The following is a 57,671-nucleotide window of genomic DNA, read 5'->3' as shown; positions in this document are numbered from 1 at the left end:
TCACGCGGGCAATGCTTAACGCCTGCTTCAGTAAGTCTCCGGCTTCATCAAGCCTGCCTTGATCTGTAATAACGGCGGCGAGATAGCTGCATAATAAACTAACATATACCGGATCATTCGTTTGCTGCGCCAGGGTAAGCCCTCGCCTGTACCAGGTTTCGGCCTCTGCGAGATCACCAAGGCGTGCCGCCAGCACACCAAGATTACCCAGGCTCACAGACATGCTTGGAATATCGCCTATTTGCTCTGCCATGCTGAGAGAGCGGCGCAACATGGCCTGCGCCTGCGCATGTTCTGCTCTTCTTAAATACAGATCACCCAGGTTTGCGCAAACAATCGCAATCTCTCGCCGGCAATCATACTGTTCAAAGGTTGCCAGGGCAGTATTGAGATGGGTAAGCGCTTCAGAACTGCTCCCCAGGGCGGCGGCTATGGCGGCCAGTAATGTATGTGTTCGTCCAAGATCGACAGGATTCCCCTCTGGTACCTGTTTCGAGCGCGTCGAAGGAGCGTTATCCTTCGGTGTAGAACTTTGTCGCGCCAGTACTTCCTCAAACAAACGCAAGGCTTCTTGAGCCATCAGACGCGCTTGATCGTAGTTGCCCTCCTGCCATTTTACATAGCTCTGCTGGCGGCGAAGATTGGCCCAGACAGCTCCAGTCATCACTTCTGCCTGTCGCAGCAGGCGCTCCGCGTTTTGGTAGCATTGGAGAGCCTGTGCATTGTTGCCTTCGTTGTACCACGTCCAGCCGATTTCGCACCATAGCTGCGCCTGAAGCTGGGCCTCATACTGAGCGTCGCTTGCGGAGACGGCAGGGAGAGTTGAAGACTGTTGCTCGCGAACTGCCAGCGCCTGTGCATAGAAAGCACGTGCCTCTGTAAAGTCTCCGCGAAACCTTTTACACTCACCAAGTCGCTCAAAAAGGTAGGCCATTTGGGGCATTTCGCTGGCGCCGGCATTCTGCGTTCCTGTTCCCATATGCTCAATAGCAAGCTTGTAATGGCGTTCCGCTTCAGGATATGCTGAAAGGGCAAAGGCATGGTCACCAGCGAGCTGCGCGTAGTGGGCAATGCTGGATGATTCGGCTCCACCGTTGACGAGGTGATAGACGATGCTGGCCGCACCCTCTTCTTCGCGCCCGGCATACCGCTGCTGTAACACCGCGGCGGCCCTTTGATGTAGCCTGAGGCGTCTGCTGGCCGAGAGTCCTTCGTACAGGTGACTTACCAGGATAGGATGCCAGAAATGATAGGTGATGTGTGTGCCTGTGCCCTCTTCTACCAGCATTCCTGCTTGCAAGGCTTCTTCTAACAGGTCGAGGAGTGTATCTTCGTCTGCATCCGGGCCGTTGAGCTCCATTGCGAGAATGTGGTGAAACTCGAAGGAGCCGCCTAATACTGCCGCCCTCGCCAGCAGGCGCTGGCAGGCCTCACTAATGCGACCCATGCGCAGGTCGAGTACGGCGGAGATGGTGCCGGGCAATTCAGATAGCGCATCTGAGGCGGGCGCCTGGTTCCCTGCATCACCCGCCCTGCCTAGTAGAGATGAAGAGAGATACATTTTGACGCTGCGTGCGAGTTCCTCAGCAAAGAAAGGGTTGCCTGCGGCGCGGGCCGAAATATCTTGCGCCAGTGGTTCTGGCAAAAATGCTAAGAGCGTGCGGATTTGCTCATTTGTGAGCGGCTGGAGAGAAAGAGTCTCGATGGCCTGCTCGCGCTGCAGGTCGATCAGTACGGAACGCAAAGGATGATCTGCCGGAAGCTCTCTATCACGGCAGGTGCCTATGATGAAGATGGGATAGCCGCGCAGTTGTCGCACGATGTAGCTGAGTAGTTCGCAGCTGCTGCTGTCGGCCCATTGCAGGTCATCCAATACAATCAGCAGAGGCATACTTTCACTGACGAGGGTGAGCAGGGAGCGCATGGCATCCCACAGACGAATTTGTTCCTGCTCAACCGGCATTATAGTGACAGGGTCTGCTTCTGGTAAAAGGTCGTGTAGTTCGGGTAGCAGTGTGGCGAGCGATTGGTAGATCAGCGGGCGCCTGGTAATCTCATGCCGTTGCCAGATGCCATGGGCCATAGCTTTGCGCAGCGCTTCAGTCCACAAATGATAGGGGACATTACTTTCCTGGGCGTAGGCCCGGCTCCAGGCGATAGACCATCCGCGCCGCCTGGCCTCACGCGCAGTCTCTTCCGCTAACCGTGTCTTGCCGATACCTACATCCCCCATGAGTAAGACACACTGCACAAATTTTTGTGTTTCGAGCGAGAGAGGAGCTCCGCCGCCCGTTTTCTTTTGTCCCGCCAGCTTGATACGTGTTGATTGGCCGGTGATACGTAATAACCGGCGCAGCGTTTGCAATTCCTGCTCGCGTCCAACCAGGGGACTCTGGTGGCTGCGGCCAATGTGCATGTAGCTTTGTTCTTCGAGATCGCTTTGTTGATCTGAAGAACGTCTCTCATCGCCGGCGCTCGCCCCTTTTTGATATGGCTGCTCGTTGGTATGGGCGTGCAGGCGGTCTACGGGATGTTCTCCCCGCTGCACCATGTCGAAAAGGAGGCGTGTTTCTTGCAACGGGGCGATGTTGAATGCTTCTTTTAGCACGTCGGCGAAATGCTGGTAGGCTCGTATAGCTTCCCCGCGCCTTCCTGCCTGGGCAAGCAGGACGATGAGGCGTTGCACCGCGGCCTCGTTGGTGGGATCGACGGAGAGTAGCCGGTCTAAGAGGTCGATGGCGTTGGAGAGGTCTTCGCGGGCGATACGTAGATCGGCCAGTTCGAGCATGAGTCCGACCCAACTGCGCCGCAAACCTTCGCGACGCGATTGAATCCAGTCAGTACTGCGTTCGTCGGGTAAGAAATCTCCACAGTAGAGCAACAGTGCTTCTTCAAGCAATTGCTCGGCTTGGCCAGGATCATTTGAGGCACGCGCCTGGGCAACGAGGGCATCAAAAGCGTCGGCATCAATCCACAATTGGACCTGGCCGGCAAGTTGAATAGTTTGGTGTTCAGTGAGTAATAAGCTCGATATGGCCGGGCGGCTGCGTCCCGGATCGAGAAGCTGGCGCAGGCTATGCACGGCGCGGTCGAGGCGATGGGACGCAGTATCGAAATCGGCGTCTGGCCATAACATATCCATCACCTGCTCGCGCCCAAGTTTGCGTCCGGGATTGCTGATGAGGCAGGTCAACAAGGAACGGACGCGTTGGTGTTGCAGCGCGGCATCCTTGACGGTTTGCCAGTATTGCTCATTGCGATGCTCAAGACGAAATTGACCCAGGACATAAAGACGTACCAGGCTACCGCGTTGTTCAGCACCCATAGAGACGGCGGCCTGTCCCTGTCCTGAGGCCTGCGCTCCGCGGTTGGAATTTGTGGCTTCGTCGAGTGTGGATAGCATTTCAGCCGGGGGTTCTTTGCCGACATATGTACGTACCGTTCGCCCATTGACGGTTTGATAGGCATACCAGTAAGGACCATGTCCTATTCCTTCACGGCACCTGCGGCAGCGCGGTTTTCCGCAGTAGCTGACCTGCTGGTGGTATGTGATCTTGCTATTCATCTCACCATATCCTTCATGGACCAACTACGAACACATACTGGAGGAACGTGTGCCGTCATGTGGAGGGCAACCACAAGGGTATGCCCCTACGCATCCAGGTCAGGACTCATCCATTATATCAAAACATGTCAACATAAGTAAAAACGGGTACACCTGTTTAATTCAGCCAAAAATCATAAGACCGGTATAAGACACGTGCAAGACTTTCAGCACATGGTGAGAAACGATGGATAATCCGCACTTGTTCCCCCTGCTTTCTCTCTTCCTCTTTATTGGGAGCATCCTGGGAGATAGGGCGAATGTCAGCAGTATATACTTTTCCTACAAACGAGATATTACTGGAGGGATGCTACCGTGCGTAACAAAACAACCTTGCTAGAGAAAGAGGTTAAGATGCTTCGCTGCGCTCAGCATGACATACCGGCGGTATGTCATGCTGAGCGCAGCGAAGCATCTCAGGCCCAGGTTACGACTGATTTGCCGGAGGTGGAGCAGATTCCGCCAGGCAAGCTAGCAGAGACGAGCGCTGGCTTTGCTTCAACTGAGGTGTGTTTTGATGATTGTGCCAGGTTGTACAGTGATGAGATTGGACGCGTCGAACTACTTACTGCTGAAGAAGTGGTAGCTCTCGCACAGCGCATAGAAAGAGGGCGGCTGGCAGCGCGGCATTCGCCAAAACAAGCAGGGCAGCAGCAAATTATTGAAGATGGCGAACGTGCTAAGCGCCGGCTGATTGAGGCCAACCTGCGCCTCGTCATGTATGTCGCGAAAAGATACAGGGGATTGGGTACGGACATGATGGATCTCGTTCAAGAGGGCAACCTGGGGCTGATGCACGCGGTCGAAAAATTTGATTATAGGAAAGGCTACAAGTTCAGTACATACGCTATCTGGTGGATTCGCCAGGCCATAGCACGAGCCCTGACCGAGCAGGCCCGCATGATCCGCGTGCCCCTGTACAAGATGGAAAAGGTCAAACGCCTGGCCCGCGTCCGGCAGCGCTTGCAGCAAGGATTGGAGACGGAACCGACGCTTGAGGAGCTGGCGAACCAGATGGAACTTGACGTTCAGCAGGTTATTGACCTTTTAACGATGACACAGGAAACGGTTAGCCTGGATAGGCCGCGCAGGATCAGCGAAGAAGAACTTCTTCCACTCAGCGACCTGCTCGAAGATGACCCGGTTTATTCGCCTGAAAGCGTGGTTCTTTCCAGGACACTCGAAGCCCAGGTGCAAGATCTCCTGGCGAACCTGACCGCAAGAGAACGGCAAGTGATCGAATTGCGCTATGGGTTGGATGGTAGTCGCGAGCATACCTTGCATGAGGTAGGTCGAAAGCTAGGATTGAGCCATGAGGCGGTGCGCCAGGTAGAATCGAAATCATTACGCAAACTTGATCCTCTGAGTCGCTCCCGCCAATTGGATGATTTTTTAGCATGAGCCATTATGATGACAAGAATTACGGGGGCGATGAGAAAGGCCGATGAATCGGCGCTGTGTAGGGTGAACCGGCCCCGCGCCCCTTGCCAGATTATTTTGTGAAACATTATAACATATGAGTAGAGAGAGGGCGACCACAAGGGTACACCCTTACAATGATGACGGCCCCACCCCTGGTGGGAAAGCGTGTCATTGTAAGGGCGCGCCCTTGTGGTCGCCCTTCATCCACTCTGACTTTTTGCCTGACCTCCATTACGCTTTTCATGCCAGGCGTGCCACGATCACGCTGATATTATCCGGTCCTCCCGCTTTCAATGCTGCCTGCACAAGCGCTGAACTTGCCTGGGATGGATTGGCTCTATGCCGCTTCAGAATGCGGGCTATTTCCTGGTCGCGTACCATCTCCCACAAACCATCTGAACAGAGTAGTAAGCAATCTCCCTCCTGCAAACTCCTGGTGAACCAATCGACTTCCACTTCTTCCTTCTCTCCAAGACAGCGATAGACCTTGTTGCGCTCCGGGTGCGTGTACACCTCTCCCGGGGAGATAGCGCCGCTTTCAACTAAACGCGCCACCAGTGAATGGTCTCGCGTTGCCTGTATCAGCCCCTCTGCTTCTCGATAAAGATAGGTACGGCTGTCGCCAACATTCACAATATAGGCTATCCCATCAAGTACCAGTGCCGCGGTGATCGTGGTTCCCATATCTATACGGTTGTCCCGGTTGCATGTATAGATTGCCAGGTTCGCGGATTGTACTCCATCCATGAGCATTTGAAGAAGGAATAGGCCGGAAATATCGTCAATGTCTGTTAAACTTGCCAGGACCGATTGTGCCATATACTGGATGGCTAACATGCTGGCATCCTGACCATGGGCATGGCCCCCCATGCCATCCGCGACTATCAGCAAGCCGAAAGGTAGCAGTTGATCATTGTGCGTACAGATTCCATTCAGGACAAGCAATCCGTCTTCATTGGGCCTGTTTTTGCGTTTGATGCCCGCATCCCAGCCGGTTCCCACATCTATACTGAGCATTTGTCCAGGTTTCGCGATGGTAGAGGGTGCGGATTCCGTTGCTTTTCCGTTCCTTTGAGGATTGGTTGGAATTTCCGCCGGGTCGGCATAGCGCTCAGGCGCGTGGGTACGCAGGTACTCGCGCGAGGGTTGCCAACTGCTCGTAGTCTGGTGCGCGTGCTTCTCTCTCCACCACATCTGCATACTATCTCCTTCTCCTGTGCTTTCTTCATCTCTGCTGGCTGGTCAATTTGTTCATGGACTGCTCACGCTCCATCACCTCAACATAGATATCGCATACAATCTGGCTGGCGGTATGTTCCCCTATATATGCCGCCAATGCGTCCTGGTATTCCTCAATACGTTCCATACGCTCATAGATAAACGCGTGACGAGCGGTACCAGAAGTCAAGCCTCGCAAACCGCGATGCATCGCCTCCAGTTGCAGCTCGATCTGTTCGCGCAGGCGGGCGATTTCGCTTGCGTACATAGTACTTGCTTCCCTTCCGCTGAGCTCCTGTGTCCCTACAGTTGACGAAGACCTACAATTACTATCTTATGCAGAGAAGATAGTCTTGTCTTATACCATTCTTCTCATAGAACTTGCGCAGCGGTTAGTTAAGATGTATTTCATGCTGGTGTTGATCCAGGCATGATAGAACCACGGAAACCAGGTCTTGTGTGGTGAAAGGTTTGGTGATATAGCCTCTGGCTCCGGCGATGCGGCTTTTCACTTTGTCAAGAACACTATCATGTCCCGTGAGCATAACGATTACCGTCTGGTCGAATTGAGGACTGGTTTTGAGCAGCCTGAGGAGGTCGAGGCCATTCATTTTAGGAAGGCCGATATCGAGAAAAATGAGGTTGGGAATGGGACTCTGGCCTTGTTTAAAAGCGCACAACGCCTCGAACCCATCCTCGTAACTGATACAGACGATTCCCATGCGGCGTAAACTTATCTCTACAATTTTGCGAACGACTGTAGAATCGTCAATGATAACCACGCTATTCATGCCTCTGTTCCTCCCTCTAGTTTGTGCTTCCCATCTGTCCGGTAGAATTTCATTCAGGGCGACCACGAGCGCGATGAATCCGCTCTCTACATGGTCGCCTGGTACTTGCATGGTCTATCTACAAGACCAATGCAGGTGACGAGTACTCCGAGGGGAAAAGGAGTTGCTCGTCATGCCAGGGTGAATCGCTTCCCGTTCCCTGTTATCCCGAGGTGGTAAAAGAGAGACAAAAGTGAAAGGTGTTGACTAAGCGACTCACCTGCTGGAAGTATATATTGGGAAAATTTATTCTATATCCCATGATTCTTCCGCGAGCCGTTTCAATGTGTAGCTTGAGGTTGTTGACAGCATTACGCAAGATTTCGAAGCACATCATCAGTCGTCACAATGGTGGCGAATTCCTGGTGTAGATTGGTCAAGGTCATTGCCTGAATTTCTTCTGCCGTGTGGAGAACCCCATCGGGTCCCTGACGATCAAAGGTCGCGGTGGCATCAGGGACGAGGTAGGTGTGGAAGCCGAGATTGCCTGCCATGCGCGTGGTCCTCTCGACACAGTGGTTGGTCGTCAGCCCTGTGATGATGAGTGTTGTGATACCTTCTCGCTCGAGGCGCTCTTGCAGATGTGTGCCGATGAACGCACTGTTGACCCGCTTCTGAATCACAGGCTCCCCATCTTGAGGACGGACGATCTCTTTGATCTCGCTTCCTGGAGAGTCGGCGCGCAAGGGTGAGTGTGGCTCTTGGGAAAGATGCTGGATATGAAAAACAGGTCGTCTGGTTCGCCGCCATGTAGATAACAAGGTGGCCATGTTTGACTCAGCATCCGGGTTGTTTCGGCGGCCCCACACAGGATCATCAAAGCCTTTTTGAATATCGATGAGAATGAGTGCTGCATTTTGAGGGAAAGGGAGCATTAGTTCCTCCACCGGGTTCACATCCGGTCATATTCTTCAAGGAAGCATGAAAGCTTGATAAAAGATAGACGCAGTGTATCACAAAAGTGCTGTCACATGTTGTGTCTGGCACAATTGATGGGTGAGCCCGCATGTTTCGGGCCTCAATAAAAGTGGGTGAATCTCACCCTTATGAGCGCGTTTTGTACGGCGTCCTCTGCAATATCTTGATCTTCTTGACGTGTCCCTCCCGATTCTCTACAATGTGTTTGATTAAAGATACGTCAAGGGAAGAGCAGCAATGGCAGACCGTATCGGGCAACAACTTGGAAACTATCGTCTCGTCCGCTTGCTTGGGCAAGGAGGCTTTGCTGAAGTTTACCTTGGCGAGCACATCTATCTCGATACGACCGCGGCCATTAAAGTCCTGCACACGCGTCTCGATGATGATGACATAGAACACTTTCGCGCTGAGGCACGTACCATTGCCCGCCTCGTTCATCCCAATATCGTGCGCGTTCTCGAATTCAATGTCCAGGATGGCATTCCTTACCTTGTCGTCGATTATGCACCCAATGGCACCCTGCGTAAGCGTCATCCACGCAGCATTTCGGTGCCACTCATAACCATCGTTGGTTATGTCAAGCAGATCGCATCGGCATTGCATTACGCGCACGAGCAGAAGGTCATCCATCGCGATGTCAAGCCGGAGAATATGCTGATCGGACGACGTAACGAAATCCTACTTAGCGATTTTGGCATCGCTCTCGTCGCCCAGAGTTCGCGCTACAGCAGCAGCGACGGCAAAATGCAGGACATGGCCGGCACTATCGCCTATATGGCACCGGAGCAAATTCATGCTCAGGCTTGCCCTAACAGCGATCAGTATTCGCTTGGCATCGTCGTTTACGAGTGGTTAAGCGGTTCGCGCCCGTTTCAAGGCTCGTTTACCGAAATCGCGGTTAAGCAAACCATGGCGGCTCCTCCACCATTGCGCGAAAAAGTTCCCACCATTTCAGAGGAAACCGAACAGGTGGTAATGAAAGCCCTGGCCAAGGCCCCACAAGATCGATTCGAGGATGTCCAGGCCTTTGCCATTGCTCTCGAACATGCCGCTCTGCAAGCGCCGGGAACCATAATTGCTTCCAGCAATACAGCTCTACCGCCGGCTCAGGGATCACCGGTTGAGACTATTCAGCTCTCGCACCAGGAAGATCTCTCCGCTGACCTCCTGACTATGCCAAGCCAGACGCCTCCCAGCATGGGTTCTCTATTGCAAGCCATATCTTCGTCTCCAGAAAACCCCTTAGTTGATGAAGCGCAGGTAGCTGCTCAACCACCCGCCGGCATGAAAGAGAAACCCATATCACGGCGTAAGGTGTTGTTGGGCCTGGTGGGAGCGGCGATTGTCGCAGCGGCAGGTGGCGGTTTTGCCTTGTTCGAGTACGAACAGCACACGCAGCATCCCGTTACAACCACCGCGGGCAGTCTACTCTTCACTTTTCGGGGACATACCGGGTTAGTATGGTCTGCTGCCTTTTCACCGGATGGGCAGCGTGTGGCGTCCGGTAGTGGTGATGATACAGCGCAGGTCTGGGATGCCACCACCGGCGATCATCTTAATATCTATATGCGCCATACGGATTCGGTGTACTCTGTCGCCTGGTCGCCCAATGGGGAGCGCATCGCCTCGGCCAGCTATGATAAGACGGTGCAAATCTGGGATGCTACATTTGGCGACCCTTTCTACACCTATCGCGGGCATTCCTCGTGGGTCTGGATCGCCAGGTGGTCGCCGGATGGCAAGCTCATCGCCTCGGCAGGCGGGGATAGCACTGTGCAGGTCTGGAGTTCGGCGGGGGATGGGCGCAGTTTCATCTACCGCGGTCACAAGGCCCCCGTCTATACACTGGCATGGTCACCGGACGGCAAGCTCATCGCCTCGGCGGGCAATGACGGTACCGTACAAATCTGGGACGCCACTACCGGCAAGCTGCTTGCTCTCTACCAGGCGCAATCTCCCTCCGTCTGGTCTGTCGCGTGGTCGCCGGACGGCAGGCACCTGGCCCTGGCTGGAGACGATAAAACGGTGCAAATCTGGAATGCCGCCGACGGCAAACGCCTGTTTGTCTATACCGGTCACAGCGATTTCGTCTATACAGTGGCGTGGTCGCCGGATGGCAAGCGCCTTGCCTCGGCGGGAGACGACAAAACCGTGCAGGTCTGGGACGCGGCAAATGGTGGCCACCGCTATATCTACCGCGGCCATACCAGCAGCGTCCGCTCCGTCTCCTGGTCGCCCCGCGGCAATCATATTGCTTCCGCCTCCTGGGATAAAACGGTACAGGTATGGGTAGCTCAATGAAATTGACGCGAAGCCATCAGGGCAGCACCACCACCTTCCCCGTCACCTTTCGCTGCATCATATCGTTCAGCGCATCCGCCACCTTCGGAAGAGGATAAGCCGCGGACACCACGGGCCGGATTTTTCCCTCTTCGTACCAGGCGAGCAATTCCCGTACATACTCCCGGTTGCGCCGCGGCTCGCGCATCGTGAAAGGCCCCCAGAAAACACCTACAATGGAGCAGCTTTTGAGCAGCGTCAAATTGAGCGGTATGCGCGGGATTTCTCCCGCCGTGAAGCCAACGACCAGAAAGCGTCCTCCCCACGCCATGCCACGCAAAGCGGGTTCCGAGTAATCACCACCAACCGGGTCGAGAATCACATCAACGCCATTACCCGCGCTGAGATCCTTGATACGCGTCTTGAGGTCCCCGGTTACATAATTGATCACTTCGTCGGCTCCCTGCTGCCTGCATAGTTCAAGTTTCGCGTCAGTCGAAGCGGCGGCAATTACGCGTGCCCCCATTGCCTTCCCGATCTGTACTGCCGCGAGTCCCACCCCGCCTGCCGCGCCCAGCACAAGTAAGGTCTCACCTGCTCGCAGCTGCCCGCGATCTTTTAGCGCGTAATGTGATGTTCCATAGGTCATATAGAAGGCGGCTGCCGTGTTGAAATCCATCGAATCGGGGATGGGGATGATCGCATGGGCATCGACGGCCACCTCTTCGGCAAAGCCACCCCAGCTGGTAAAACCGATTACCCTGTCCCCAACCCTGACCGTATCTACCTCTTCGCCTACCTCTTTCACGATACCCGCGACCTCGCCACCCGGCGTAAAAGGCATCGGCGGCTTGAACTGGTACTTCCCCTGGATAATCAGCGTATCCGGGAAATTGACGCCACACGCCTTAACCGCGACCACTACCTGCCCTCGTCTGGGTCGTGGCGCTTCGATATCCTCGATGACCAGGCTTTCCGGGGGGCCATAGACTTTACATAGCACTGCTTTCATGAGCCTGCTGCCTTTCTGAAAATAGCGTAGTGAAATGAAAATAGCCTTAAATGCTGCCTCTGCATTATGCATTATAGCAGAAACTGGGGTGGAAATTATCACACGACGCATTGCCAGCACTTTAACGAGGAAACATGCCCCTCGACGGCGAGAGCGGCAATGTAATCGTCGCCAGGATATAACTCGTAAAGCGACCAGTTCGCGCTATCCTGGCCCTCTTCTCGGATGTTGAGCAACCTCGCCGGCTCTCCAGGCGCCAGCGAGACATCGAACGAATCCAGCGCCAGCGACAGACCCATACCTCGGGCCTTGATATAGGCCTCTTTGCGTGTCCAGCAGTTGAAAAAAGCGATGTGCCGCATAGCGGGGGGAACGGCCTTCAGCACGCGAACTTCGTAAGGAGAAAAGAAACGTTCGGCGATTGATTCCCATTCCATCTGCCTCTGAATATATTCAATATCGATGCCAAGGACAGGATTGCGCGCAATTGCGAGAAGAGCTATGTTCCCCGCGTGTGACATATTGAAAGAGAGTTCTTTGTCTCTGGATATCCCGGCAAGCGATGGTTTGCCATAGGCATTATACGTAAAGCTGAGTGACTGCGGCTCCCTGGCGAGGTAACGCCCCACTATTGCTCTCAGTTGGCCGCGGGCCGCGATAAAGTGTATACGATCTCTGGCAAAGTGAAATCGTCGCGCTCGTATGCGCTCATCATCACTCAACGTCGGCTCAAGCACCTCTATTTTTGGCTGTGGCAGGTCTAGCCAGGCGCGCCATACGTGGACTTCTTCCTGATTCAATAATAGCATCCCTGGTGAGGTGTCCCAGGGGGATACTGGTGCCTGCATTCTCTAGCTCTCGTGGTGTTATACTTGACTGCGCCCTCAACATTTTCTCCAGTATACAGCCGGACCACCGCGAACACAAGTGGCAGGGATAAACTGGCAGCGCTAAAACGTGACATGCAGGGCAGTCAAACCGCGCAACCCAAGATTTTCTCTCCATGTAATCGGCCCAGGCAGCAGTTGCAGGTTGGGCATACGTCTCAATAGTGTATCGAAGGCGATTTGACCCTCGATGCGTGCCAGCGGTGCCCCGAAGCAGAAATGGCTGGCCCAGGCAAACGCGACGTGCCTATTGTCCTGACGTGCCAGGTCGAGCCGGTCGGGGTCGGGGAAGCGCTCCGGGTCGCGATTGGCCGCGCCCATCACGGCGATCACGGCCTGGCGTTTGCGAATCAACTTCCCACCCAGCTCTACATCACCGGGCGCGAGCCGTGCCGTGTGCTGGCTGGGACTTTCGTAGCGCAGCAGTTCCTCGACTGCTGATGGAATGAGCGAAAGGTTTGCTCGCAGGCGCTCCAATTGATCCTGCTGCCGCAACAGGGTAAGGACACCATTGCCGATCAGGTTTGTCGTTGTCTCCTGGCCGCCAACCATAGTCACGATAACGTTAGCAACCACTTCTTCCTCTGATAGCCGGTCGCCATCTATTTCAGCATTCAATAGGGCGCTGATCAGCCCTTCACGTGGATGGTCGCGATGGTCTCGCACGGCTGCCCGGAAGTAGACCAGCATCTCCTCGAGGCTACGTAAGACGCGCGATGCATGATCCGGGTTGTGCTGGAAATTGCCCAGCACCATGGCGAAGTCGCTCGACCACTTCGTGAGCTGCTTCCAGTCGGAAGTGGGTAAGCCGAGCAATTCCGCGGTAACGATAGCAGGCAGCGGGATGGCGAGTTCAGACATTACGTCCATCTGCCCTGTGCCTTTTGCCAGTATCGCATCCAGCAAGTTATTGGTAATATCCTGGATATGCGAGCGCAGGAGTTCTACCCGGCGAGGTGTAAATGCCTTCGCCGCCAGGCCGCGCACGCGCCCGTGTTCAGGGGGATCAAGAAAGAGCATCTGGCGTACCATTACCTGCGCCAGCGGAGTTAAAGCTGATAGGCCCAGGGCAGTTAATTGTTCCGGCGTCGGCGTGCGTTTCGCGGAAAAGTGCTGGAAGACGTTAATTACGTCCGCGTAGCGTGTCACCACCCAGGCATGCAGAAAAGGATCCCAATGAACGGGGTCCTCGTTGCGCAGGCGATGATACAACGGATACGGGTTGGCAAGCACTTCGGGATCGAGCAAATGAAAAAGGCTCAAGCTGGGATCACCGGCCTTGTTCTCTCCTGGCGGGAACGTTTGCGCGTGCGTTGTCATAGTATCATCCCTTCCGCGCCAGGAGTTGCAGGGCCTCTTCGTCGCTCATCGACTCCAACCGGGCCAGAATTCGTCTTTCGATCAATGCCGAGAGTTGCCTTACCGTCGGAGCCTCGAACAGGCTGCGCAGCGTCAGCTCAACATCAAACGTGCTGGCGATGCGCGCGATAACCTGCGTGCCCAGCAGGGAATGCCCACCCAGCATGAAGAAGTTATCATCGATACTGACCTGCTCCAGCCCTAAAAGAGAAGAGACAATCGCTGCCACGTGCTCTTCCATTGGCGTCGTGGGCAAAACAATCCCTTGCTCATCTTGCAGCGTATTTGAGGCATCCGGCGCGGGCAGGGCATGACGGTCGATTTTGCCATTGGGGGTGATCGGCAGCGTATTCAGGCGGACAAAGGTCGCCGGAATCATATACTCCGGCAGGCGTTCTGCCAGCATTGCGCGCAAAGCGTCTACCGTTATATCGACTCCTGGCGCCAGTACAAGGTAGGCCACCAGGCGCTTTTCATCTGGATTACCCTGCTCTGCGCGTGCCACCACGACGCTCGTCTCAATAGCCGGGTGAGCATTGAGAACCGCGATAATTTCTTCCGGTTCAATGCGAAATCCACGCAGTTTGATTTGATCGTCGGCGCGCCCGAGAAAAGCGATGCGGCCATCGGGCAAGAAACGCCCCAGGTCGCCGGTTTTGTACATGCGCGCCCCGGTTTCCTTGCGGAATGGGTCGGGAAGAAAGCGCTCTTCTGTCAGCTCTGGCCGGTTGAGATAGCCCTTGCCTACGCCTGCTCCACCAATGTAGATTTCTCCAGGCTCGCCAATTGGAACCTGCCGTAGTTGCTCGTCCAGCAGGTAGATGTGAGTATTGGCGATGGGACGACCGATAGTCGGCGGCTCATCACAGGCGTCCGATGCAAGAACCTCGCCAGAGGTCGCGAGTACGGTGGCCTCCGAGGGACCGTAGTTATTGATCAAGGTGAAAGGCAAATGAGCCGGTGGGTAGTGGCGCAACCTGTCGGCCCCTGTAAGGAGGAAGCGCAACGGCGCCTGGGAAGGCCACTCCAGCGTCAAAATGTGTTCGGCAAGCGCGGTCGGCAAGAAAGAGATCGTAATGCGATTTCCAAGCAGCCAGTCGCGCAAGCGCGCGGGTGAAACACGGGTCTCCTCGTCCGGTAGATAAACGCTTGCGCCAATGGTTAAATACGGCCAGAGTTCCCAGCCAGTGGCATCAAAAGCCGGGCTGGTAAGCTGGGTGGCACGATCAGCAAGGGTTACGGCGAAGGCGCGCTGGTGCCAGTATATCATGTTGAGCAGGTTATCGTGCGTGATCTGCACGCCCTTGGGACGCCCCGTAGAGCCAGATGTATAAATGACGTAAGCCAGGTCATCGACGGTGGCAAGCGCGGGGGGATCGACCTCGCTTTGCTGTGCTAGCAGCGCTGCATCCGCGTCAACGCGCACGATCTGAGCATGATAGTTTGCCAGGCGGCCAGCGAGGCTTGCTTTTGTCACCAGCACAGGCACATTGGCATCTGCCAGCATGAACGCAACTCGCTCGGACGGATAAGCCGGGTCCAGTGGCACATAGGCAGCGCCAGCCTTAAGAATAGCGAGCAATGCCACCACCAGGTCTATGGAGCGCTCCAGGTAACATCCCACATACGGATATCCCGAACCGCTACCCACTCCCAGCGATTGCAGGTGATGCGCCAGCCGGTTAGCCCGCCGGTTAAGTTGTTCGTATGTCACCACCTCGCCGTCCGCTACAAGCGCTATTGCTCGCGGGCGAATCGAGGCCTGTCTCGCGATTAATTGTGGAATGCAGGCGTCTCTCGCATAGTCCTGGGAGGTATCGTTCCAGGCGGCCAGAAGCCGTTGCTCGTTCTCAGTAAGCAGGGATATCACCATAGCGGTTTACCTTCCATTGCGATCATCAAGCTCAATTGTGTTCGCGCTCCATCCCTTAACCACTTCTCTATTTTTATCGGAAAACATCATTTTACCTTTATTTGCATGGACGGTACTCGAGATAAGCTCTAAGGGGAGAGCCTTAAGCCAAGCATAGAAGATGTTATATATGAAAATGGTTACTATCATGTTGCGATGACGTTAAAAAAGGCCCTTGCCGGTTGACAAAACCATACAGGCACAGGCCTCAAGATATTTGATGAGCATTGTGTGGTGTGGTAGCATATCGATGATTGAGGCATCTATGCTTATTTAAAAGGAGAGGATACGTATGCAGGCACTGCTTGGGATCGATCTTGGCACTACGGGCGTCAAAGCCGCGGCTTTCGCCGCGGAAGATGGGCGTCTTTTATCCTCTGCCTTCGTTGAATATCCTCTCATGCACCCGCAGCCCGGCTGGGCGGAACAGAATCCCGCCGAGTGGTGGGAGGCCACGGTTGTAGCCATTCGCGCCTGTCTCGCGCAGGGCATACAGGCTCAGGATGTGTGCGCGATCGGCCTTTCAGGCCAGATGCACGGCGTCGTACTCTTAGACGAACAAGATCGTGTTCTACGGCCCTCGATCATCTGGGCCGACCAGCGCAGCGCGGCTCAAAGCCTGGAAATCAGCGAGCGCGTCGGAGCAGACCGTCTTATCGCGCTGGTCAGCAACCCGGCGCTGACCGGTTTTTCCGCCCCTAAAATCCTCTGGATACGCGAGCATGAGCCGGCTATTTTTGCGCGGGCACAGCGTATTCTGCTGCCCAAAGACTATATTCGCTACCGCCTGACAGGAGCGCAGGCCATCGAGATTTCGGATGCCGCGGGTACCAATCTGCTGGATGTGCAGCATGGCAGCTGGTCAATGCCCGTACTAGAGGCACTTGAACTCGATCCGGCCCTGCTTCCGCCTGTTATCGCGTCCAATGCCGTGGCCGGCGCGATCACTACAGAAGTGGCGCAACTCACCGGTCTGCTGCCTGGCACGCCGGTGGCAGGGGGAGGAGCCGACAATGCTTGCGCTGCGGTTGGCAATGGCGTTGTGCGGCCCGGACTGGCGCTCGTCTCTATTGGTACCAGCGGCGTCGTGTTGGCCTATGCCGCTACTCATCGCGTCGACACTTCCGCCGTTGTGCCGCGCGTGCATACCTTCAACCATGCCGTTCCACAGGCCTGGTATCTGATGGGCGTCACACAGGGAGCCGGGCTTTCCTTCCGCTGGCTGCGCGATAATATCGGTCTGCCCGAACGCGCCCTTGAACGCTGGACGGGCCTCGACGCCTACGAACTTCTGACGCGAGAAGCGGCATCCATAGCGCCTGGCAGCGATGGCCTTTTCTTCCTGCCCTACCTGCAAGGCGAGCGCACTCCTCACCTCGATCCGCTGGCGCGTGGCGGCTGGATTGGCCTCACCGCGAGCCATGACCGGCGTCATCTTGTGCGTGCCGTGCTGGAAGGTGTGGCGTTCAGCCTGAAAGACTGTTTCACTATTCTTCGCGAGCAGGGTCTGCCCATCGAGCAGGTACGCGCTACCGGTGGAGGCGCGAAAAGCTTGCTATGGCGGCAGATGATTGCCGATGTGCTTGGTGTGGAACTTGTTACGACCAACGCGCAGGAAGGGCCGGCCTTCGGCGCTGCCCTGCTCGCCGGAGTCGCCGCCGGCCTCTATCCATCGATACAGCAAGCCTGCGATGCGACAGTGCGGGTGATGGCGCCAACTCCGCCCGTTCCAGAGACCTCGCAACTCTATGCCCGCGCATACGAAACCTACGCGGCCCTCTATCCGGCCCTCAAACCGATCTTCAATAAAATAGCGGAGTGAGCTTGCACTCATCCGGCATTGTAAAGAGAGAGCCATTATTCTTCGTGTCAGTTTCCACAAGGAGAGACGACGCGGATCATGTTATGTGAAAAGAAGATCATTCCCGGTGTGCGCAAAATTGCCGTGCTGCGCGCTAATGGCCTTGGCGATTTCATTTTCGCGCTTCCCGCGCTGCAGGCGTTGCGCACTACATATCCACAGGCTGAAATTGTGCTGCTGGCAAAAGATTGGCATGCCGCTTTCCTTAAAAACAGGCCATCGCCGATTGATCGTGTGATTGTCATTCCTGCCACGCAGGGTGTAGGTAGAGATGCTGGTGAAGCGTATATGCTCGAGGACACCTCGGAAGAGGAGCTTTTTTTCGCAGCCATGCGTGAGGAGCGATTTGACCTGGCCTTTCAGTTACATGGCGGTGGCCGGTACTCCAATCCGTTCCTGCTACGGCTGGGCGCGCGAATGACGATTGGCCTGAGAACGCCAGACGCGGCCTTGCTTGACAGGTGGGTGCCGTACATCTACTTTCAGTCCGAGGTTGCGCGCTACCTGGAAGTGGTCGCGCTGGCGGGGGCTGGTACGCAAGAATTGGAGCCGCGTATCGCGATTATCGAAGAGGACCTGGAGGAGGCCAGACGTGTTGTGCCGGAAAGCGGAAAGCCGCTGGTGGCGTTGCATCCCGGCGCGGGCAGTCCGCAACGTCGCTGGCCCGTCGAGAAATTCGCCACCGCGGGGGATGCTCTGGCCACGGCAGGAGCTCAGGTCGTTGTCACAGGCACAAAAGCAGAAAATGCGCTGGTCGAAGGGGTCATTCGTAATATGAAGGCGCAGGCGCAGAGTGCGTGTGGGCAACTCTCGCTGGGCGGGCTGGCTGGCCTGCTGCACCGCTGTAAGGTGGTGATCTCCAACGACTCTGGCCCGCTGCACCTGGGCAGGGCCGCCGGCGCGTCCACGGTGGGCATCTACTGGTGCGTCAATCTCATCACGGCGGCGCCGATTACGCGCACGCGCCATCGTCCGGTCATCTCGTGGCGACTAGAATGCCCGGTCTGCGGCAGCAACCAGATTTTTGAACCGTGCGGGCACCGCGTGTCGTTCGTAGCTGATGTTCCAGTAGAGGAAGTGGTTGAGGCAGCGATGGATTTGCTGGCGCAGGATGATAGCTAACAGCGAACCATCCAGGCGGCCCGCAAAGATCTACCCTGACCGAATTTCGCATGCCGGACCCTTATTCACGCACCTTTCGCAGGTAGCTCAAGCCAATCGCGATTCCCAAAACGATAGCCGCGACGAGGAGAAACATGCCGATATTCGTGGCACTACTACCCGATTGGTTCTTCCCAGAGGCGCTCTGCCCCTCGTTTTGTAGCAAACTGGCCAGCTTCGATAGCATACTGCCGTAGATGCGGCGCAGGCCCATGGGAGCAAATGTGCGCTCGAAAAAGCCTCCGATGCCGCTACCACCTTCCCATTCGGTGATCACGCTCACCTGCGTTTGCTTGCCCTCTTTCAGAGGCAGGAGCGACCATCTTGTCACCAGCGACGAATTTGTATCGCGCTCGGTGATGACCTTGCCCTTGATGGTCTCATCTACCTGCATCTTATAGGGGCGTTCGCGCCCGCCGGCCTTTAAACGATAATCGACCACTGTGCCTGTCCCCACTCCGCCTTTCTCAACCGCATAATCCACGAAGTTGGGTGGCAGTATTTGCGGGCGTTTCTGTTTGTAATCTTTGAGGGCGGCATAGACCTCTTCAGGGCTGGCATCGATGACCTGTTCGCTCTTTACATTTATATGGCTCATGAGATAAATAGCTCCTTTCTAAATCTGATGCATTGCCAATTGATTGTTTCGGGTGCTGATTATCCTAACATATTACGAGCAATGCAGGGAAAAGGTAGCATTTTGCCAGGCCCTCTATGTGCCAGGGATGGGCCGTCCTCCAATGTCGAGTATTCGCCAATCCCCTTGTTGTCGTAGTACCTGTGGACGTACATTACCTGTAACCTCGTGATACACGTAAACAAAGGAGCATATATCATGGCACAAACAAATCCACGTCCCGCTAGCGCCAGTGGCACATTTACCATTGGAGGAGACCTGACGGTCTATCGCCTCGGATTCATTCCCTGGTTCCCGCTGGCGACTGGTGATCTCGCCAGGGGAGGTGGTAAACTAAACCAGGTCGCGCAGAGGCATCATGCCACGCCGGGTCAGATTGCCCTGGCGTGGTTGCTGCTTCGCTCGCCCAACATGCTGCCCATTCCAGGCACCTCGTCTGTAAAGCACCTGGAGGCAAACCTTGCGGCAGCGGAGATTCGACTGAGTGACGCTGAATTTCAGGCACTGGATGAAGGGGTGTAATCATTATGCTTGCGCTGGTAGCTACGCATCAAGCCGAGAGGCCGGTTGAGATACGCGAGGTAGAGGAACCATCGCCGGCTCCGAACGAGGCGATTGTCCAGGTACACGCCTTTTCGCTGAACCGTGGAGAACTGAGCCTGCTGGCAAATAGGCCCGAAGGATGGCGCCCCGGGCAGGACATCACGGGCGTCATCTTGCGCCGTGCCGCTGATGACAGCGGACCGCCCGAGGGGAGTCGCGTCGTCTGCCTGGTGGACCAGGGCGGATGGAGCCAGCAGGCCGCGGCACCCACAGCGCGCATGGCTGTGCTTCCCGACCATGTCGAATTCACCACTGCTGCTACCCTACCTATTGCGGGCCTGACGGCGCTGCGCACGCTGCGGATCGGTGACTTTCTGCTGGGGAAGCGCGTGCTGATCACCGGCGCGGCAGGCGGCGTGGGCCGTTTCGCCGTCGAACTCGCCGCCGATGCCGGAGCCGAGGTGACGGGCGTCGTAGCCAGCCCTGAACGCGGCCACGGATTGCGAGAACTGGGCGCTCATCGCATCGCAATCGGCATCGACGACGTGAACGAGCAATACGATCTGATCCTGGAATCGGTTGGCGGCGAATCGCTGGCGATGGCCATACGCCATATCGCGCCCAACGGCACCATCGTCGTATTTGGCAATTCTTCCCAGCAGCCCACCACTATCAGCTTTGGAGACTTCGCCGGACATGCCGGGGCGCGCATCCAGGCTTTCTTCTCCTACCTCTCAGGCCCGCCCGAGAGCTTCGGTAAAGACCTGGCAGTGTTGGTAGCGCTGGTTGCCGCCGGTAAACTTCACCCACAGATCGGCTCGGAGGCAAGCTGGCGCGATGTCGGGCAGGTTATGGAGGCACTGCGCCAGAGGCGTATCCGCGGAAAAGCGGTCTTTCGAGTGGATTGAGATTATCGGGCAAGAAGAAATATAAGGCAATGAAGAAGATGTAAATAGCCCACTCTTCGAGATTGCAGGAATGTTTGCCATAGGCGAACCGGGTTGGGCTGATAGACATGATGAATACCTGGCAGCTTTGTTGTTATGAAGCGATTCGGTATAACCCAGGCGCTCACTACCGATCATCACTTCATTCAGGCTGGTTTCATTCGGGTTCCCAGAATATAGGCTCTGCTTATCACTTAGTGGTATTCATTCGATAAGATGAGTAATCTGGAAAGGATTTTACCTATCCTCTTTGCTCAAACCTCGGTTTGCGTTTCTCCAAGAACGCCCTCATCCCTTCCTGGGCGTCGGGAATCTGAGAAGTGGAGGCCATCACTTCCTGCGCGTAGGCGTAGGCCTGCGGCTGCGGAAGGTCGATCTGCGCGTAATAGGCCTGCTTGCCGATGCTTTTGGAGATGAAGCTGCCGCGTGTGGCGCGCTCGAGCAGGCTTTGTGATTCTTCGACCAGGCGTTCGGGCGGAACGACGCGGTTGACCAGTCCCCAGTCTGCCGCCGTCTGCGCGTCGATTACGTCGCCGGTGAGCAGCATTTCGAGAGCGCGCTTGCGTCCGATATTGCGACTGACTGCCACCATGGGCGTGGTGCAGAACCAGCCGCCTTTCCCACCTGGAGTCGCGAAGCCCGCATCGGTTGAGGCAACTGCCAGGTCGCAGGTAGCGACGAGCTGGCATCCGGCAGCAGTAGCCAGGCCTTGCACGCGCGCGAGAACAGGCTGGGGAATCTCTTGAATCGTATTCATCATGGTGGTGCAGACCTTGAGAATCTTGCGCACGGCAACGAGGTCCTGCCCCACCATATCGGCGAAATCGTGACCGGCGGAAAAAACCGGCCCGCTGGCGGCCAGAATCACACCGCGGGCCTCGCTCTCACCAACTTTACGGAAAGCGCTGGTGAGTTCAAGCATGTGTTTGAGCGAAAGCGCGTTGCGCCGCTGCGGGTTGTTCATGGTGATGGTCGCGAAATCGCCTTCAAATTCTAAGGTGATCAGTTCATATGGCATGGCATGTTCTCCTTCAAGTGGACGCGAGGCCGATGATGAAGTTTACCAACCAAAACCGCAACCTGAGTGACCCAGGCCGTGTCATTCTGAGCGCGGCAAAGAATCCCAGTAGCACGAGGTACGGATTCTTCGCTGCGCTCAGAATGACACGGTCAGAGCATGATTCCAGATTTTGCGGGTAAAAAGTCATCATCGGCTCCGCACCCAATTGTTTCCTTACACTACTTCATCGCCATTGTTTGTGGCGAACCGTGCTACAACATCATAAAGGACGCGCGTACCCCATTGCAAGGCTCGGATATGTATACGCTCGTCGTGACCGTGAACTCCGCTCCAATCCCTCGCTCCAGGGATATAGAGTTGTGGCGCAAAACCGTAGACCTTCGTTCCGAGTAGCGCCACGTGTTTGGCATCGGTGCCACCTGTGAGCAATGTTGGAACGACGGTCGCGCCAGGATCGTGTTCCTCGACCAGGGCCTTGATGACCTCGAAGAGGGGAGACGCGGGATCGGCCTCTAGAGGTATGGATGGGTCGATAAAGCTCACATCGATGTCTTGCCCAAAGATACTCCGCAGTTCCTCAAGATACGTCTCCGCCGTCCAACCGGGCAGGGTACGACCATCCAGCCGTGCTTCCGCTTCGGATGGGATGACGTTGATTTGCGAGCCTGCCGTAAGCATGGTGGGCGCGATGGTGTTGCGGATCATGGCGCGCATTTGCCACTTAAGCATATCTTCGAGTGGCAAGGCCTCGATGGCGGCATCGGCGTTTTTCTCATCTTCCAGCACGGCCATAAACAGGCCCGCGACCTCTGGTGGTTGCGCACTGGCAATACCGGTGATGTACGCGCGGAAGGTTTCCGTAAAATGTACCGGGGGCTGTGTGCCATCCAGCTTGCTCAGTAATGCCGCCAGTTTAACGATAGCATTGTTATCATGCGGCACAGAGCCGTGTCCGGGTTTGCCGGTCGTCCGCAGGCGGAAACGGGCCGTTCCCTTCTCCGCGGCCTCGACGGTATAATAACGCTTCCCATTGACTTCAAAGCCGCTGCCGCCGCCTTCGTTGAGCGCGTATTCGGCCTGGATCAACTCTGGCCGGTTATGCACGACCCAGCCCGCACCCATGTGCCCACCCACCTCTTCATCCGCCGCCGCCATGTAGATCACATCGCGTTTGAGCGGCACTCCCGCGCGTTTGAGCAGCAGCATGGTCATCAATTCCATAGTGACCATGCCCTTCATATCCAGAGCGCCGCGTCCATAGATGAAATCATCGGCAATATCCGCCGCGAAAGGATCATGCGTCCACTTCTCAGGCTCGACCGCTACTACATCGGTATGCGACATTAACAGCAGCGGCGGGGCCGAGCCATTGCCTTTCAAGCGCGCAACGATGCTGCCGCGGTCAGGCGATGGTCCAACAATCTCGCTGCTGATACCATCCGCTTGCAGCACATCGCGAATATATTCGGCGGCCCGTATCTCATTTCCGGGCGGATTGCGTGTATCAAGCCGCAGGATGTTGCGCAGGTGGGTGATGACTTCATCTTCTACGACATTCCAATTGATGGGCGAATAGCCGCTGGTCGTGGTCATGCAAATCTCCTGAATAGCCTTCTTTCCGGTAAGAACCGAAGGTGGTCAAATATACAGGTACAGAAAATGGTGATGCTACGGCATTATATCGTCTATTCGAAGGGGAGATCAAATCACAAGGCCTGGGAAATATTGCCCATGAAGGCCGAGCGGGATGTGATGCGGCACTTCAGCTCGCCCAAGTTCCTCGAATGTATGCGCGTCCAGCACCAGCAGGAATGAATTGCCCTTGTAGGCATTCAAGACGACTGAGAGAACAACGCCATCATCTTCTCCACGGGCTTGAGGAGCTTGAGCAAAGACGGGTTCTCCAGGATAGCATCCATCCTGCGCCCAGGTTTTTGTAGCGTTTGTGGGTATGTCAACGCGCACGAGCTGGTGGGCCAGGGTTAGTGGCGCTTCCCTGGCCGTACTGACGCCGTAGGCAGCACTGTAATCGTGGCTGTTGGAATGGGTATAGTTGATGGTTGGCATTTCAATCTCCTGCCCGCTTATGCGCTCATACGTGGCAATGGCCGATGAGACGCTCAGCGGCAGGCGATACCGCCGGAACTCGCTGCGCGCGCTCCGTTTTTCTGCCCCCGTCCCATCCCTCAGATTGGACAGGTTGGTCTCCTCAATAATCGCGGCATCGGGGTATGCTGAAAGGTCAAGTACGATTTCTCCGGCGCGCTCGAAGGCATTGATATGGTGGAATGAGAAGAAGGCTTCGCTCTCGTACCTGCCAACAATGCTGCCATCCTGCCTGCTCATGACGATAAACAGCGCGGGTTCTTGAGGTCGCCAGGTGAAGTACTGGATGAAGGCCTTTTGCCCGCTGAGCATTTCGAGGGGCATGACGCGGAATGGATATTCGGCCAGCACAATGTAATGCTCGGTGATGCTGAAGGAATGGATATACGACGGTTCCAGGGTGGGATAAGCGCCAATCAGCTTGCGGTTGCGCCCATCTCCATCCGCGATGCTGAAGACCTTCACCATACTCTGCATGCCGAATTCGGTCAGGTAACTGATGGTCATCTTTCCGGCGCGGTCGTAATGTGGATGAGCCGATCCATAATGACCACTGACCTGGTCGTTATAATGAATAATGCCCAGCGTCTCGAGCGTATGGGGATCAAAGGCAATCGGCAATGGAGCTTCCGTCATCGCAAGAAATTCTCCTGCTACCTGCTGAATGCTCACATTGGGGTTGATCATCTCGGTCATGGCGTGCCGGAACAGCGCCTTGCAGGGGTCGGCAGCAAACATGGCGTATGTCAGGCGCTTCTCCTGCATCGCGGTCGCATAAGCCTGGCTGCGCACAAATTTGTTCGCGTATGACACGTTACCGTTCTGAAATGAGAAGCGGTGCAGCATAGCTAATCCATCGAACCAGTGCCAGACCTCTTCGGAGCCGACCTCGAACTTCGCGGGGCCATTGCGCAACAATGAACCGGAAAGCCACGCGGGAATGCATCCTTCGACGGGCAGCTTCTCTACTTGAATCTCTTCTTGCAACGATGTGTAACCAGAGGAAAAAGGATTGCTCATTGATCTACTCTTTCTTTCTTGTCTTATGAATTTTCACAGCATAGTCTGGCAACAGGCGGAGGCCGATGAATCGGCGGTGGGCGCGATCAATCGGCCCCTACGGGGACAGGGGCCAGCTGCTGTCCCTACAGGACGAGGAAATCTCCCCATCCGGTTGTCAAAATCCATTAGGGCCGAGGTTGCCGGCTTCTCTGGATGCCTGGAGAAGCCTTGCCTGGCTGCGCTTGCGCAGGCGACTTCCGGCTCGAACCGTCCAGGCGATTACCGCGATGGTGATGCCATAGAAGATGATGGGCGAGATGACCAGGAATTGTGACAGCGGTAGAGAGTAGACGAGCACCAGGCGCACGATGAACTCAATGGCATAGGTAACTCCCCAGACAATCGTGACGTTGCGAATGTAGGCGCGAAAGGCCGGATATTGCCAGGCTGCGTTGAACGTGGCTTCCTGCCGTGGGTTGTTGCCGGTGGTGAAGTAACGGATAATATAAAACCACAGCGGTTTGGGAAAGAGCAGCGAGACCAGGCAGATGATGCCAAAAAGGACCGTCAGGAACGATTCGCGTATCTGAAACAGTCGAGCGTCGCCGCTGGCAAAGGTGAGGACGATAGAGACGGCAATCGTGATGAGAGCGAACGCTCCCAGTACATCTACCCGCCGCTGACGCAGCAGGCTGGCGATAGTGTCAATCATCGCAGGTATGGCCGAAATGAATAGCGCCTCTACGTCCGATAGCGAGGTAAAGTGCTTGATAAGCTGGTAAATGACGATGACAAGTACGCCATTCACAAGGATGCTGGGTAAAAGCCCAACAACCATTGTGCGCAGCGAAGGCGGTTTGAGTTCCGTAGCCGATGGTGTTGAAGTGAGAGGTGCCTGTGTCATGATTTTTACTTCCTTTCTTATGAGCAGACTCATTTTGTCTTGTTGGGAAAAGTATAAACGGCACCTGGTTGGGTGGGCACCCATCAAAGGGTGGGAAAAGGGGTGGGATTTCCAGGGTATGCAAGAGTCGCTCTGTGATAAAGCCCCGCCTTTTTATATCAACTTCAATTCCCTGGCTCGCGCCACCGCCTTTGTGCGGCTCTCGACCTGCAACTTGCCGTAGATGATATTCACGTACCATTTCACCGTGCTGACGGCAAGAACAAGACGATCCGCGATTTCACGATTGGAACAGCCTTCGGAAATTAGCCGCAGCACTTCGAGTTCGCGTTCGCTCAGTGGTTCGGCCAGAGATGGCCGCGTGCCGGTTGGAATCGCAGGTGAGGGCCGGGGCGAAGCGGCAGTGAGGGGGAAGTTCTGGTCCCCAAAAGCCACGAGTAACTTTTCAATATAGGTCAGTAGTTCTGGCACTGCTGAGGAAGTATCGGCCTGCTTTTGTAGCTTTGTAGAGATTATGATAAGCAGGTTTGCCAGAACCGGGCCTTCATCGACGAAGAGCCGGATATAGCCCTCCGTTTCGGCAAGCAGCAGCGCATGTTCGAGCGTACCCGTGGCCGTTTCTATGTCTCCCTGAGCTTGATGGGCCAGCGCCTGAAGGATGAGAACCTCGATGCTATTTTTGATGCGCTTCCTCGCTTGCGCCAGGTGAAAGAGTTGCCGCAAGCAGGTACTTGCATCATCGAAATTCCCCTGCGCGATCAGTATGCGCGCCAGGATCAGGTATTCGTTAAAGCGCAAGGGATGTATTTCGTCGCTTGCGCGCAGCCCGCATTGCTGCGCCCATCGCGATGCCTCCGCTGCATTGCCCTGCTCAAGAGCTATTCGCGCCAGAAATGCGGTTTGAAAGCGTGCCTGAGTTGGTGGAACATTAGGATGGCTTGCCAGGCTGCTCATCTTCTCGCATAGCATTTGTACGCCCTCCTGATCCCCCCGGGCATGCCTGATTCTGGTCAGGACGATGTACCCATCCAGCGCAGTCCTGCTATTTTCCATATACAGGCATTGTTGGATGCCGGTCTGTAAAAAGCGTTCTGCCGCTTCCAGGTTATTCCACTCGTATTGTAAACTTCCAATACCGACATGAATCGGGCCGAGAACAACCGTTGAGGAGTCCTGCTCGTTCACAAGCTGGAGCGCCTGCCGGTATGTGTGTTCTGCCTGGTGGAGATATCCCTGCGCCGCCTGAAACGAGGCCAGTTCGTGCGTTGTCATGAACGCCATATACAGGTTGCCATGAGCCATGCTGTAGGCGCAAGCATCTACCATCGCCTGAACCGCCGCTTCCAGATTTCCGGCTATCCAGTAAGCCAATCCCAGGTACCACATCACCAATCCCCTGGAAATATCATCCTCGGCCAGGTAGCGAAGCGCCTGCTGCGCCAGCTCAATAGTGCGCTCTCCATCTCCCTGCATAATGACTATCGATGCGCGTATAGCAGCTATCTCGCCTATCAGGTGGTAGACATGCTGCATTCCTTGCGGTGGAGATGCGAGACCTTCAAAGGTTTGCATGGCGGCATGGATGCTATAGCGCTGCTCTATTTCCTGAAGTTGCTGTTCGGCGGCGGCATACTGGCCGGTGAGAAAGAGCAGCCAGGCCCGCAAAACGGTCAGACCAGGGCGGGCTTGCATCTCTTCAGCAGGAAGCTTATCGAGCCAGGAAGAGAGTGTGATGAGTTCTCCTCGTTTTGTCAGTGTAATGCCGACCTGTTCGATGAGCCTGGCTGCCGATTGAAAATCTGCCGCTGCCAGCGAGTGCCGGATGGCCTCAGGCAGCAGGTCATGTTGTTCAAACCACGCGCTGGCCTGGCGATGGAGCGTGGGCGCCAGTTCGGGCTGTTCGCGTTGCAGGCGGTGGCGTAGCAACTCGGCGAACAGGTGATGATAACGATACCAGCGCCGCTCGTCATCAAGCGGTTGTAAGAATAGATTTACCTGTTCCAGGTGCTCAAGCATGGCTTGCCCACCTGGTTGCCCTGAGATGGCTTCGCAGAGCGAGCCGCACATGCGCTCAAGGATCGAGGTACGCAGCAGAAAAGTTTGTATGTTGGCTGGCTGGCGGTCGAATACTTCCTGGATCAGGTAATCGACGATGTAGCGATGGCTGCCGGTAAAGACCTTGATAAAGTCGGAGATATCTTTGCGGCCATGCATTGAGAGCGCGGCCAGTTGCAGCCCGGCAATCCAGCCTTCCGCTCGCTTATCCAGTGCATCGATCTCTTCTATTGAGAGAGGAAGACCAACAGCCTGTTGAAAAAATGCTGCGGTTTCTTCAGTAGTGAATCGCAGGTCAGCCGAGCGAATTTCAGTTAGCCGGCCGCGAGCGCGCCAGCGTGCCAGGGGCAATAACGGGTCAACGCGAGTGGCAATGATAACATGCAGGCAGGGCGGCAGGTGTTCCAGGAAGAAGGTCAGCGAACTATGGATCGATTGCGAGGTAATACTATGATAATCATCCAGAACCAGAACGATATCCTGCTCAAACTGCATCAGAGAGTTAATGAGCGCGGTCAGCACGGTTTCGATAGGCACCTGCCTTAGTGGACCGGGCGGCTTTACTCACACCCGGCTGAATGCCTTCCAATGCCGCAAAAACGTAAGACCAGAAACGAGTAAGATCATTATCGCTCTCGTCAAGAGAAAGCCAGGCCGCCGGCAAACGGTAATGCTGGAGTGCTGTGGAGAGCAGGGTCGTCTTGCCAAAACCCGCGGCAGCTGTCAGCAGCGTGAGAGGACCGCGCAGAGCCGCCTGTAGCGTATCAACCAGCCGTTGTCGCTCGATCATGCCGGAACGAACAGGCGGAATAGCAAGTTTGGTCGCCAGCAGGAATGGATCGCTATTTTCAGCCGGGGACTGGTCTGCTTGAGACATTGCCGGAAACAACTCCTCTTGCGTCTATGCTCCCGCTTCTAACTGCCAGGATAAACCCTTCTTTCGTGATAAGTATAATCCCGTCGCTGCGAGAATGTCAAAGCCTTTATGCTGAGTGGCCTATTTACAATCTTTTTACAGAATCCTGCCAGTTCTCTGATATTGCCGGAATACCATATGCATAGCTGATTGAGCGGGAAGAAAGCGCATATGGCAAGCAAGCTGTACTAAGTTGGCCTGCTCAATCATTTCCATAGATGTGGATGTGTATGAACAATAGAAATAATACGTTCTCTGAAAGAATAGGAACAGGGAGAAAATGTGGTACGCTGTTCCTATCCACTTTCTCTAAAAACAGTAAGAAGGGAAATATATCATGGACGAAAAAGCTACTCACCAGGACAGGCATCCAGGCCCGGCATTTCCCGCATTTCGCACGCCAGAGGGTATGGGACGCGAGGAATTCTGGGCCATGGGTACGACGATTTCCCTTCTGCTGCCCGAAAACCGTCTTAAAGTGGGTGTCAGTGTTGTACGTTCGCTATTCAGCGAATGGGAGCAGGCCCTGAGCCGTTTCTTACCGGAAAGCGAACTTTCGCGCTTGAATGCGCATGCGGGCGAATATGTCGCGGTAAGCGATCTGCTTTATACGGTGCTATCCAGAGCTATCGCCGCGGCCCAGGCAACGAACGGCGTCTATGACCCGACCCTGTTAGGTCAGATTGTTGGGCTGGGATACGACCGTACTTTCGATGCCTTGCCTGCGTCGCTGCCCGGCACAACAATCCGCACCGAGCCGGGTGGCGGGTGGCGCGGCATCTACCTGGACAGCGAGAAGCGCATCGTAAAGTTGCCTGCCGGTGTCGGCCTGGACTTTGGGGGCATTGCCAAGGGCATGGCTGTGGATGCCGCCCTGGAACGTTTACAGGAGAAAGGTATTAATACTGCCCTTGTCAACGCGGGTGGCGACCTGGCTGTGATAGGATTGCCGCCCGGAGAAGAGCAGTGGTCAATCACGGTGCCTGGGAAAGGTACATTCTGGTCTATGCCGCTGCGTCGCGGGGCCATGGCCACCTCCGGCATCGCGCGCCGCCACTGGCAGCAAGGAAAGCAGCAGCGCCACCACCTGCTCGACCCGCGCACGGGCGAACCGGCGCAGACCGATTTGTGGTCCGTGACGGTGGTCGCCGACCGCTGCGAGCAGGTCGAGATCGCCGCGAAAGTGGCTTTCATCCTGGGTTCGCAAGAAGGGAAAGCCTTTCTGAGTGAGCATGGGCTTGCTGGTTTGCTCGTTCAGGTGGATGGAGCGTGGGAAGCGACGGATGCGTGGCCTGTGCAGTTGATGGTGGAGCAGGCTAAATGAGTGAAGATATGCATTATGACCAACTCTGAAATACTTCACCCCACCCGCGCTGCTGAACTTCTCGAACGCCAGGAAAAGCTTCAAACTGAGGCCCAGGCTGTCCTGGCAGCACTGGACCTGTATAGACTACTATCGACCGTAGGCAGCGTCAGGCAAATCGGGAGTTCCGCGTTAGGACTGATGGTCTGGCGCGATATCGACCTGGCCGTCTCCAGCCCAGGTTTGAGCATTGAACGCGCTTACGATGCCATGCGACCGCTGTTTACCCATGCAGGAGTTAAGCAGGTACGCTACTTCAACGAAAGTGGAAATTTTAAACCGGACGAAATAGATGCACGCTATTTTTTCATGATCTACTACGATTTTCACGGACAGGCTGAATGGAAGATCGATATTTCGTTCTGGCTGGGAGAAGGCATGCATCCAGAGCCACTTCACGATGCTCTGGCAAAGCAGTTGGCTGCCGAAACACGTCTCGCCATCCTCTGGATCAAAGACACCTGGGTTCAGCTTCCCACCTACCGCAACAGCGTCTACAGCACCGATATTTACGAGGCCGTTCTCCAGTATGGTGTACGTACCCCAGGAGAGTTCGAGCGATACCTGGCCGAGCGTGATAAACCAGCACGTGCTAATGGTGGGCATGTATAGGACTCCGGGGCCTGTCATTCTGAGCGCAGCGAAGAATCTGTGTGCCACCAGAGATTCTTCGCTGCGCTCAGAATGACAGGCCCATGTGGAGATGTAAAAACTCTACTCGAGTAATCCGTGAGGGACGCCCCGAATTCCCACAAGCTCAAGCTCAGGATGCCTGACCCCTCAACTTCCTATATCGCTGGATCAGCGTATTCGTCGAGCTATCGTGCGTCAGCTTTGGCTCCTCTTTGCTCTCAAGCTCGGGGATGATGCGGTTCGCCAGCACTTTGCCCAGTTCGACGCCCCATTGATCGAACGAGTTGATATCCCAGACCGTGCCCTGGACGAAGACTTTGTGTTCGTAGAGAGCGATGATCTTGCCCAATGTTTCAGGCGTTAATCGTTCGACCAGGATAGTGTTCGTCGGACGATTGCCCTCGAAGGTGCGATGCGGAACCTGGAAGGATGGCACGCCATCTTTCGCGACCTCTTCCGCCGTTTTGCCGAAGGCCAGCGCCTCGGTCTGGGCGAAGAAGTTGGCCATCAGCAGGTCATGATGCCGCCCGAGCGGGTTCAATGTCTGGCAGAAGCCGATAAAGTCGCAGGGAATCAGCTTTGTGCCTTGATGAATCAGCTGGTAGAAAGCGTGCTGGCCATTGGTACCAGGCTGCCCCCAGATAATCGGTCCGGTCTGGTAATTCACCGTCCTGCCCTGCAAATCGACATGCTTGCCATCGCTCTCCATGTCAAGCTGCTGGAAGTAAGCTGGCAATTGCCCTAGATAGTAATCGTAGGGCAGGATTGCCACCGTCTGCGCGCCGAAAAAGTTGTTGTACCAGATGCCGATCAGCCCCAGCAGCACGGGCAAGTTGCGCTCAAAAGGCGTGGTGCGGAAATGCTCGTCCATGGCATGGAAACCGGCCAGCATTTCGCGGAACTGCTCCGGCCCGATGGCGATCATCAGCGAGAGGCCGATGGCTGAGTCGTAGGAGTAACGGCCGCCGACCCAGTCCCAGAACTCGAACATGTTCTGCGTGTCGATGCCGAACTTCTCCACCTCTTTGGTATTCGTTGAGACGGCCACGAAGTGCTTTGCCACCGCCTGCTCGCTACCCAAAGCGCGCACCAGCCATTCGCGAGCCGAGTTGGCGTTGGTCAGCGTCTCCAGCGTGGTGAACGTTTTAGAGGAGACGATGAAGAGCGTTTCTGCCGGGTCGAGGTCGCGCGTCAGTTCCACAAACTCGCTGCCATCGACGTTGGAGACGAAACGGAAGGTCATATCGCGGTCGCTGTAATGCTTCAGCGCCTCGTAGGCCATATGCGGGCCAAGGTCGGAGCCGCCGATGCCAATATTGACGACGTTGCGAATGCGCTTGCCGGTATAGCCTTTCCACTCGCCGCTGCGCACGCGGTTGGAGAAATCCGTCATCTTGTCGAGGACTTTGTGGACTTCCGGCACCACGTTCTCGCCATCCACCATGATCGTTTCATCCCCTGGAGCGCGCAGGGCAACGTGCAGTACGGCACGCTGCTCGGTGATATTGATCTTCTGGCCGCTGAACATGGCGTCGATGCGCTGGCGCAGGTTCGAAGACTCGGCCAGCTGCAAGAGCAACTGGATGGTCTCGCCGGTAATGCGGTTCTTGGAATAGTCCAGGTAGATGCCCACGCCCTCGGCTGCGAAACGCTCACCACGCTGGGGATCATCGGCGAAGAGCTTGCGCAGGTGCAGGTCCTTTACCTGAGCATAATGGTCTTCGAGGGCTTTCCAGGCTGGCCGCTGCGTCAGCGGTGTTACAGTTGTAGACATAAGCTCATTCCTTATTCAGTACCGCTCGAAGTGGTATTCGTTTGCGTATGATGTGTCTCATCCGTGGCTTCCTTTTCATGATGGCCGCCGAATTCAAAACGCATGGCGGACATGATCTTGTTGGCAAAATCGGCCTGGCCGCGCGAGCTGAAGCGTTCGTAAAGGGCAGCAGTCAGCACGAATGCGGGAACGGCCTCGTCGATGGCGGCGGCAATCGTCCAACGCCCCTCGCCCGAATCGGAGACGCGGCCCTGGAAATCCTCGAGATTGGGACTCTTGAGCAGCGCGCTGGCGGTCAGATCGAGCAGCCACGAGCCGATGACACTGCCACGCCGCCACAGTTCCGCGATATCGGCGAGGTTGAAATCGTACTGGTAATATTCAGGGCTGCTTAGCGGGGCGGTTTCGGCATCGACGGTCTGCTGCTGCTTGCCGATATTAGCGTGTTTGAGGATGTTCAGACCCTCGGCATAGGCTGCCATGACGCCGTACTCGATGCCGTTATGAACCATCTTGACGAAATGACCAGCTCCATGCGGGCCGCAATGATAATACCCTTTTTCAGCTGTGCCGCCGATTTCTTCGCGCCCAGGAGTGCGAACCGCCGCGTCAACTCCAGGTGCCAGGGCGGAGAAAATCGGGTCGAGGCGTTTGACGATCTCTTCCTCGCCACCGATCATCTGGCAATAGCCGCGCTCGAGTCCCCAGACGCCGCCGCTGGTACCGACGTCAAGATAATGGATGCCATGCGGCTCAAGCATCTTCGCGTGGCGAATGTCATCATGATAGTAGGAGTTGCCGCCATCGATCACCACATCGTCCTTTGCCAGCAGTGGGATAAGCGTATTCAACGTGTCGTCTACCGAGGCGGCAGGAACCATCAACCAGATAGCGCGCGGCTGCGCGAGTTGATGAACGAGGTCTTCCAGCGAGCTAGCTCCTTTCGAAATAGAGCCATCTTGCAAGCGCCCCTGCACTGTACTTTCGTGACGCGCGTAGCCAACGACCGTATGGCCATTGCGCAGCAGTCGTTTGGCCATATTAGCGCCCATGCGCCCAAGTCCAACGAGTCCAAGTTCCATAGTGTTTTTCCTTTCACTCCGGTTTTGTCGAGTAGCTGCCCAGGAAGTCCTGGGTTTGTGTTTTCTTGTCCCTGTTATTATACGCAAGATAGAGTGTATCGTGTCTGCTTGCTGTTACATGCACTAATTACTACACGTTTGATGGCCTGTTTTGGCTAGTGGGACAGGAACCTGGCATCCGCAAGGGGTGCCACTACATGTCAATCGTCAAATGATGATAGACAGATTACTAAAAGGAGGAAAAAATGATGAATGCGAAAGAAGTGATAGAACTAGTAAAAGATGGTAACTATCCATCCGAATGGAATGTTTTTCCAGGTAATTATACTGACATAGATGGGTTTGTATGGATTTTGATTGCTATAGCCTTCATTGGAGTAGCTGTTATCATTCCTTTAGCATTACTAAATAATCATTTAGATATATCTTCAATTTTTGTGTCCATTATCATTATCCTTTGCTTTGGAGGAGCTTCATTGTTAATATTTAGATACTTATTTCGAAGAGAACCAGCCTCTTCTAAGCAGCCTCTTTTAGTTATATTGCCCGATGGTATTGTCCAATTCCAACCAGAAGATTATAGGAAGTATTACTCATTTAACTTTTCGAAAATTAATAGTATAAGTCTTGCAAACCAGACTACGGTCCAGGTTAGTGACGGGATAATAACAACTAGAAATTACTACTGGCTGGACGTGTTTTATAGTAATGGGACTTATCTAAAATGTGACATCAATCCGGCCTTTGGAGATCCCATTTTTATTGGCAACACGATTATCGCTGCTTACCGCCATTATTGGCAGATTTAAAAAGGTCCCTTTAGAAGATCAGGGAAATGGGAGATGCCTTACGAAAAGTCTGTATTATGAGGTTTGCCGATACACTGGACAGAAAGTTTATATCCCGATTCAAGCTAACTCTTGATGAAATGGCTACAGAAAAGACAACAAGAAATGATCGGGCATGGTAAAGGCATGCAGCAATAACCTAAAATTCTAAAAGATATGGTAGCCTAATCCTTCTTAACCCCTCCCCTCATACCCCACGCACATCATCCCAAAATAAGTCGGCACCTCATACGACAGCAACTCACCACGGAAATTCGTATCCTCGATAGCACCATGCAAATTGAGTATCTGCCCGTAAGAATCGGTTGAGGCGCGTTCCAGCCAGTTTGAATCGAAAGTCAACAATCGACCCGGGTCTTGAGCTTTGACGGCTTCTATCACCGCGGCGTCGTACTCTGCTGAGGCCGTATCGAAGCCATAAGGGCCGTTTTCGTCGTGGGCGTGTCCCATATCGGCGCTGGCGATCAGGGCGATGTTGCGTCCAAGGGATTCGGCTGCATGGCGAATGGCCTTACCAAAGGTTGGAAATAATGTCCAAGGCATATTCCCGCGGTCGGGACAGGCGATGACTACTTTGGGCCGAGGATGGTACATGCCGCCCATGAAGTAGAGTGGGACGCTGGCTCCCCAGTCGAGCGGTTGGTAGAAGTCGGGATCGTCGGGTACAGCGTAGCCTATGCGCGTCACGGGGACTTGCAGGGATTGAGCGGCTTCGACAATGGCGGCGTTCAGCTCTTTGTCCACCTCGAATGAGAGGATGAAGCCTCCTCCGCTGCCCTCTTCGTCGCTCAGTTCTCCTCGAACACGTTCGTTGTTGAGTAGCGAGAAGGCGTGGTCGACTCGGTGGCCATGTGGGGTGATCAGTACGATGGTTTCCGGCTGGGCCGCGGCCATACGCCTGCCCAATTCTTCCATGGCGGCGCGGGTCGCCAGGGCTTTTTGCGCGCCCTCTTCGTTGAGTAGTGGGACGATCATGCTGCCGTGCGGGGCTATACAGGCGAATACTAAACCGCTCATATGATTCCTTCCTTTGGCATAGGCCGATAATGGATTTTGAGAAAATAACCCGACAACGATAAATCCCTGCGCGGGCCGATGAATCGGCGATGTGTACGATGAATCGGCCCCTACGGATTGGTTCCGAAAATATCATATACTGATAACACTTGCTCCGTCCAGAAAATAGTTAATTTGCTTGAACGAAAAGCAGAACTTCACTACCAGGAGAACACCATGACAACCGATCCACGAGAGCATAGCCGTATTCTATTTGAAGGACGCAATCGCGCGGGTGCGCGTGCCATGGTCAAGGCTATCGGCTTCAGCGATGACGACCTGGCGCGTCCGATCATCGGTATAGCCAATAGCTGGATTGAAACCATGCCCTGCAACTATCATTTGCGGCGACTGGCGGCTCGCGTGAAAGAGGGCATTCGAGAGGCCGGTGGGACGCCGATGGAGTTCAATACTATCGCGATCAGCGATGGTGTGACGATGGGTACGGAGGGCATGAAGGCCTCGCTGGTGAGCCGCGAGGTGATCGCCGATTCTATTGAACTGGTCGGGCGCGGCCACATGTTCGATGCTATCGTTGCCCTGGTTGGATGCGATAAGACCATACCCGCGGCTGCCATGGCGCTGATCCGCTTGAATGTACCCGGCATCCTGCTGTATGGCGGCTCCATTGCACCCGGGCGTTTTCAGGGGCGCGATGTGACGGTGGGCGATGTGTATGAAGCCATCGGAGCCAATGCGGCGGGCAAGATGAGCGATGCCGACCTGCGAGCTTTGGAGAACGTGGCATGTCCGGGAGCGGGCGCGTGCGGCGGGCAATTTACGGCCAATACCATGGCGATGGTGATGGAGTTTATCGGCCTGTCTCCCATGGGTACGGCGAGCGTTCCGGCGGTCGATCCGCGCAAAGACGAGGTGGCGCGCAACTGCGGGCGGTTGATTATGGACCTGTTGCGACGCGGTGTGACACCGGGCGATATTCTGACACGCGCGGCTTTTGAGAACGCGATTGCGGGAGTGGCCGCTTCTGGTGGCTCTACCAATGCCGTACTCCACCTGCTGGCGATGGCGCGTGAAGCCGGAATACCGCTGACCATCGATGATTTTGATATTATTAGCAGGCGCACTCCCATGCTGGCCGATCTAAAGCCGGGCGGACGCTACATGGCCGTGGACCTGGATCGCGCCGGAGGTGTGCCATTACTTGTCCAGCGGCTCGTTGAGGCCGGTCTGGTTGATGAGAAGCAGATGACTCCGAGCGGTCGAACCTTAGCCGAGGAGGCAAGCAGAGCGGTTGAGACGCCCGGCCAGGATGTTGTGCGCCCGCTCTCCAATCCCCTCAAGCCCAATGGTGGGCTGGTCATTCTCAAGGGGAATCTGGCCCCGGATGGCTGCGTGGTGAAGATCGCGGGCCACGAGCGCCTGTATCATCGCGGGCCGGCGCGCGTTTTCGACCGCGAGGAAGATGCGATGAGCGCGGTCACACAGGGACGTATCCAGGCGGGCGATGTGGTGGTCATTCGCTACGAGGGTCCGCGCGGTGGGCCGGGGATGCGCGAGATGCTGGATGTCACGGGAGCCATTGTCGGCGCGGGACTTGGTGAGACGGTGGCGCTGGTGACTGACGGGCGCTTCAGCGGAGCAACACGGGGCTTAATGATCGGTCATATTGCGCCCGAAGCGGCACGTGGTGGCCCCCTGGCCGCGTTGCGAGAAGGAGATAGCATCGTCATAGATATTGAGAAGCGGCGTCTCGATGTAGAGCTTCCAGACTCCGAGATTGCCGCCCGCCTGGCAAACTGGACGGAACCTGCCCCGCATTATAAAAGTGGTGTATTTGCCAAATATGCCGCCCTGGTGACATCGGCTTCGGAGGGGGCGATTACCCGTGTATAGGAAGGAGTCGCACAATGCCGGACACGATTGGTTTCATCGGTCTGGGTATCATGGGCAGGCCGATGGCGCATAACCTGCTCAAGGCCGGTTTTCCGCTGATCGTACAGAATCGCCACCAGGAGGTGACGGATGAATTTTTGGCTGCCGGAGCCGCGGCACGCAATCGACCGGCGAATATCGCCGCGGCCTGCGATGTGATCATCACTATGCTGCCGGGTACTGCTGAAGTTGAGGAGGTTCTGTTTGGCAAGGATGGCGTGGTTGAGGGAGCGCGTGCGGGGTTGATTGCCATTGATATGAGTACTATTTCGCCGGTTGCGACGGGAACCTTCGCGGAACGTTTGGCTGAACGCAGGATAGCAATGCTTGATGCTCCGGTGAGCGGCGGCGATAAGGGGGCGATTGCCGGTACGCTTTCCATTATGGTGGGAGGCGACGAAGGGACGTTTCAACGCTGCCTGCCCATCTTTCAAGCGCTGGGCAAGACGATTGTGCATGTTGGAGAGAATGGCGCGGGCCAGATTGTCAAAGCCTGCAATCAAATTGTCGTTGCTCTCACGATTGAGGCCGTGAGCGAGGCACTGGTACTTGGATCGAAGGCTGGTGTTGACCCGGCTAAGATTCTGCAAGTATTGGGCGGAGGTCTGGCCGCCAATCGCATCATCGAGCTGCGTGGAGCGAACATGCTTGCCCACGATTTTACGCCTGGTGGCCGCGTGCGCTTCCATCACAAAGACCTGGGGTTCGTGCTGGAAGCCGCACGTAGCTACGGTGTCTCGCTGCCTACGACCGCGCTGGTCGATCAAATGTTTGCCTCGCTTGAGCTTCGCGGGCACGGTGATCTCGACCATACGGCCCTACTCACGTATCTTGAGGACCTGGCGGATCATCACATTTGAGATGCCCTGGTGCGCCTTTTACAACGGTGATTATTCCTAAATAGGCTGGGTGACTGAAGTCAGGATAGCTGCACACCCTCGAACGAAAGATTCTTCGCTTCGCTCAGAATGACATGCCGGCATGTCATTCTGAGCGAAGCGAAGAATCTTTCGCACACTTATGAGTAATCAGCAGTTTGGCAGGTTCTAGCCGGGAAAATCCGCCGGAATCCCGTGCATGCCGAGGGTGAGCGAGAGTTCGCCGCCGTGGTGCAGATCATGCTCCATTACGTGCCAGACGACCCAGGCGCGCGACAGGTCAATCCGTTTGCCATCCCATTCATCAGGGAAGGTTTTCTGCATGTCTTCAGGACTCCAGCGTGCCAGGCAGTCCACCATGAATTGCCAGGTACGATCAAGGCCTTGAGCCAGCTTGACAGAGGTGGGGATGGATGGATCCGGCGCTAATGCTGCCTCATTCCACTCCGCATACATCTTCATTTCTTCGCCACCGTCCTCGCCCAGAAAATCGGCGAACCAGCCGGCACGACAGCCGATGATGTGCAGGGCATTTTCGCCGATGGAGCGCAGGTGAGGCGCGGCGCGCAGCTCAAGCTGCTCGGTGGTAAGTGGGGCAATCGCCTTTTTAATACGATCCTGGTACTCTTTCCAATTGGTATAGAACGTCGTAAGTGTGAAGTTGTTTTCAGCCATAGAGTCTATTCCTTTCTGCTACTTTACTCACATGCTACCACAAAAAGCGGTAAGAATCGGTCCTAAATAGTGGGAAATGGGAGGAATGTATGTGATTCATTGAATCCAGATCAAGCTCCAACTCATCCAAATTGTGACCTGTTTCACTGCCCACTTGTGAAGAAAATCACATGCTGAACATGCAGGAAGGTGTAAACTCCTCAGTGAAGAAAAGTTTCTCTTCGCCGTCCTGTATGCTACTCAATTTTTGAGTGTCCCTCTATTCTGATCAACTCCGAAAAAGTTCTTACCAGGTTCGTTTCAAATCAAAAGGGAAAAATGTATGCATCAGGAAATTACCCCTCGCTTGCGCATAACAGGCGCAACTCTTCTCATGATGATGGTCGTGGTTCTGCTTGCCGGTGGCAGAACTGTACAGGCTGCCTCTACATCTAGATTGGTACATGAGAGCAAATCGTGGCAGATCGTTTCCAGCCCCAGCACTTCGGCAACGTACAATTTGTTCAGCGGCGTGGCCGCGTTTTCGGCCAGCGATGTGTGGGCGGTTGGGCAGGTACAGTACTTACCCTCACCGCTTAATCCGATCGTCGAGCACTGGAATGGCAGTACATGGAGCATCGTTTCAACTCCACCTTCCAGCACATTTAGCGAGTTCAACGCCATAGCCACCATCCCTGGAACACACCAATTGTGGGCAGCAGGTACATGGTCAACCAGCAAGCATGGCCAGCAGGGGTTGGCGGAGTTGTGGAACGGGACCCGCTGGAAGATTATCTCCACCGCCGTCGTCAACTCATCCGTCTTCTCTGGAGTTGCGGCTCTTTCAACCACTGATGCCTGGGCGGTTGGCAATTACTATCAAAGCAGTCAAATGCCGAATGCCGCGTTGATCGAACACTGGAATGGGACGAAGTGGAGCCAGGTTCCTGTGGCCTATCCCAGCGGCTCCCAGCACAGTTTCCTCAACAGCATCACCGCCTTTTCCGCCACGGATGCCTGGGCGGTTGGCTCATACGACAATGGCATTGAGTCGCCCGGATATACGCTGGTTGAGCATTGGGACGGTACGCAGTGGAGCATCGTCAGTAGCCCAAGCCCGGCTTCCAACAACAATGTTTTGCTCAGTCTAAGTTCCGTGCCCGGCACGAGCAACCTGATAGCTGCCGGATATACGTTTGATGGTACTAATACGCAGACCCTGGTCGAAGCCTGGAATGGCACTTCCTGGAGCGTGGTCACACTGCCTGCGGTTGGAGTTGGCAGTCAACTGTACAGTATTGTCGCTCTCTCAACGAAAAGCACCTGGATTGTGGGGGATGATTACGATGGTCAGGGGAACACCAGTACACTGATAGAACATTGGAATGGCAAAACATGGAGTGTCGTTTCCAGCCCGAACCCCTCGAATATCAGTATGCTATACGGACTGGCCAAGGTACCACATAGCGGTACGCTGTGGGCCGTGGGGTCCTATTATAATAGCCAGAGCGACGAGTTGACGTTGACCGAGCAGTATAGTTAGCGGAAACAAGCATGCCGGCATTGTGGTGACCCCAGGTAGTTGGATGCGTGAAGTACCTATGGAAACGACGTAGGGGCCGATAATGAGTTTTACCAGCGGTTCCAGTAATGAACGCGGGCCGATACATCGGCGGTGCCCGCGATCAATCGGGGCCTACGGCTCCGCCGTGGGATATGCATTCCATCGCCACGGGAGCCGTAGGGGCCGGGCGGTCCTGTCTGGGGGACAGGCATACCGCGCCCACCGCCGATTGATCGGCCTTCCATCGCGGCGGAGCCGTAGGGGCCGATGTATCGTACACACCGCCGATGTATCGGCCTCTATGGGTACCTGTCTATCAGATCTTTAAAGCAATGCTGCTTTAGCCCAGGTCGCGCAGGCGGCGCTCGGCTTCATCTAAAGTGATGCTGCCAGTTGCCAACTCCGCGAGGATATTGCGCCGCATCTCATCGCGTTCCTGGCTGGTGAATCTTGACGAGGGGGTGTTCATGGTACCGGCGCCTTCGTCCGCGGATGGTTCCTCGCTCACTTCGTACTCAACGGGTACGCGCTGCGCCCGGGTTTTCTTGGCGGCGGCCTGCGCCTCCTCCTGGCGTTTTTCCCACTCGAGGCGCAGCCTTCTGAGCGTCTTCTCAAGCTCTTCCATGGCCTTATCCACGGCTGATCTCATCTCATGCTCTATAGCATCCCAGTCCCTGTCGCGCATGTGCTTTGAGGCGCGCTCGGCATAACCTCGGGCACGCTCCGCCGTGCGCCGCGCCGCCTTTTCGGCCTTCTCGCGAATATCGTCGAGACGCTCGTCGTATTCACCATAAGTGTGGGGTATTTTTCCACGCTCCCATTCGATACCGAAGTCGGGCGTAAAGGGGGTGCCCATGCCATCAGGATCATTTTCCTCTACAAATGGCCCCTGGAAATGGAACCACACGCGTCCCGGCTCCCGATTCCACTGCGCGCGAAAACGGCTGCGGCCAAAGCTGGCCTCCCATGTCTGCGGACCCCGCTTCTCTCGCTCTTTATCACTCGAGGTAAACTCGTTGCTCATAACGGAATAATCTCCTTTCATCGCTTCCTTGCAGCGATTACGTTGACAGTAACGTGCCTGTGTATAATTAATACGTTATAGAAGCCCCAAGGTTGTCGAGTCGCCATAACCAATGGTTCCATAAGGGTTTGTGCCTTCACTAAAAGGGTTATTGCCCTCCAACTCCCGTCAGGAATTGATTCTGACCGCAACTACGCCTGACAATGTGCCAACGAGGATCATCCCATCGAACAGCGTAGGTGTTGCGAAACGCGATGTCTGACCTACGGATAGCGAGGCCACAATACTGCCATCGGACATGTTGAGAGCGTAGAGCGTCCCGTTAGAGTTAATGCTATAGACCGTGTGGCCGCCGATAATGGGCGAACCGGGTATCAGCCCCGAAGCGTGCCAGCCAACGGTTATCTGATTTCCTGCCCCAATGATAACCTGCCGGATTCCATCAACGCATGGAACTATGATGGTTGAGCCTTGCACAGCAGCTCCTCCAAATGCCGTGCAGACAGAGGCCTGCGCGACCTGGCCGCCAACCCCTCCAAGGTGATTGGCGTTCAACAGGTAGGCGTTGCTCGATTTCCCGTCGGCATAAATAAGCCCTCCCGGCAGTAGTACGGGACCCATTGAGCCGAGGTCGGCATCACCTGCATTGTCCCGCGCCCATTGTTGAGGAGCAAAGCCATCCTCTAATTGCAGGGTAGGCGAGAGTTTGAGCACCGAGTCGCTATGATCCCAGTTTCCACCGGTGGACGCGCCATTGCCTACCGAGACATAGATATTGCCGCTAGCATCGACGGACGGACCTGGTGGCGCCCAGATGCCGCCCTCGCGTGACGTAGGAATCGTGTAGACCAGCAAGGGTCCCTGCCCGCTGGTGTGTAAAGCAACGACGCGACCGGTATAGTCGCTGCAATCGCCATCCAGTCCGCCGTAAGCGATGTAGACCATGCCATTGGCAAGCGCGAGCGCCGCGCGCTGCTGATGCGCGCGAGCATCCATGCCAGGAGCGTCAACCGGCTGGCGCACTCGTACCTTGCCCGTGTTTACATCGACACCTACCAGGATATGCGAGTACCCGGTAACCTCGGCTACCGCGTAAACCAGTTGCGTTTGTGGGTCGTAGACCGGCGTGCCCGTGATGCCCAGCGGGTCGATATCCCCACATGGAAGATCAGAGAGCGGAACCGGCGTGCCCACATTTGTATGCCAGAGCACCCGCCCCGTATTGGCGTCGAGCGAGTACAGCGAATCGCCCTCGGTGGCAACGATCACGTGCCCATTGACGACCAGCGGTTCGGCGTAGACAGCGCCATCCAGGTTGGTAGACCATCTCTTCGCCAGGCTTCCGGGATCGGGCGCATTTGCGATATAACCTGTGCGCGTGTTGTCATTATGATACATCGTCCAATCGCTGCCTGTTGTGGTGGAACCCGACGATGGCACGGGAGAAATTACGAGCGTTGGTTGAGGAGTGGACGAATTCGAGGATGGGAAGCCGCCGCAGCTCGTCAGGACAATGAGCAGCGCCAGCATGGTAGGCCATATGAAACAGCGTTTCCGCCGGATGTATGTTTTCAAACGTGAATCTCCTTTTTAGCCACCGCAAATTACCAGTTCACCTATTATACTGCCGTGTCGCAAAGAAAGATTTACGGAGCAGCAGGCAATACTTTAGCGAGCATCGGCCAGAGGGCGGTTGGCTCCCAGGTCGCGCGGTACCAGAAAGCAACCTGGAGATACCTGTTCTGGAATTGCGGAGTCTTCTTCAATATCTGCTGGAAGTTTGTAATGATGTAGTAGAGGTTCTGGGCCGTAGGATACCACAGCGCGTGTTCTACCCCGGATGTGTCGGTGTAGACAACATGGGCGCTGGTGGAATCGTGTAGATTGCTGGCAGCGGCATCAATTTCCGCGGGATCGAGTTGTGACACAAACGCCCGGGCATCGTCATAATCTGGCCCATCGTATATCCACTTGCCGCCCGATAGATGCCACGAAGCGCCATAGAGCGGCAGCTCCCAGATCGTATGTGGCACCATCTGCGGCATGGTCTTCAGTTGGTAGGCCAGCAGTTGTTGCAACCAGGGGACGCTGACTGTGGGGCCAGGCGTGAAGTAGGATTGATCGACCGCCATAATGACCATGAAATCGGCGCAATGCCCCAGCAGCGACCAGTTCTCGAACGCGTTGAGGTGATAATAGGCGTCGGAATCGCTCACTTTGTGGATGAGCGCAATGCCGTAGAGCTTGTGCAGGGGCTTGAGCAAGGCCCATATGTGCTGGTTGTAGGTGGCGAAAAGCTGCTGGATGTTGGGGTAGGCCGCATCGCTGCCCTCCAGGTCCATAATCACACCATCATAGTTAAGGCGCTGTACTTCGCGGATGATCGGCTCGATCAAACTATTATCGCGCGCGGCCCTGGCGATATAGTCCGATTGCTGCTGCGATGTCCACGCACCGGCATCAGCTGTATCCATAGTAATGGTCAGATAGGCCATGCCGCCTTTGCTGTGAATGAGCTGCACGACATTATCCATGCTGGTGCTGCCCGGCATGCAGCTATTGCGCTGGCCGTTGATCAAATGACCATCCGTGGGATCGAGCCAGCCCGTGCCGACCAGGGCAGCGTCGGGATTGGTAGCCGCGGTCTTCATGTATGCCTGCAGGCTGCGCTGGCAATCGTATCCCACTATCCAACCCAACGAGGCCAGTTGCCCATGCAGCAGGCGAGCATCTGATATATCCTGCTGCGCCTGTTGAGATAAAATCGTCGAATTCAGATAGACCAGCGTCTGAGCCTGCGGATCCGTCACCCGCACCAGCCCGATCAGGAGCATTCCGATAACCGGTAGCGCGATCAAGATAAAAGCTCTATAGCGCCTGAAATATGTTGCAAGCATGCCTGACACCCAGCACCCAGTAGGGACAGCGCCTGGGGCCTGTCCGCCCGGAGTCCAATTGGTCGTTGAAAATCATATACGTTTGCTTATCAAATACATCTTAACACATCTTCGCACAAAATAGAACAAAATAACCTGAATGGATTTTGCTCTTCTCGGATCATAGTAGCTTCAGTTTGTCTGCTAGAGCATGTGTAGAAAGGTCGCGCCAGCAGGAGCCAGGGTATCCGGCTGTTGCTCGCGCTCTTTCTATTGCTAGGGAACGGCAATAATGGTATAGTACGTCAAAGATATGTTTTACGAGGACAGGTCCCAGCTCTTTATGTAGAAGGGGTATACATGATGCCGGATGACCAGTTTGAGAGCCAGGATGCACTTCACCAGGTTATGTATGAGGGATTGCCTGATAATTCCCCGCCTCTGCTTCCGCCTACAACTTCAGCTGCCATGACATATTTTGATACCGCACCGGCCAGTTCTGACGAGATTGCTGAGCGAAAACGGGCAGAGGAGGCGCAAAAACTACTGGCCGCTATTGTCACCTCTTCGGATGATGCTATTGTCAGTAAAACCCTCGATGGCATCATCACCAGCTGGAATCGCGCGGCGGAAAAACTCTTTGGCTATAGCGCTGAGGAGGCCGTTGGACGGCATATCACGCTCATTATTCCTCCCGACCGGCACAAAGAAGAGGACGAGATTCTTGCCAGGCTGCGCAAGGGCCTGCGCATCGAGCATTATGAAACGGTACGCGTCACGAAAGATGGTAGATTCATTGATGTATCGCTCAGTATTTCACCTATCAGGGATGCGCAGGGAAGAGTAATCGGCGGAGCAAAAATTGCTCGCGATATCACGCGCCAGAAGACCATGGCCAGGCAACTGCAAGAGGCAGAGGAGCAAGAGCGTTTTCTGACCGAAGTCAGCAAAGTGCTTTCTTCGAGCCTGGATTATTCGGAGACGCTGGCCAATATTGCGCGCCTGATTGTGCCACGGCTGGCCGATTGGTTCGCGGTAGATCTGTTAGATGCCCAGGGGCATTTTGAACTGGTCGTACTCGAACACCAGGACCCGGAGCAGGTGCAATGGGCAAGGGCGTTACGCGAGAAATTTCCCATCGATTATGATGCCCCTGCCGGCACTCCCAACGTCGTACGTACCGGTCGATCCGAACTCTATCCGCAGATTACGGATGAGATGCTGGTGGCCGGCGCCCGCAGCGAGGAGGAACTTGCCATCGCGCGGCAGATTGGCTACAATTCGGTGATGCTGGTACCCCTGGTTGCGCGCGGAAAGACGACCGGTGTGGTTACATTCGTCTCTACCGAATCGGGCAGGAGGTATAACGAGCGTGACCTGGCGCTGGCGGAAGAAGTTGGCCGGCGGGCAGGAGTCGCGCTGGATAATGCGCGGCTGTACCAGGAAGTCCGGCAGGCGCGCGATCAATTGGAGGTTATCCTGCAAGGTGTTGCCGATGGCATTATCGTCTATGATAGAAACAGCCAGATTATTTATGCGAATGAAGCGGCGGCGCGCATGAGCGGCTATGCCTCGGTACAGGACCTGCGACGGGCCCAGCCACTGGAGCCCGTCAACAGATTCAGGCTCACGGACGAACAGGGGCAACGATTCCCTCTTGCTCAACTGCCCCATAGGCGCGTGCTGGGCGGCGAACGCGAGGCGCAGGCAACGATTGGCTATACTGAGAAGGAGAACGGACCTCCTGAACGCTGGTCTCTCGTCAAATCGAGTCCGATCTATGATGAACAGGGGAACGCGCTTTTCGCGATCACGATTTTGCACGATATTACCGAACGCGTGCTGGAGGAGCATCGCAAGGATGAGTTCATTAGCCTGGCCAGTCATGAACTGAAGACCCCGGTCACCAGCCTTAAGGGTTTTGCCTACGTGTTACGGCGCCGCCTGCGCAAGCAAGGCGATGACCAGGCGCTGCATTATCTCACACGCATGGAGGCACAGCTTGATAAGCTGACCAGGCTCGTCAGCGATTTGCTGGACCTCTCGCGCATACAATTGGGCAAGCTGGAATTTCAACTGGCGGCTTTCGACCTGGACACGTTTATCGCGGAAACGGTGGAAAATGTGCAGGCGGCTACTCCAACCCACCGTATAGCTATCGAGGGAAAAGCTGGGGCGCAGGTCTTTGGAGACAGGGACCGGCTTGGGCAGGTGATGATCAATTTGCTGACGAATGCCGTTAAATACTCTCCACAGGCAAACAGGGTGGTAGTGCATGTCGCACGAGATGCTGAATATGCCGTCGTGCGCGTGCAGGATTTTGGCATTGGCATCGACCAGGTCTACCAGCAAAAAATCTTTGAACGTTTCTACCAGGTCACCGACCCGGCGGAAAGAACCTATCCCGGCCTGGGAATTGGATTGCATATCTCAAAAGAGATCGTGGAGCAACACCAGGGCAGAATAGAGGTCTATAGTCGCAAGGGTGAGGGCGCGACGTTTTCTGTTTTTCTGCCGGTACTCGAGGAGGGCTGATAGTGGATTTTCACAAATTATTGCCGCTCTCCACGAAGGCCGATGAATCGGCGGTGTGTACGGTATGCCTGTCCCCCAGACAGGACTGCCCGGCCCCTACGCGGCTTCGCCGCGGGGAATGCCCGACCGTAGGTCCCGATTGATCGGCCCACGTGGCATCGTCGGGACTGAGAGTGGCCTATGAATGTCCCAATTTATCGGCTCCACAAGCATCGTTTGCGCGCCATGCAGCAACGTATTGACCTTGTTTAAAATGCTACCGGCAAGCTGACAAGCCCGCGCAGGTTGAAACCGCCGCGCCAGGTGATAGTATCACGAGGTACATTGAGCCGCAGGTTGGGCATGCGCCGCAGCAGCGTGGTAAAGGCGATGTCTCCTTCGAGCCGAGCCAGGGGGGCACCCAGGCAGATATGAATGCCCTGTCCGAAGGCGATGTGACGATTCAGGTTGCGGGCGATATCCAGCTCTTCGGGGTCCGTAAAGAACGTCTCGTCGCGGTCCGCTGAGGCGAGCATGATGAGTACAAGATCACCTTTGTGGAAGTGCTGCCCGCCCAGCTCGATATCTTCCAGGGCAAAGCGTGGCATGGGCGCAGCAACCGGCCCATTATAGCGCAACAGCTCTTCTACCGCTGACGGCACCAGGCTGGGGTCTGCTTTCAACTTTTCTAACTGGTCGGGGTGATCCAGCAGCATCAGTGTGCCGATGCCGATCAGGTTAGAAGTTGTCTCGTGCCCGGCAAAGATGAGCAGGCCGACCATAGAAAGCAATTCAGACTCGCTGAGGTGGTCACCTTCGTCTTCTTGCGTGATAAGATGGCTGATCAGGTCATCCTGCGGGTGCCGCCTCTTTTCGGCCACCAGCTGCGCGACATAGTCGGAGAATGCGTACATGAGATCGCGGCGTTGCTCCCTGCTGTAATTGCCGCCGCCGGCCAATGCCTGCGACCATTCGCGGATGTACGCGCGGTTTTCGCGTGGGACGCCGAGCATGTCCGAAATGACATTGATGGGCAGCGGATAGGCAAAATCACTCACCAGGTCCATGCTGCCCTGCTCCTGAACCTTATCGAGCAACTCGTCCGCGATCTGCTGGATGTCGGGTCGCAGGCCTGCAATGTACTTCGGGGTGAACGCTTTAGAAACCAGTCCTCGCAGGCGGCGATGGTCCGGCTCATCGACCATAATCATGGAATGGTTTAAGAAGCCCGGCCCCCGATTGAACTGCTGGTCTGTTCCTTTTGAATAGCGTTCGCCGAAAACCGCGGAGCGATCAACCGTGAAGCGCCTATCCTTAAGTACCTGTACTGCTTCCTCCATGCGCGTCACCATCCAGGCCTTCATACCGTCGCCATAGGGAAGAGGAATTTCCACGATGGCTCCCATTGCCCGCATGTTGGCAAGCATAGGGTAAGGATTTTCTGTAAACTGGCCTTCAAAAAAGCGAAAAGGGAATGGCCCCGGCTGGTTCGCGGGCGAAGTCGTCATAATGGTATTTCCTTTCCTACGATTGCGACCAGGGCACGGGCAACGCACTCGTTCCAAGCAGGTGGAACGTCGCTTTGACCGGCCCGAAGCTAATCACGTCTCCGTCCTGTAGTGATGCCGGCTGCATCGGAGCCAATATTGTATCGCCAAGGCGCGTCTTATTGCGGCTATTGAGGTCTTCGACAGAGAAAGAATTGCCCTCCACCCGAATACGGGCGTGCTGGCGCGAGACTTTGGTTGAGGAATCGAATGGCGCGAGGTCGATCTGTGGTTTGATACCGCTCTTAGGGTCGGCCCGCCCGATAAGTACAGCGTCTTCTTTGATGGCGATGCGCCGCGGGGCCTGCCCATGCTGCTCGATATCCAGAAAGGCGTAAGTTTTTGCGCTCTCCGGCGCGACCTGGCCGATTCTGATTTTGGGCCTGACGATGGTCTCCTCGCCAACATCAAGGGGTTGATTGGCGACAGGCATGGGTCTGCGGATCGTCTCCTGACCAACTTCCTGTTCTTGATCTACGTGGGACTCTGGCCTGCGTATGGTCTCCGCGCCGGTCTCTGACTCTTGCTCCGTAGCGGGCACAGGGCCTGACTGGTTGGGTGCGACCGGAAATGATTTCATTACCGCGAGCAGGGTGGCTTCGTGTTCTGGACGCTGCAATGGGTGGTCCGGTTCAAGTTCCGGCAGCGCCGAAAGGACTCTGCCGTTGCGAACGAATAGTCGTCTCCAGTTGGATGGATCGAGAGGAATAAGCGCGTGGCGCTGGCGGCGAGCGGACTCAATAGCATTGGCACGTGCGCCGGAGTCGGTACCGCCGGCCCTATTGATCTGTTCGATACGTTCGGCGCCAAAGTTGATGGGGGCGGCCTGGCTATATTCCGTCGCGCTCACGTGAAGCCAGGCAAGGGTATCTTCCTTGATGCTGTCCGCGAGCTTGCGAATAGCGATAGAGGGTGAAGCGCCTGCATCGCGCGCCCGCCAGTATTCGAGGACGCGGTAGCCGTGGCCGATCATTCCCGTCATCGCCCCGCCGCTGGTCAGGAAGTGGCCATTGCCGAAGGAATCGCCCGCGACTACACCGTTGGCGGCAACCTGCGCGTCGTCTCCAACCCTTTCAACGAGGCTGAATAATGTCGGGCCGTAGATCATCTGCACCTGCATCAGTTGATTGCGGGGAATATCCAGGATTTCCTCGGCCTGCCGCATGTAGTAGTCGTAGATCAGGTGCTGGTAAGAGGCGAAGTATTCGGGCGAGCCGGGATCGGTTCCCACGGGTACGAGACCCGCCACAATGGGATCGAAGGTCTTGAAGTCTGGCACCTGGACCAGCACCCAACCAACCTCCGGGTCATTCTCGTGGCCCACCGCGATCTGCCGCACCCAGTATTCTCTGCCGTTTTCGTCAAAGGCCGAGGAGATGCGCCGTCGCAGGCGTCCGCCGATAAGTACCTCAATCAGACCGGCCAGGAAGTCTGCCTGCGCGACGACCAGCCCGCGCCCGTCACCGTGATCGACCTTGACATCCTTTTGCTCAAATCCCAGGCGTCTCGCATCGGAACTACTGAACCCTTCGGCGATCATGAACAATTCGGGCACGCCGAGGTCAATCGGCTCGCTACCCGGCACGCGCACGCGCACGAATTGCCCCTTGAAATCGAATTCCTGCAGGGCTTCGATGCGAACCTGCAGGCGACCATCGGGAAGGTGGATAAACCCCTCGCCCTCGGTTGGAATTACGCGGTGGTGCGTATAGAGTTGGACGCGGGGCTTGCTGTTCGTCTTGCGGTCGATCTCTTCCAGCTTCTCGAGGTAGCGGCGCAGCAACTTCTGGATGGAGGCGGCTTCGGCCTGGAAAGTGGACGGGCCATCCAGCACCTCGACCATGCTGGTACGAATCTTGCGCGGGTCAGGATGGTCTGGTGGCTCAGGTGGGTCCAGCACGGTAATGACACGGTTGGGCAAGCCATCGCGCCAGCGGTCGTCGATGAATTCAACGTGATGAATGGTGCCTACGATATGCTGGTCAGAGTCGAAGCCGTCAATGATTTCGTCGGCAACGATGTCTCCGGCAACCGTATGCGGGCTATAGAAGCATTCCGCGAGGCGAAATAGTCGTCCGTCACCACGGCGCGGCAGTTGCTCCTCGCTATAGCGTTCGAGCATCAACTGGTCGATCAGGCCCAGCTGGTGATAAAAGTCTTCACGAATATTCCAATGCACGCCGAGAAAGGGATCGCCGCGCATTTCGACGCCAACGGCCTGACGGCCCGCTGCAACAGTCCACAGCATGGCCATCATATTCGTGCCGCCCATGCCTATCGCCAGGAAATCTGGATTGGTTATTCTATTCATGGTTCCCTCCTGATCAATATACGTCGGAATGCGCTCTTTTTCGATAGTCTTTTGTGCCTATTCAGGACGATGCCCGCGCGCTATTTCACACGTAATTGCCTGATGCCATTTTCAAGAGGAGTATAACAGAAAACTGCTGCACTTGCTATGAATGCTGTCCCTTTTTGAAAGGTATCGTACCCTGAGGAGGGCGACCACAAGAGTTCACAAGGTAGCGCCCTTACAATGACTACGTTGTGTTGTATACTAGCGTGAAGAAGATGAGAGGAAAGGCGATGAGCGTAGTATGAAAGAAAGAGCAGTATGTGCTGGTGACGCGTGATTTTTCGGAGACAGAGACGCTTGTTCTGCCTTTCAGGAAGTATCAAATTGTGATGAGCGTGCAGGCTTTGCATCACAAAAAATAGGCTATCTTTCGCTTTGTGGCCGATCTGCTTGCTGAGGACGGCATCTTTCTGCTCATGGACCGCATCGCCCTGGATGCAGATCATTTCGCGGACCTTTATCGAGTTGCCTGGAATCACCTGGAGAAGGGAAGTGCGGTAAAGAGTGGCCAGAGCGGGGATGAATTCCTGAAGCAATTGGAACACAAGGAAGACCATCCCGCGACACTAGAAGAGCACCTGCGCTGGCTGCGCGAGGCGAGTTTTTCCGCCACCTGTTTGCATTGCTATCTCAACCGCGCGCTGTTTGTCGCGAAGCTGCGATGAGGCCGATTCATCGGCTTGTGTGTTGTTCAAGTTTTTCCAGTGAGACCTCGGTCTTCTCGATTTATCGTACACACCGCCGATTCATCGGCTTGTGTGGGATGGCCGGAATCATTTGTAAAAACTCTTGATCGATCTATGCCAGTCATGGATTCAGCGCGTAGACAAAGTCATCGTTCGAACCGATGGCGATCAGGCTGTCTACTGCCGGCGAGGAGAGAACCTGGTCGCCCGTCTTGAAAGACCAGATTTTCTTGCCGGTCGCGGCGTTGAGAGCATAGACATTGGAGTCGTCGGAGCCGATGTAGACGACGCCATTGGCTATGGCCGGCGAGGAAGTGACGGTGTTACCCGTCTGGAACGACCATACCTGGGAGCCACCAGCTTTGGGGGAAGCGAAAGCGAGCAATGGACTCGCGGCAAGGACAGCCATGAGGGTACAGAGTAGAAAGGCCGCCTGAATAGAGCGAATCGGCGCCGACCTTGTAGCTGGAATCATCATCATGTTCTCCTTTACATGCTGGCCCCTGCCGGCGCATAAGCCGCCTGGTTGCCCGGTAACATACGACTCCCCTTTGTAATAGATGATGTGGATAGAGGGAACAGCTGGCTTCTTTCAGCGATTGTACTGAAAGCGACAGTACCTCAAGTATAAATTTCTGAGTTTCGATGATCAAGGTAAAATACGCAGCAATATTACCTACTCTGGACCAGGTATAGAGGTGGATGAAAGGGCCAATAGACAGGAATATGCAGATGTGCTATATTTTAGCGGTGGGATATAGGCAATTTTACTGCTCAGGAAGTCACACTGGTAAGAAGGAGGTTTGTCGGCCAATGGCTTCGCATATTCTTATCATCGACGATGACTCATCCTTATTGGAGCTATACCAGCTCTTGCTGGAGGCGGAAGGCTACCGGGTGACGACTTCGAGGAGCGCCTATGAGCAAGTCGCGGATGTAGAGCAGCTGCAACCTGACCTGATACTGATGGATATGAAGCTGGGGGGAAAAGAAAGCGGGTTCCTGCTGTTACAGAAGCTGAGGTTGTACCGACCGACCAAAGACATTCCGGTGATTATCTGTACGGCGGCGGTACAGGTGGTGCGGGAGCAGGAAGAGACTTTGAAAGAGAAAGGCATCCCCATTCTTTACAAGCCGTTTGAGATTGACGAACTCTTACGGGTGGTTCAGCAATTCCTGCCATCCTCAAACCACTAAGAGCATCCCCTGAGTCTCTCTTCACCGGAAGAGATAGAAGTGCCACTGCTACAGCGAAATATTCTTCGAATATAAGCTCTGCCGCGAGAGTCGCAGTGACGGGATCGCTGAGCACGATCTCTCGCAACGCGCCAGAAGCGACTTCAGGGCAAAACACCCCAAAAATGCCCTCTTTTTTTTGACCCAAAAATAGCCCAAAAATCGAGTCTCTCGCAAACGCTTGCATGGATCGGCTTGTTATGCTATACTAGGGGGGTAGCAGGCTAAATGGCTTGGGATGCCCGTTGGGGATTGAAACGTCGCAATATCCTGGGCAAACTTTGCCAGATATTGATATGGCTAAATGGCTTGGGATGCCCGTTGGGGATTGAAACGCGCCATTGCTGAGCTTTCCCGTTCCACGTAACCTCAGGCTAAATGGCTTGGGATGCCCGTTGGGGATTGAAACTGCTCAGGATGACGCAGGACGTAGCCGGTAAACGAGGGCTAAATGGCTTGGGATGCCCGTTGGGGATTGAAACTTCCTCGGTCAAATCCTTGTCCGCAAGCCGCTCTTTGGCTAAATGGCTTGGGATGCCCGTTGGGGATTGAAACTGTATCTTGCAGCCACGCGCCGCGCATTCTTCAGCAAGGGCTAAATGGCTTGGGATGCCCGTTGGGGATTGAAACTGCATGGATGGCAGAGCCAGCACCTCACCCGTATAGGCGGCTAAATGGCTTGGGATGCCCGTTGGGGATTGAAACTTCCCGCCAGATCGAGTAACTTACAGCATAATCATAGTGGGCTAAATGGCTTGGGATGCCCGTTGGGGATTGAAACTCATGACGCGCCAGCCTATCCTGCTCGCCTCTGACCGGCTAAATGGCTTGGGATGCCCGTTGGGGATTGAAACCATCCCAGGGGCGCACCGAACGCTTGCAGTTCAGCGGCTAAATGGCTTGGGATGCCCGTTGGGGATTGAAACGGCTCCCACGTGTCGATCACCCCCTGGTAGCGCAAGAGGCTAAATGGCTTGGGATGCCCGTTGGGGATTGAAACCGTACTAAGTTGGGAATGACACAGGCCCAACTGGCCGCGGCTAAATGGCTTGGGATGCCCGTTGGGGATTGAAACGTCGCGCTGGCACTTGCTATCGCCCGTCGTCAGCGCGGGGCTAAATGGCTTGGGATGCCCGTTGGGGATTGAAACTTCCTGGTTGGGTAGTTCCCCATAGGCTGGTGCCTCTGGCTAAATGGCTTGGGATGCCCGTTGGGGATTGAAACTGAGCTTTTCCAGGCCGCAATGAAAGCGCCCGGCTTCAAGGCTAAATGGCTTGGGATGCCCGTTGGGGATTGAAACGGCTGTCCGTCGAACGGTGTTAACTGATATTCGACTACGGCTAAATGGCTTGGGATGCCCGTTGGGGATTGAAACCCAAATCAGTATGCAAGCTGGGATAGACCTGAGACAATGGCTAAATGGCTTGGGATGCCCGTTGGGGATTGAAACCGTACATGTTTTTGACTCCTTGACTTTTGTTTGTCAGGCTAAATGGCTTGGGATGCCCGTTGGGGATTGAAACTTTCGTAGCGGGTGAGTGTTGCATGGGTGCAACACCGGCTAAATGGCTTGGGATGCCCGTTGGGGATTGAAACGCATTATTTTCAACACCTGTACAGGGCATCCGCCAGCCCGGCTAAATGGCTTGGGATGCCCGTTGGGGATTGAAACGCTTCAAAACTGAACTCGCGGCCATCTTTCTTGTAGTAGGCTAAATGGCTTGGGATGCCCGTTGGGGATTGAAACGCATGGCTTTACGCTGCTCCCATCCGCATGAACGCCTGGGCTAAATGGCTTGGGATGCCCGTTGGGGATTGAAACGATTAAGTGCTACAGCGGTATTAATTGCCGTGTTGTTGGGGCTAAATGGCTTGGGATGCCCGTTGGGGATTGAAACTGGTGAGCCTTTTCTCGTTGTTCCACCACCCCCAGAGGGCTAAATGGCTTGGGATGCCCGTTGGGGATTGAAACACCTGTTGACCCGGCTGACCCTCATCGTGGAAAGCGGCTAAATGGCTTGGGATGCCCGTTGGGGATTGAAACCAACATTCCAACAGGCTCCGGCATGGCGGCCAACAACTGGCTAAATGGCTTGGGATGCCCGTTGGGGATTGAAACTCTCTTGCTGCTGCTGCTGTTCAGTACTCATGCCTCTCGGCTAAATGGCTTGGGATGCCCGTTGGGGATTGAAACGGGATATGTATAGCTCGTATAAGTACGGTACGCTCAAAGGCTAAATGGCTTGGGATGCCCGTTGGGGATTGAAACTGATAAGGAGCTACTCCTGCCCGGTATACAGTTCGTGGCTAAATGGCTTGGGATGCCCGTTGGGGATTGAAACAAAAGAGGCCCAAGACTGTCTGGTCACTATGGACGAAGGCTAAATGGCTTGGGATGCCCGTTGGGGATTGAAACAAACACGTTCTGCGTGTAGTACAGGCCATTGCCACTGGGGGCTAAATGGCTTGGGATGCCCGTTGGGGATTGAAACACCTCTTTCATAAAGGCCGACAGACTCATAACTGCCCGGCTAAATGGCTTGGGATGCCCGTTGGGGATTGAAACTTTATTGTATGGTTCAAGCACTGCTTCTTGTTCTGGGCTAAATGGCTTGGGATGCCCGTTGGGGATTGAAACCCTGATACCACTGCACCAGGCCGTTTTCCCCATAGACGGCTAAATGGCTTGGGATGCCCGTTGGGGATTGAAACTTTGTGTCACTCACCGGAAGCTGGAGTGCCTACAGGAAGGCTAAATGGCTTGGGATGCCCGTTGGGGATTGAAACTAATTGTCTCATCGCTCAGGCCGCGCTTTCTCAAATAGTGGCTAAATGGCTTGGGATGCCCGTTGGGGATTGAAACTGGATAAAATGGGCATCACATCATCGCCCACTTTGATCGGCTAAATGGCTTGGGATGCCCGTTGGGGATTGAAACTCATCTTCGATCAGGTTCTGCATGCCAAGTTTGTTTTTGGCTAAATGGCTTGGGATGCCCGTTGGGGATTGAAACAGCGGCTGTTCGTCAAATGTTGTATGCCGAGAAAGTGGCTAAATGGCTTGGGATGCCCGTTGGGGATTGAAACCGACTGGATGGATTCGGGGTGGGTGAGCAGCCGCCCGGGCTAAATGGCTTGGGATGCCCGTTGGGGATTGAAACTGCTGCCTCGTTGAGCCGCTGCGTCTCCTCCTGCTGGCGGCTAAATGGCTTGGGATGCCCGTTGGGGATTGAAACTGTCAGTGGTACTTCGACAGCAAGGCGGGGCATCCTGAGGCTAAATGGCTTGGGATGCCCGTTGGGGATTGAAACGAAAGCGCCACGTCCATCGTTATACCGTGTTTGCGGGCGGGCTAAATGGCTTGGGATGCCCGTTGGGGATTGAAACATCATCTGGCCGATGAAGATTCCCAGTTTGCCTGCGGCCGGCTAAATGGCTTGGGATGCCCGTTGGGGATTGAAACGTATAGGCCAGCGTGATATGCGGAGTGTAGGCAAAGGGCTAAATGGCTTGGGATGCCCGTTGGGGATTGAAACTAACTACGGCCTTGTAGACACGGGTGCCGTTGGTAGACGGGCTAAATGGCTTGGGATGCCCGTTGGGGATTGAAACAGCATACCGTGCCTTCGTACCTGAGATAAGCTCATCAGGCTAAATGGCTTGGGATGCCCGTTGGGGATTGAAACGCACGACATGTTTTGTGGTCATACCGCAACCTCCACGAGGGCTAAATGGCTTGGGATGCCCGTTGGGGATTGAAACCGCCTGGCGCACTTGCGCTAAACGGCGTGATGCTGTAGGCTAAATGGCTTGGGATGCCCGTTGGGGATTGAAACTCACAGGTACCATGGTCGCGGTGCCGGGGCGCCGAGGCTAAATGGCTTGGGATGCCCGTTGGGGATTGAAACGGCTATCGGCAGGCAGCTCTACCTGTTTCGTATTCCGGCTAAATGGCTTGGGATGCCCGTTGGGGATTGAAACCAAGAGACGGGGAGGGGAGCCAGCACTCTCTTTTCTATGGCTAAATGGCTTGGGATGCCCGTTGGGGATTGAAACAATTCGCCATCGGTCGTGCCAAATTGAAAATTGACATCGGCTAAATGGCTTGGGATGCCCGTTGGGGATTGAAACTAGACGACTTCGTAGGCTTCTACCGGCAAATCCAGCTGGCTAAATGGCTTGGGATGCCCGTTGGGGATTGAAACATACTGGAGCTTCACGTTGGCGCGATTGACCGGAATCGGGCTAAATGGCTTGGGATGCCCGTTGGGGATTGAAACCTTCTTCTATGACGCTGAGCACATGGCTGCGAACAAGGCTAAATGGCTTGGGATGCCCGTTGGGGATTGAAACGTGCAGGGCGCGCATGTGAAGCGCCTCTTGATGGAGGGCTAAATGGCTTGGGATGCCCGTTGGGGATTGAAACCCAGAGGTATTGATAGCCGGCACGAAATTCTATTGCTGGCTAAATGGCTTGGGATGCCCGTTGGGGATTGAAACACGGCTCCGGAGTGTTCCACCACTCGCGGGGCCAAGGGCTAAATGGCTTGGGATGCCCGTTGGGGATTGAAACCTGTCGGTCTGACTCGATGCCTTGCCCTTGCAAGTGGGCTAAATGGCTTGGGATGCCCGTTGGGGATTGAAACCGCTATGATGCGCGGGGGCTGTGGTAGCAGTAGGCGGGCTAAATGGCTTGGGATGCCCGTTGGGGATTGAAACGTCGCGCTCGTGCTACTCGTGGCTTGCGGTGACACGCCGGCTAAATGGCTTGGGATGCCCGTTGGGGATTGAAACGATGCCAGCAAGATACAATCTCGCAATCCTGGGTACTGCGGCTAAATGGCTTGGGATGCCCGTTGGGGATTGAAACTCCAGTGGTTATATCCGGCCATCGGACGTCCTCACTTGGCTAAATGGCTTGGGATGCCCGTTGGGGATTGAAACCTGTTGCTGCACTACAGTTGCACTTCACACGAGACAGCCGCCCCCAAGCCTCCCGCGGAAGCATACCAAGCAAGCGAGCGGCTAGTTCAACTGAGCCTCGAGCGCCGCCGCCACCTGTTCCAACACCGCACTGGTCAGCTCCTGGGTAG

Annotated in this window: 42 protein-coding genes and 1 CRISPR repeat array (1 of these 43 running past the window's edge); of the genes, 15 read left to right on the top strand and 27 right to left on the bottom strand. The window is 55.4% G+C overall.

From position 1 onward, the window contains the following. On the bottom strand, positions 1-3,565 hold the 5' portion of the coding sequence (locus tag VFA09_02605) for a DUF6788 family protein (GenBank protein HZU66145.1). 656 nt of this gene lie to the left of the window's left edge; 3,565 of the gene's 4,221 nt are visible here — the first part of the coding sequence; the start codon lies at positions 3,563-3,565; its stop codon lies off the left edge, out of view. A gap of 393 nt (positions 3,566-3,958) precedes the next feature. On the opposite strand from VFA09_02605, the gene VFA09_02600 reads away from it, so the two are divergent. Beyond that, positions 3,959-5,005, top strand: coding sequence for a sigma-70 family RNA polymerase sigma factor (locus VFA09_02600; GenBank protein HZU66144.1), 1,047 nt, complete (start codon positions 3,959-3,961; stop codon positions 5,003-5,005). A gap of 261 nt (positions 5,006-5,266) precedes the next feature. Here the strand turns inward: VFA09_02600 and VFA09_02595 are convergent, their stop codons facing one another. From VFA09_02595 to VFA09_02580, 4 genes are all read right to left on the bottom strand, one after another. Further along, entirely contained in the window at positions 5,267-6,226 is a 960-nt protein-coding gene (locus VFA09_02595; protein HZU66143.1) for a protein phosphatase 2C domain-containing protein, read from the bottom strand. Positions 6,227-6,251: 25 nt separating this feature from the next. After that, a complete protein-coding gene (locus VFA09_02590; GenBank protein ID HZU66142.1) occupies positions 6,252-6,512 on the bottom strand; it encodes a hypothetical protein in 261 nt (86 codons plus the stop codon). Positions 6,513-6,636: 124 nt separating this feature from the next. Then, entirely contained in the window at positions 6,637-7,035 is a 399-nt protein-coding gene (locus tag VFA09_02585; GenBank protein HZU66141.1) for a response regulator, read from the bottom strand. A gap of 350 nt (positions 7,036-7,385) precedes the next feature. Beyond that, on the bottom strand, positions 7,386-7,970 hold the full coding sequence (locus VFA09_02580; protein HZU66140.1) for a cysteine hydrolase family protein: 585 nt from the start codon (positions 7,968-7,970) through the stop codon (positions 7,386-7,388). Positions 7,971-8,229: 259 nt separating this feature from the next. On the opposite strand from VFA09_02580, the gene VFA09_02575 reads away from it, so the two are divergent. After that, positions 8,230-10,293, top strand: coding sequence for a serine/threonine-protein kinase (locus tag VFA09_02575; GenBank protein ID HZU66139.1), 2,064 nt, complete (start codon positions 8,230-8,232; stop codon positions 10,291-10,293). A 16-nt stretch (positions 10,294-10,309) separates the two neighbouring features. On the opposite strand, the gene VFA09_02570 is transcribed toward VFA09_02575, so the two are convergent. The 4 genes from VFA09_02570 to VFA09_02555 form a co-directional block, all read right to left on the bottom strand. Next, complete coding sequence (locus tag VFA09_02570; protein ID HZU66138.1) at positions 10,310-11,284, bottom strand: NADPH:quinone oxidoreductase family protein; 975 nt, start codon at positions 11,282-11,284, stop codon at positions 10,310-10,312. Between the two features lie 98 nt (positions 11,285-11,382). Next, positions 11,383-12,132, bottom strand: a complete 750-nt coding sequence (locus VFA09_02565) for a 4'-phosphopantetheinyl transferase superfamily protein (protein HZU66137.1) — start codon at positions 12,130-12,132, stop codon at positions 11,383-11,385. 102 nt (positions 12,133-12,234) lie between these two features. After that, complete coding sequence (locus VFA09_02560; GenBank protein ID HZU66136.1) at positions 12,235-13,491, bottom strand: cytochrome P450; 1,257 nt, start codon at positions 13,489-13,491, stop codon at positions 12,235-12,237. Between the two features lie 4 nt (positions 13,492-13,495). Then, positions 13,496-15,403, bottom strand: a complete 1,908-nt coding sequence (locus VFA09_02555) for a non-ribosomal peptide synthetase (protein HZU66135.1) — start codon at positions 15,401-15,403, stop codon at positions 13,496-13,498. Between the two features lie 331 nt (positions 15,404-15,734). Between VFA09_02555 and xylB the strand changes: the two genes are divergently transcribed. Both xylB and VFA09_02545 read left to right on the top strand, forming a co-directional pair. Further along, positions 15,735-17,264, top strand: coding sequence for a xylulokinase (xylB, locus tag VFA09_02550; protein HZU66134.1), 1,530 nt, complete (start codon positions 15,735-15,737; stop codon positions 17,262-17,264). Positions 17,265-17,342: 78 nt separating this feature from the next. After that, a complete protein-coding gene (locus VFA09_02545; protein ID HZU66133.1) occupies positions 17,343-18,425 on the top strand; it encodes a glycosyltransferase family 9 protein in 1,083 nt (360 codons plus the stop codon). A 61-nt stretch (positions 18,426-18,486) separates the two neighbouring features. On the opposite strand, the gene VFA09_02540 is transcribed toward VFA09_02545, so the two are convergent. Further along, positions 18,487-19,062, bottom strand: coding sequence for an SRPBCC family protein (locus VFA09_02540; GenBank protein HZU66132.1), 576 nt, complete (start codon positions 19,060-19,062; stop codon positions 18,487-18,489). A gap of 237 nt (positions 19,063-19,299) precedes the next feature. On the opposite strand from VFA09_02540, the gene VFA09_02535 reads away from it, so the two are divergent. Beyond that, a complete protein-coding gene (locus VFA09_02535) occupies positions 19,300-19,623 on the top strand; it encodes an aldo/keto reductase (GenBank protein ID HZU66131.1) in 324 nt (107 codons plus the stop codon). Positions 19,624-19,628: 5 nt separating this feature from the next. Beyond that, positions 19,629-20,552 carry a zinc-binding dehydrogenase gene (locus VFA09_02530; GenBank protein ID HZU66130.1) on the top strand — a complete coding sequence of 308 codons (924 nt, stop codon included), beginning with the start codon at positions 19,629-19,631 and terminating at the stop codon, positions 20,550-20,552. 280 nt (positions 20,553-20,832) lie between these two features. On the opposite strand, the gene VFA09_02525 is transcribed toward VFA09_02530, so the two are convergent. From VFA09_02525 to VFA09_02500, 6 genes are all read right to left on the bottom strand, one after another. After that, complete coding sequence (locus VFA09_02525; protein ID HZU66129.1) at positions 20,833-21,609, bottom strand: enoyl-CoA hydratase-related protein; 777 nt, start codon at positions 21,607-21,609, stop codon at positions 20,833-20,835. Positions 21,610-21,825: 216 nt separating this feature from the next. Next, positions 21,826-23,205, bottom strand: a complete 1,380-nt coding sequence (locus tag VFA09_02520; protein ID HZU66128.1) for a M20/M25/M40 family metallo-hydrolase — start codon at positions 23,203-23,205, stop codon at positions 21,826-21,828. 108 nt (positions 23,206-23,313) lie between these two features. Continuing rightward, positions 23,314-24,738, bottom strand: a complete 1,425-nt coding sequence (locus tag VFA09_02515) for a carotenoid oxygenase family protein (protein ID HZU66127.1) — start codon at positions 24,736-24,738, stop codon at positions 23,314-23,316. A 157-nt stretch (positions 24,739-24,895) separates the two neighbouring features. Then, complete coding sequence (locus VFA09_02510) at positions 24,896-25,624, bottom strand: VC0807 family protein (protein HZU66126.1); 729 nt, start codon at positions 25,622-25,624, stop codon at positions 24,896-24,898. A gap of 153 nt (positions 25,625-25,777) precedes the next feature. Beyond that, positions 25,778-28,216, bottom strand: a complete 2,439-nt coding sequence (locus VFA09_02505) for a LuxR C-terminal-related transcriptional regulator (GenBank protein HZU66125.1) — start codon at positions 28,214-28,216, stop codon at positions 25,778-25,780. Further along, positions 28,182-28,556 (bottom strand): hypothetical protein, encoded by a 375-nt coding sequence (locus VFA09_02500; GenBank protein HZU66124.1) that lies wholly within the window; start codon positions 28,554-28,556, stop codon positions 28,182-28,184. Before VFA09_02500 ends, VFA09_02505 begins: the two co-directional genes overlap by 35 nt. Before the next feature lie 376 nt (positions 28,557-28,932). Between VFA09_02500 and VFA09_02495 the strand changes: the two genes are divergently transcribed. Further along, positions 28,933-29,919 carry an FAD:protein FMN transferase gene (locus tag VFA09_02495; GenBank protein ID HZU66123.1) on the top strand — a complete coding sequence of 329 codons (987 nt, stop codon included), beginning with the start codon at positions 28,933-28,935 and terminating at the stop codon, positions 29,917-29,919. A gap of 15 nt (positions 29,920-29,934) precedes the next feature. Continuing rightward, entirely contained in the window at positions 29,935-30,570 is a 636-nt protein-coding gene (locus VFA09_02490) for a hypothetical protein (protein HZU66122.1), read from the top strand. A gap of 151 nt (positions 30,571-30,721) precedes the next feature. Here VFA09_02490 and pgi read toward each other — a convergent pair whose 3' ends face one another. Then, positions 30,722-32,365: a glucose-6-phosphate isomerase gene (pgi, locus tag VFA09_02485; GenBank protein HZU66121.1), complete on the bottom strand. Its 1,644-nt coding sequence runs from the start codon at positions 32,363-32,365 to the stop codon at positions 30,722-30,724. Positions 32,366-32,376: 11 nt separating this feature from the next. Beyond that, complete coding sequence (gnd, locus tag VFA09_02480; protein ID HZU66120.1) at positions 32,377-33,534, bottom strand: decarboxylating 6-phosphogluconate dehydrogenase; 1,158 nt, start codon at positions 33,532-33,534, stop codon at positions 32,377-32,379. A 158-nt stretch (positions 33,535-33,692) separates the two neighbouring features. Between gnd and VFA09_02475 the strand changes: the two genes are divergently transcribed. After that, positions 33,693-34,256: a hypothetical protein gene (locus VFA09_02475; protein HZU66119.1), complete on the top strand. Its 564-nt coding sequence runs from the start codon at positions 33,693-33,695 to the stop codon at positions 34,254-34,256. 213 nt (positions 34,257-34,469) lie between these two features. Here VFA09_02475 and VFA09_02470 read toward each other — a convergent pair whose 3' ends face one another. Beyond that, positions 34,470-35,312, bottom strand: coding sequence for a hypothetical protein (locus tag VFA09_02470; GenBank protein ID HZU66118.1), 843 nt, complete (start codon positions 35,310-35,312; stop codon positions 34,470-34,472). A 216-nt stretch (positions 35,313-35,528) separates the two neighbouring features. Between VFA09_02470 and ilvD the strand changes: the two genes are divergently transcribed. Next, the gene (ilvD, locus tag VFA09_02465; protein HZU66117.1) at positions 35,529-37,205 is read left to right on the top strand and encodes a dihydroxy-acid dehydratase; all 1,677 of its coding nucleotides are present in this window, start codon (positions 35,529-35,531) and stop codon (positions 37,203-37,205) included. A gap of 14 nt (positions 37,206-37,219) precedes the next feature. After that, a complete protein-coding gene (locus tag VFA09_02460) occupies positions 37,220-38,104 on the top strand; it encodes a 2-hydroxy-3-oxopropionate reductase (protein ID HZU66116.1) in 885 nt (294 codons plus the stop codon). Positions 38,105-38,290: 186 nt separating this feature from the next. Here VFA09_02460 and VFA09_02455 read toward each other — a convergent pair whose 3' ends face one another. Continuing rightward, a complete protein-coding gene (locus VFA09_02455; protein ID HZU66115.1) occupies positions 38,291-38,797 on the bottom strand; it encodes a DinB family protein in 507 nt (168 codons plus the stop codon). A gap of 322 nt (positions 38,798-39,119) precedes the next feature. Between VFA09_02455 and VFA09_02450 the strand changes: the two genes are divergently transcribed. Beyond that, positions 39,120-40,319 (top strand): hypothetical protein, encoded by a 1,200-nt coding sequence (locus VFA09_02450; GenBank protein HZU66114.1) that lies wholly within the window; start codon positions 39,120-39,122, stop codon positions 40,317-40,319. Between the two features lie 89 nt (positions 40,320-40,408). Here the strand turns inward: VFA09_02450 and VFA09_02445 are convergent, their stop codons facing one another. The 4 genes from VFA09_02445 to VFA09_02430 all read right to left on the bottom strand — a co-directional run bounded on the left by VFA09_02445 (position 40,409) and on the right by VFA09_02430 (position 44,261). Then, positions 40,409-40,585, bottom strand: coding sequence for a hypothetical protein (locus VFA09_02445; protein HZU66113.1), 177 nt, complete (start codon positions 40,583-40,585; stop codon positions 40,409-40,411). 95 nt (positions 40,586-40,680) lie between these two features. Further along, positions 40,681-41,364 (bottom strand): hypothetical protein, encoded by a 684-nt coding sequence (locus tag VFA09_02440; protein ID HZU66112.1) that lies wholly within the window; start codon positions 41,362-41,364, stop codon positions 40,681-40,683. Positions 41,365-41,532: 168 nt separating this feature from the next. After that, positions 41,533-42,939: a PQQ-binding-like beta-propeller repeat protein gene (locus VFA09_02435; protein HZU66111.1), complete on the bottom strand. Its 1,407-nt coding sequence runs from the start codon at positions 42,937-42,939 to the stop codon at positions 41,533-41,535. Positions 42,940-43,010: 71 nt separating this feature from the next. Continuing rightward, positions 43,011-44,261, bottom strand: coding sequence for a hypothetical protein (locus VFA09_02430; GenBank protein ID HZU66110.1), 1,251 nt, complete (start codon positions 44,259-44,261; stop codon positions 43,011-43,013). Positions 44,262-44,600: 339 nt separating this feature from the next. Between VFA09_02430 and VFA09_02425 the strand changes: the two genes are divergently transcribed. After that, positions 44,601-46,775, top strand: coding sequence for a PAS domain S-box protein (locus VFA09_02425; protein ID HZU66109.1), 2,175 nt, complete (start codon positions 44,601-44,603; stop codon positions 46,773-46,775). Between the two features lie 248 nt (positions 46,776-47,023). On the opposite strand, the gene VFA09_02420 is transcribed toward VFA09_02425, so the two are convergent. Together VFA09_02420 and VFA09_02415 are read right to left on the bottom strand one after the other, a co-directional pair. Next, the gene (locus VFA09_02420) at positions 47,024-48,262 is read right to left on the bottom strand and encodes a cytochrome P450 (protein ID HZU66108.1); all 1,239 of its coding nucleotides are present in this window, start codon (positions 48,260-48,262) and stop codon (positions 47,024-47,026) included. A 16-nt stretch (positions 48,263-48,278) separates the two neighbouring features. Continuing rightward, the gene (locus VFA09_02415) at positions 48,279-50,612 is read right to left on the bottom strand and encodes an FHA domain-containing protein (protein ID HZU66107.1); all 2,334 of its coding nucleotides are present in this window, start codon (positions 50,610-50,612) and stop codon (positions 48,279-48,281) included. A gap of 422 nt (positions 50,613-51,034) precedes the next feature. On the opposite strand from VFA09_02415, the gene VFA09_02410 reads away from it, so the two are divergent. After that, a complete protein-coding gene (locus tag VFA09_02410; protein HZU66106.1) occupies positions 51,035-51,322 on the top strand; it encodes a hypothetical protein in 288 nt (95 codons plus the stop codon). 142 nt (positions 51,323-51,464) lie between these two features. Here VFA09_02410 and VFA09_02405 read toward each other — a convergent pair whose 3' ends face one another. After that, entirely contained in the window at positions 51,465-51,824 is a 360-nt protein-coding gene (locus VFA09_02405) for a PQQ-binding-like beta-propeller repeat protein (protein HZU66105.1), read from the bottom strand. 332 nt (positions 51,825-52,156) lie between these two features. On the opposite strand from VFA09_02405, the gene VFA09_02400 reads away from it, so the two are divergent. Beyond that, positions 52,157-52,540: a response regulator gene (locus tag VFA09_02400; GenBank protein HZU66104.1), complete on the top strand. Its 384-nt coding sequence runs from the start codon at positions 52,157-52,159 to the stop codon at positions 52,538-52,540. A 261-nt stretch (positions 52,541-52,801) separates the two neighbouring features. After that, positions 52,802-57,522: a CRISPR direct-repeat array (repeat unit 37 nt; unit sequence GGCTAAATGGCTTGGGATGCCCGTTGGGGATTGAAAC). Positions 57,523-57,671: the final 149 nt, after the last annotated feature.

Source organism: Ktedonobacteraceae bacterium (assembly GCA_035653615.1).
GTDB lineage: Bacteria > Chloroflexota > Ktedonobacteria > Ktedonobacterales > Ktedonobacteraceae > DASRBN01.
The sequence above is the reverse complement of the archived record's forward strand: the minus strand, read 5'-3'. Positions and strand labels throughout refer to the sequence as shown.

Excerpts from the sequence above, each read along its gene's own strand:
- VFA09_02600 (HZU66144.1), top strand. The coding sequence starts at position 3,959 with ATGCTTCGCTGCGCTCAGCATGACATACCGGCGGTATGTCATGCTGAG.
- VFA09_02595 (HZU66143.1), bottom strand. The coding sequence starts at position 6,226 with ATGCAGATGTGGTGGAGAGAGAAGCACGCGCACCAGACTACGAGCAGT.
- VFA09_02590 (HZU66142.1), bottom strand. The coding sequence starts at position 6,512 with ATGTACGCAAGCGAAATCGCCCGCCTGCGCGAACAGATCGAGCTGCAA.
- VFA09_02585 (HZU66141.1), bottom strand. The coding sequence starts at position 7,035 with ATGAATAGCGTGGTTATCATTGACGATTCTACAGTCGTTCGCAAAATT.
- VFA09_02575 (HZU66139.1), top strand. The coding sequence starts at position 8,230 with ATGGCAGACCGTATCGGGCAACAACTTGGAAACTATCGTCTCGTCCGC.
- VFA09_02570 (HZU66138.1), bottom strand. The coding sequence starts at position 11,284 with ATGAAAGCAGTGCTATGTAAAGTCTATGGCCCCCCGGAAAGCCTGGTC.
- VFA09_02565 (HZU66137.1), bottom strand. The coding sequence starts at position 12,132 with ATGCAGGCACCAGTATCCCCCTGGGACACCTCACCAGGGATGCTATTA.
- VFA09_02560 (HZU66136.1), bottom strand. The coding sequence starts at position 13,491 with ATGACAACGCACGCGCAAACGTTCCCGCCAGGAGAGAACAAGGCCGGT.
- VFA09_02555 (HZU66135.1), bottom strand. The coding sequence starts at position 15,403 with ATGGTGATATCCCTGCTTACTGAGAACGAGCAACGGCTTCTGGCCGCC.
- xylB (HZU66134.1), top strand. The coding sequence starts at position 15,735 with ATGCAGGCACTGCTTGGGATCGATCTTGGCACTACGGGCGTCAAAGCC.
- VFA09_02545 (HZU66133.1), top strand. The coding sequence starts at position 17,343 with ATGTTATGTGAAAAGAAGATCATTCCCGGTGTGCGCAAAATTGCCGTG.
- VFA09_02540 (HZU66132.1), bottom strand. The coding sequence starts at position 19,062 with ATGAGCCATATAAATGTAAAGAGCGAACAGGTCATCGATGCCAGCCCT.
- VFA09_02535 (HZU66131.1), top strand. The coding sequence starts at position 19,300 with ATGGCACAAACAAATCCACGTCCCGCTAGCGCCAGTGGCACATTTACC.
- VFA09_02530 (HZU66130.1), top strand. The coding sequence starts at position 19,629 with ATGCTTGCGCTGGTAGCTACGCATCAAGCCGAGAGGCCGGTTGAGATA.
- VFA09_02525 (HZU66129.1), bottom strand. The coding sequence starts at position 21,609 with ATGCCATATGAACTGATCACCTTAGAATTTGAAGGCGATTTCGCGACC.
- VFA09_02520 (HZU66128.1), bottom strand. The coding sequence starts at position 23,205 with ATGACCACGACCAGCGGCTATTCGCCCATCAATTGGAATGTCGTAGAA.
- VFA09_02515 (HZU66127.1), bottom strand. The coding sequence starts at position 24,738 with ATGAGCAATCCTTTTTCCTCTGGTTACACATCGTTGCAAGAAGAGATT.
- VFA09_02510 (HZU66126.1), bottom strand. The coding sequence starts at position 25,624 with ATGACACAGGCACCTCTCACTTCAACACCATCGGCTACGGAACTCAAA.
- VFA09_02500 (HZU66124.1), bottom strand. The coding sequence starts at position 28,556 with ATGTCTCAAGCAGACCAGTCCCCGGCTGAAAATAGCGATCCATTCCTG.
- VFA09_02495 (HZU66123.1), top strand. The coding sequence starts at position 28,933 with ATGGACGAAAAAGCTACTCACCAGGACAGGCATCCAGGCCCGGCATTT.
- VFA09_02490 (HZU66122.1), top strand. The coding sequence starts at position 29,935 with ATGACCAACTCTGAAATACTTCACCCCACCCGCGCTGCTGAACTTCTC.
- pgi (HZU66121.1), bottom strand. The coding sequence starts at position 32,365 with ATGTCTACAACTGTAACACCGCTGACGCAGCGGCCAGCCTGGAAAGCC.
- VFA09_02475 (HZU66119.1), top strand. The coding sequence starts at position 33,693 with ATGATGAATGCGAAAGAAGTGATAGAACTAGTAAAAGATGGTAACTAT.
- VFA09_02470 (HZU66118.1), bottom strand. The coding sequence starts at position 35,312 with ATGAGCGGTTTAGTATTCGCCTGTATAGCCCCGCACGGCAGCATGATC.
- ilvD (HZU66117.1), top strand. The coding sequence starts at position 35,529 with ATGACAACCGATCCACGAGAGCATAGCCGTATTCTATTTGAAGGACGC.
- VFA09_02460 (HZU66116.1), top strand. The coding sequence starts at position 37,220 with ATGCCGGACACGATTGGTTTCATCGGTCTGGGTATCATGGGCAGGCCG.
- VFA09_02455 (HZU66115.1), bottom strand. The coding sequence starts at position 38,797 with ATGGCTGAAAACAACTTCACACTTACGACGTTCTATACCAATTGGAAA.
- VFA09_02450 (HZU66114.1), top strand. The coding sequence starts at position 39,120 with ATGCATCAGGAAATTACCCCTCGCTTGCGCATAACAGGCGCAACTCTT.
- VFA09_02445 (HZU66113.1), bottom strand. The coding sequence starts at position 40,585 with ATGGAAGGCCGATCAATCGGCGGTGGGCGCGGTATGCCTGTCCCCCAG.
- VFA09_02440 (HZU66112.1), bottom strand. The coding sequence starts at position 41,364 with ATGAGCAACGAGTTTACCTCGAGTGATAAAGAGCGAGAGAAGCGGGGT.
- VFA09_02430 (HZU66110.1), bottom strand. The coding sequence starts at position 44,261 with ATGCTTGCAACATATTTCAGGCGCTATAGAGCTTTTATCTTGATCGCG.
- VFA09_02425 (HZU66109.1), top strand. The coding sequence starts at position 44,601 with ATGATGCCGGATGACCAGTTTGAGAGCCAGGATGCACTTCACCAGGTT.
- VFA09_02420 (HZU66108.1), bottom strand. The coding sequence starts at position 48,262 with ATGACGACTTCGCCCGCGAACCAGCCGGGGCCATTCCCTTTTCGCTTT.
- VFA09_02415 (HZU66107.1), bottom strand. The coding sequence starts at position 50,612 with ATGAATAGAATAACCAATCCAGATTTCCTGGCGATAGGCATGGGCGGC.
- VFA09_02405 (HZU66105.1), bottom strand. The coding sequence starts at position 51,824 with ATGATGATGATTCCAGCTACAAGGTCGGCGCCGATTCGCTCTATTCAG.
- VFA09_02400 (HZU66104.1), top strand. The coding sequence starts at position 52,157 with ATGGCTTCGCATATTCTTATCATCGACGATGACTCATCCTTATTGGAG.